Annotated in this window: 48 protein-coding genes and 4 tRNA genes (1 of these 52 running past the window's edge); 12 read left to right on the top strand and 40 right to left on the bottom strand. The window is 52.3% G+C overall.

Annotated features, from left to right (window positions below):
* The 3 genes from ACFR81_RS08025 to ACFR81_RS08015 form a co-directional block, all read left to right on the top strand.
* Nucleotides 1-2,575, top strand: partial view of an alpha/beta fold hydrolase gene (locus ACFR81_RS08025; protein ID WP_343875109.1) — the 3' portion only. Its footprint begins 110 nt before the window's first position; the window shows 2,575 of its 2,685 coding nt (coding positions 111-2,685); the start codon falls outside the window, past its left edge; the stop codon is at nucleotides 2,573-2,575.
* Nucleotides 2,572-3,666, top strand: a complete 1,095-nt coding sequence (locus tag ACFR81_RS08020) for an NAD-dependent epimerase/dehydratase family protein (RefSeq protein ID WP_343875111.1) — start codon at nucleotides 2,572-2,574, stop codon at nucleotides 3,664-3,666. The genes ACFR81_RS08025 and ACFR81_RS08020 overlap by 4 nt, the downstream gene beginning before the upstream one ends.
* 201 nt (nucleotides 3,667-3,867) lie before the next feature.
* The gene (locus tag ACFR81_RS08015; protein WP_186303134.1) at nucleotides 3,868-6,000 is read left to right on the top strand and encodes an alkaline phosphatase PhoX; all 2,133 of its coding nucleotides are present in this window, start codon (nucleotides 3,868-3,870) and stop codon (nucleotides 5,998-6,000) included.
* A gap of 505 nt (nucleotides 6,001-6,505) precedes the next feature.
* Here the strand turns inward: ACFR81_RS08015 and mutM are convergent.
* The 5 genes from mutM to coaD all read right to left on the bottom strand — a co-directional run bounded on the left by mutM (nucleotide 6,506) and on the right by coaD (nucleotide 9,629).
* Entirely contained in the window at nucleotides 6,506-7,462 is a 957-nt protein-coding gene (mutM, locus tag ACFR81_RS08010; RefSeq protein ID WP_343875115.1) for a bifunctional DNA-formamidopyrimidine glycosylase/DNA-(apurinic or apyrimidinic site) lyase, read from the bottom strand.
* Between the two features lie 90 nt (nucleotides 7,463-7,552).
* Nucleotides 7,553-8,239 (bottom strand): ribonuclease III, encoded by a 687-nt coding sequence (gene rnc, locus ACFR81_RS08005; protein ID WP_145173187.1) that lies wholly within the window; start codon nucleotides 8,237-8,239, stop codon nucleotides 7,553-7,555.
* Between the two features lie 8 nt (nucleotides 8,240-8,247).
* A complete protein-coding gene (rpmF, locus tag ACFR81_RS08000) occupies nucleotides 8,248-8,451 on the bottom strand; it encodes a 50S ribosomal protein L32 (protein WP_068170191.1) in 204 nt (67 codons plus the stop codon).
* 37 nt (nucleotides 8,452-8,488) lie between these two features.
* Complete coding sequence (locus tag ACFR81_RS07995; protein WP_151145065.1) at nucleotides 8,489-8,968, bottom strand: YceD family protein; 480 nt, start codon at nucleotides 8,966-8,968, stop codon at nucleotides 8,489-8,491.
* Between the two features lie 190 nt (nucleotides 8,969-9,158).
* Nucleotides 9,159-9,629, bottom strand: coding sequence for a pantetheine-phosphate adenylyltransferase (gene coaD / locus ACFR81_RS07990; protein ID WP_068170195.1), 471 nt, complete (start codon nucleotides 9,627-9,629; stop codon nucleotides 9,159-9,161).
* Between the two features lie 95 nt (nucleotides 9,630-9,724).
* Here coaD and ACFR81_RS07985 point away from each other — a divergent pair, with 95 nt between their 5' ends.
* Complete coding sequence (locus tag ACFR81_RS07985; protein WP_343875120.1) at nucleotides 9,725-10,948, top strand: aminotransferase class I/II-fold pyridoxal phosphate-dependent enzyme; 1,224 nt, start codon at nucleotides 9,725-9,727, stop codon at nucleotides 10,946-10,948.
* Here ACFR81_RS07985 and rsmD read toward each other — a convergent pair.
* The 5 genes from rsmD to ACFR81_RS07960 all read right to left on the bottom strand — a co-directional run bounded on the left by rsmD (nucleotide 10,940) and on the right by ACFR81_RS07960 (nucleotide 17,524).
* Nucleotides 10,940-11,506 (bottom strand): 16S rRNA (guanine(966)-N(2))-methyltransferase RsmD, encoded by a 567-nt coding sequence (gene rsmD, locus ACFR81_RS07980; RefSeq protein WP_145173193.1) that lies wholly within the window; start codon nucleotides 11,504-11,506, stop codon nucleotides 10,940-10,942. The genes ACFR81_RS07985 and rsmD overlap by 9 nt on opposite strands.
* Before the next feature lie 44 nt (nucleotides 11,507-11,550).
* Nucleotides 11,551-13,830: a helicase-related protein gene (locus ACFR81_RS07975; protein WP_417750612.1), complete on the bottom strand. Its 2,280-nt coding sequence runs from the start codon at nucleotides 13,828-13,830 to the stop codon at nucleotides 11,551-11,553.
* Between the two features lie 404 nt (nucleotides 13,831-14,234).
* Nucleotides 14,235-15,146, bottom strand: coding sequence for a DAK2 domain-containing protein (locus ACFR81_RS07970; RefSeq protein ID WP_343875126.1), 912 nt, complete (start codon nucleotides 15,144-15,146; stop codon nucleotides 14,235-14,237).
* Nucleotides 15,147-15,221: 75 nt separating this feature from the next.
* The gene (gene thiL, locus ACFR81_RS07965; protein ID WP_343875128.1) at nucleotides 15,222-16,322 is read right to left on the bottom strand and encodes a thiamine-phosphate kinase; all 1,101 of its coding nucleotides are present in this window, start codon (nucleotides 16,320-16,322) and stop codon (nucleotides 15,222-15,224) included.
* Nucleotides 16,323-16,327: 5 nt separating this feature from the next.
* Nucleotides 16,328-17,524, bottom strand: a complete 1,197-nt coding sequence (locus ACFR81_RS07960) for a hypothetical protein (protein WP_343875130.1) — start codon at nucleotides 17,522-17,524, stop codon at nucleotides 16,328-16,330.
* 107 nt (nucleotides 17,525-17,631) lie between these two features.
* Here ACFR81_RS07960 and ACFR81_RS07955 point away from each other — a divergent pair, with 107 nt between their 5' ends.
* Entirely contained in the window at nucleotides 17,632-18,171 is a 540-nt protein-coding gene (locus ACFR81_RS07955; RefSeq protein WP_068170209.1) for a DUF3515 domain-containing protein, read from the top strand.
* 94 nt (nucleotides 18,172-18,265) lie between these two features.
* On the opposite strand, the gene ACFR81_RS07950 is transcribed toward ACFR81_RS07955, so the two are convergent.
* The 6 genes from ACFR81_RS07950 to leuC form a co-directional block, all read right to left on the bottom strand.
* Nucleotides 18,266-19,402, bottom strand: coding sequence for a D-alanine--D-alanine ligase family protein (locus tag ACFR81_RS07950; RefSeq protein ID WP_343875133.1), 1,137 nt, complete (start codon nucleotides 19,400-19,402; stop codon nucleotides 18,266-18,268).
* A 29-nt stretch (nucleotides 19,403-19,431) separates the two neighbouring features.
* On the bottom strand, nucleotides 19,432-20,502 hold the full coding sequence (locus ACFR81_RS07945; protein WP_343875135.1) for an NAD(P)H-dependent glycerol-3-phosphate dehydrogenase: 1,071 nt from the start codon (nucleotides 20,500-20,502) through the stop codon (nucleotides 19,432-19,434).
* Between the two features lie 2 nt (nucleotides 20,503-20,504).
* Entirely contained in the window at nucleotides 20,505-21,278 is a 774-nt protein-coding gene (locus ACFR81_RS07940) for a lysophospholipid acyltransferase family protein (RefSeq protein ID WP_068170214.1), read from the bottom strand.
* Entirely contained in the window at nucleotides 21,278-22,600 is a 1,323-nt protein-coding gene (gene murA, locus ACFR81_RS07935; RefSeq protein WP_151144567.1) for a UDP-N-acetylglucosamine 1-carboxyvinyltransferase, read from the bottom strand. Before murA ends, ACFR81_RS07940 begins: the two co-directional genes overlap by 1 nt.
* A gap of 258 nt (nucleotides 22,601-22,858) precedes the next feature.
* Nucleotides 22,859-23,446, bottom strand: a complete 588-nt coding sequence (gene leuD / locus ACFR81_RS07930) for a 3-isopropylmalate dehydratase small subunit (protein WP_068170219.1) — start codon at nucleotides 23,444-23,446, stop codon at nucleotides 22,859-22,861.
* Between the two features lie 11 nt (nucleotides 23,447-23,457).
* The gene (gene leuC / locus ACFR81_RS07925) at nucleotides 23,458-24,894 is read right to left on the bottom strand and encodes a 3-isopropylmalate dehydratase large subunit (protein ID WP_068170222.1); all 1,437 of its coding nucleotides are present in this window, start codon (nucleotides 24,892-24,894) and stop codon (nucleotides 23,458-23,460) included.
* Between the two features lie 188 nt (nucleotides 24,895-25,082).
* On the opposite strand from leuC, the gene ACFR81_RS07920 reads away from it, so the two are divergent.
* Entirely contained in the window at nucleotides 25,083-25,820 is a 738-nt protein-coding gene (locus tag ACFR81_RS07920; RefSeq protein ID WP_083147202.1) for an IclR family transcriptional regulator, read from the top strand.
* On the opposite strand, the gene ACFR81_RS07915 is transcribed toward ACFR81_RS07920, so the two are convergent.
* The 16 genes from ACFR81_RS07915 to ACFR81_RS07840 all read right to left on the bottom strand — a co-directional run bounded on the left by ACFR81_RS07915 (nucleotide 25,806) and on the right by ACFR81_RS07840 (nucleotide 40,340).
* Nucleotides 25,806-26,456: a GNAT family N-acetyltransferase gene (locus ACFR81_RS07915; RefSeq protein WP_145173213.1), complete on the bottom strand. Its 651-nt coding sequence runs from the start codon at nucleotides 26,454-26,456 to the stop codon at nucleotides 25,806-25,808. The two genes, ACFR81_RS07920 and ACFR81_RS07915, sit on opposite strands and share 15 nt — an antisense overlap.
* Nucleotides 26,457-26,488: 32 nt before the next feature.
* On the bottom strand, nucleotides 26,489-28,210 hold the full coding sequence (locus tag ACFR81_RS07910) for a dynamin family protein (RefSeq protein ID WP_343875143.1): 1,722 nt from the start codon (nucleotides 28,208-28,210) through the stop codon (nucleotides 26,489-26,491).
* Nucleotides 28,210-29,976, bottom strand: a complete 1,767-nt coding sequence (locus ACFR81_RS07905; protein WP_343875145.1) for a dynamin family protein — start codon at nucleotides 29,974-29,976, stop codon at nucleotides 28,210-28,212. The genes ACFR81_RS07910 and ACFR81_RS07905 overlap by 1 nt, the downstream gene beginning before the upstream one ends.
* A 96-nt stretch (nucleotides 29,977-30,072) precedes the next feature.
* A tRNA-Glu gene (locus ACFR81_RS07900) sits at nucleotides 30,073-30,145 on the bottom strand.
* Nucleotides 30,146-30,870: 725 nt separating this feature from the next.
* A complete protein-coding gene (locus tag ACFR81_RS07895) occupies nucleotides 30,871-31,458 on the bottom strand; it encodes a hypothetical protein (protein WP_343875147.1) in 588 nt (195 codons plus the stop codon).
* A 5-nt stretch (nucleotides 31,459-31,463) separates the two neighbouring features.
* Entirely contained in the window at nucleotides 31,464-31,949 is a 486-nt protein-coding gene (locus tag ACFR81_RS07890; protein ID WP_343875149.1) for a hypothetical protein, read from the bottom strand.
* A gap of 427 nt (nucleotides 31,950-32,376) precedes the next feature.
* The gene (locus tag ACFR81_RS07885; RefSeq protein ID WP_343875152.1) at nucleotides 32,377-32,886 is read right to left on the bottom strand and encodes a hypothetical protein; all 510 of its coding nucleotides are present in this window, start codon (nucleotides 32,884-32,886) and stop codon (nucleotides 32,377-32,379) included.
* 270 nt (nucleotides 32,887-33,156) lie between these two features.
* Entirely contained in the window at nucleotides 33,157-33,663 is a 507-nt protein-coding gene (locus ACFR81_RS07880; RefSeq protein WP_377148703.1) for a hypothetical protein, read from the bottom strand.
* An 86-nt stretch (nucleotides 33,664-33,749) separates the two neighbouring features.
* Nucleotides 33,750-34,319, bottom strand: coding sequence for a hypothetical protein (locus ACFR81_RS07875; protein WP_343875156.1), 570 nt, complete (start codon nucleotides 34,317-34,319; stop codon nucleotides 33,750-33,752).
* Between the two features lie 209 nt (nucleotides 34,320-34,528).
* Nucleotides 34,529-34,601, bottom strand: a tRNA-Glu gene (locus ACFR81_RS07870).
* A 24-nt stretch (nucleotides 34,602-34,625) separates the two neighbouring features.
* Nucleotides 34,626-34,697, bottom strand: a tRNA-Gln gene (locus ACFR81_RS07865).
* A gap of 174 nt (nucleotides 34,698-34,871) precedes the next feature.
* Nucleotides 34,872-36,389: a glutamate--tRNA ligase gene (gltX, locus tag ACFR81_RS07860; RefSeq protein WP_343875158.1), complete on the bottom strand. Its 1,518-nt coding sequence runs from the start codon at nucleotides 36,387-36,389 to the stop codon at nucleotides 34,872-34,874.
* Nucleotides 36,390-36,443: 54 nt separating this feature from the next.
* Nucleotides 36,444-37,217, bottom strand: a complete 774-nt coding sequence (locus ACFR81_RS07855; RefSeq protein WP_068170248.1) for a fumarylacetoacetate hydrolase family protein — start codon at nucleotides 37,215-37,217, stop codon at nucleotides 36,444-36,446.
* Between the two features lie 108 nt (nucleotides 37,218-37,325).
* Entirely contained in the window at nucleotides 37,326-38,033 is a 708-nt protein-coding gene (locus ACFR81_RS07850; RefSeq protein WP_343875160.1) for a DUF2785 domain-containing protein, read from the bottom strand.
* Between the two features lie 131 nt (nucleotides 38,034-38,164).
* The gene (locus ACFR81_RS07845; protein WP_343875162.1) at nucleotides 38,165-39,262 is read right to left on the bottom strand and encodes a branched-chain amino acid aminotransferase; all 1,098 of its coding nucleotides are present in this window, start codon (nucleotides 39,260-39,262) and stop codon (nucleotides 38,165-38,167) included.
* 13 nt (nucleotides 39,263-39,275) lie between these two features.
* Entirely contained in the window at nucleotides 39,276-40,340 is a 1,065-nt protein-coding gene (locus ACFR81_RS07840; RefSeq protein ID WP_343875164.1) for a 3-isopropylmalate dehydrogenase, read from the bottom strand.
* A gap of 147 nt (nucleotides 40,341-40,487) precedes the next feature.
* Between ACFR81_RS07840 and ACFR81_RS07835 the strand changes: the two genes are divergently transcribed.
* The 4 genes from ACFR81_RS07835 (at nucleotide 40,488) to ACFR81_RS07820 (ending at nucleotide 46,034) form a co-directional block, all read left to right on the top strand.
* On the top strand, nucleotides 40,488-41,759 hold the full coding sequence (locus tag ACFR81_RS07835) for a histidine kinase (RefSeq protein ID WP_145173225.1): 1,272 nt from the start codon (nucleotides 40,488-40,490) through the stop codon (nucleotides 41,757-41,759).
* Nucleotides 41,760-41,798: 39 nt separating this feature from the next.
* Nucleotides 41,799-42,488, top strand: coding sequence for a response regulator transcription factor (locus ACFR81_RS07830; protein WP_343875168.1), 690 nt, complete (start codon nucleotides 41,799-41,801; stop codon nucleotides 42,486-42,488).
* Between the two features lie 112 nt (nucleotides 42,489-42,600).
* Nucleotides 42,601-43,401: an ABC transporter ATP-binding protein gene (locus ACFR81_RS07825; RefSeq protein WP_343875170.1), complete on the top strand. Its 801-nt coding sequence runs from the start codon at nucleotides 42,601-42,603 to the stop codon at nucleotides 43,399-43,401.
* A complete protein-coding gene (locus ACFR81_RS07820) occupies nucleotides 43,398-46,034 on the top strand; it encodes an FtsX-like permease family protein (RefSeq protein WP_343875172.1) in 2,637 nt (878 codons plus the stop codon). Before ACFR81_RS07825 ends, ACFR81_RS07820 begins: the two co-directional genes overlap by 4 nt.
* 49 nt (nucleotides 46,035-46,083) lie before the next feature.
* Here the strand turns inward: ACFR81_RS07820 and thrC are convergent, their stop codons facing one another.
* Both thrC and ACFR81_RS07810 read right to left on the bottom strand, forming a co-directional pair.
* The gene (gene thrC / locus ACFR81_RS07815; RefSeq protein ID WP_343875174.1) at nucleotides 46,084-47,517 is read right to left on the bottom strand and encodes a threonine synthase; all 1,434 of its coding nucleotides are present in this window, start codon (nucleotides 47,515-47,517) and stop codon (nucleotides 46,084-46,086) included.
* A gap of 74 nt (nucleotides 47,518-47,591) precedes the next feature.
* Nucleotides 47,592-48,458, bottom strand: coding sequence for a hypothetical protein (locus ACFR81_RS07810; protein ID WP_343875176.1), 867 nt, complete (start codon nucleotides 48,456-48,458; stop codon nucleotides 47,592-47,594).
* A gap of 144 nt (nucleotides 48,459-48,602) precedes the next feature.
* Between ACFR81_RS07810 and ACFR81_RS07805 the strand changes: the two genes are divergently transcribed.
* Nucleotides 48,603-49,601 (top strand): hypothetical protein, encoded by a 999-nt coding sequence (locus tag ACFR81_RS07805; protein WP_343875178.1) that lies wholly within the window; start codon nucleotides 48,603-48,605, stop codon nucleotides 49,599-49,601.
* Nucleotides 49,602-49,757: 156 nt separating this feature from the next.
* On the opposite strand, the gene metG is transcribed toward ACFR81_RS07805, so the two are convergent.
* The 5 genes from metG to ACFR81_RS07780 form a co-directional block, all read right to left on the bottom strand.
* The gene (gene metG / locus ACFR81_RS07800; RefSeq protein ID WP_343875182.1) at nucleotides 49,758-51,302 is read right to left on the bottom strand and encodes a methionine--tRNA ligase; all 1,545 of its coding nucleotides are present in this window, start codon (nucleotides 51,300-51,302) and stop codon (nucleotides 49,758-49,760) included.
* 83 nt (nucleotides 51,303-51,385) lie between these two features.
* A complete protein-coding gene (serA, locus tag ACFR81_RS07795; RefSeq protein ID WP_343875183.1) occupies nucleotides 51,386-52,981 on the bottom strand; it encodes a phosphoglycerate dehydrogenase in 1,596 nt (531 codons plus the stop codon).
* Nucleotides 52,982-53,102: 121 nt separating this feature from the next.
* A complete protein-coding gene (gene ilvC / locus ACFR81_RS07790) occupies nucleotides 53,103-54,131 on the bottom strand; it encodes a ketol-acid reductoisomerase (protein WP_068170273.1) in 1,029 nt (342 codons plus the stop codon).
* 93 nt (nucleotides 54,132-54,224) lie between these two features.
* Complete coding sequence (gene ilvN / locus ACFR81_RS07785; protein WP_068170274.1) at nucleotides 54,225-54,734, bottom strand: acetolactate synthase small subunit; 510 nt, start codon at nucleotides 54,732-54,734, stop codon at nucleotides 54,225-54,227.
* Entirely contained in the window at nucleotides 54,734-56,572 is a 1,839-nt protein-coding gene (locus tag ACFR81_RS07780) for an acetolactate synthase large subunit (RefSeq protein ID WP_343875186.1), read from the bottom strand. The genes ilvN and ACFR81_RS07780 overlap by 1 nt, the downstream gene beginning before the upstream one ends.
* Before the next feature lie 435 nt (nucleotides 56,573-57,007).
* Here ACFR81_RS07780 and ACFR81_RS07775 point away from each other — a divergent pair, with 435 nt between their 5' ends.
* The gene (locus ACFR81_RS07775) at nucleotides 57,008-57,472 is read left to right on the top strand and encodes a hypothetical protein (RefSeq protein WP_145173235.1); all 465 of its coding nucleotides are present in this window, start codon (nucleotides 57,008-57,010) and stop codon (nucleotides 57,470-57,472) included.
* Nucleotides 57,473-57,537: 65 nt separating this feature from the next.
* On the opposite strand, the gene ACFR81_RS07770 is transcribed toward ACFR81_RS07775, so the two are convergent.
* Nucleotides 57,538-57,613, bottom strand: a tRNA-Lys gene (locus tag ACFR81_RS07770).
* Nucleotides 57,614-57,671 lie beyond the last annotated feature (58 nt).

Here is a 57,671-nt window from a genome sequence, read left to right as displayed (position 1 = left end):
TACCTGGCACTACCTGGATAATCAGCAGGTGCTCCGCGAAGAAGGCTTAGAACCTGTAGGCATCATCCTGGCTGTGCACGGTAATCCCACCTGGTCCTATTTATGGCGGTCGGTGCTTGCCGCAGGTATCAATGCTGAGAACCCTTGGCGAGTTATTGCAGTAGACCAGCTGGACATGGGTTTTTCAGAACGTACGGGGACTGTTCGTCGATTGGCTGATCGCGTGCGTGATTTAGGAGATTTCACCCAGCATGTCGGGCTGGATAACACCGATTTACCGGTGGTCACCCTAGCCCACGATTGGGGTGGCCTTATTTCTCTGGGCTGGGCACTGGAGCACCGGGATGTGGTCGAAGCGGTTGCGTTGACTAACACCGCCGTCTTCCATGACCAGATAGAAAAAATTCCTGCGGCTCTTCAGCTTGCCCTGAATCCTGCAATTCATGGGTGGGGTACGCAAAAGTCCACCGCATTTTTGGATGTCACACTCCACCTGGCGCAAAACGGTGGGTTAGATTCTGCCGTCTATAAGACGTATGCGGCTCCCTACCGAACCGCAGAACTACGCGCGGGTATCCGTAACTTTGTAGCTGATATCCCCGCCGGCGAAGCAACCGCTTCCTACACCGACATGGTGCGAATCGCTGAAGGAATTCGAGATTTGCATGTGCCGGCGTTCTTCCAGTGGGGCACCAAGGATCCCGTTTTCCAGCGGCGTTATATGGCAGATTTACAAGAACGTATGCCTCAGGCAGATGTTCACCGGTATGAGAATGCATCCCACTTGGTAGCAGAAGATGAAGACATCGCCACGCCTTTGTTCCACTGGTTAGAAGAACAGTTCTTGTGGAACCATACCGGACGCCAAGCGCATCAGCTAGCGCGAGAAGAACAACAACTCCACACTGACTTTGAGCCCTTGATTTCGAAGGTGTTACGACGCGCCTCAGATTCTTCGCTGGCTGTAGTGGATATGGATTCCCGCAATGAAACTCAAATCGCTTCAACCTTGAGCTGGGCTGAACTGGCACAGGATATTAACCGTGTAGCAAATGGTTTAGAAACCACCGGCGTTCGAGCTGGTGACCGAGTCAACCTCATGGTTCCCCCCGGTGCGAAACTCACCACTTTGATTTATGCCTGCCTCAAAATTGGTGCGGTCATTGTAGTAGCTGATACCGGTTTGGGCGCCAAGGGTCTTACGCGAGCTCTCAAGGGTGCACGCCCTGACTTCCTGGTGGGCATTCGCCCTGCACTCGTTGCTGCGCGCGCGTTGGGATGGCCCGGGCAGAAAATTGCTGCAGATCCCCTGCCGGCAGTTGCCAGAAAGGGACTCGGCGTCATAGCGTCCGTAGCAGATTTTTCCGATACACGTGAGAACACCTCCTATAGCGTATCCCCCGAAGACGACGCTGCGGTTCTCTACACCTCCGGCTCCACCGGGCCCGCTAAGGGAGTGGTGTACACCCAACGTCAAATTTCTGGAATGCGCGATGCCATTCGCCACACCTACGGGCTTTCTGCAGGTACCGGTTTGGTCGCGGGGTTCGCTCCGTTTGCGTTGTTGGGCCCTGCTTTGGGTGCGACGTCGGTAACTCCCACCATGGATGTAACCCGCCCCAAGACCCTGACGGCGTCTGCACTATCGGCAGCTGCGGCAGCCATCGATGCCACCACTATATTCGCATCCCCAGCAGCGCTGATGAACGTAGTGAGAACCGCCAACAATCTCAGTGAGGATCAGCGAAATGCACTGAAATCAGTGGATCTTTTGCTCTCTGCCGGCGCTCCCCTGGCGGTTCCGCTCCTTGAAGCAGTGCAGTCCATCGTTCCTCAGGCTTCAATCCACACGCCTTACGGCATGACTGAGGCGCTTCCCATCACCGATGTCTCTTTTGAAGAAATCAAATCTGCTCTCGCCGACGGCACCGAACGCGGTCTCACCGGTGCTCGCGACGGCGTCTGCGTCGGTCGAGCTGTTCACGGTGCAGAAATTCAGATTGCTCCCTTGGATAATGAGGGGGAACCACTGGAAGAAACCACCACAGAACCCGGCATTACCGGTGAAATTGTGGTGAGCGCACCGCATGTCAAAGACCGCTATGACACGTTGTGGGTGACCGAACGGCTCTCAACCGCTACACCCGGATGGCACCATACCGGCGACGTTGGGCACTTTGACGAAGCCGGTCGCCTCTGGGTAGAGGGTCGCCTGGCGCATGTGCTCAATACCTCGCAGGGAGTACTGACCCCGGTTGCCTTGGAACAAGCTGCTGAGGAAGTGCCGGTTGTTCGACGCGCGGCAGCAGTTGCGGTTGGCCCTGCTGGCTCTGCTACCCCGGTGGTGATTGTCGAGACTGACCCCCGCGCGCCTCAGGACGGGCGAGCAAACTCAGCGCTCACTGCTCAGGTACGTCAGCGCGTTCTGCAAGATACGGGAATCGAAGTTTCCGCTGTTTTGCAGGTGCGAGAGCACCCCACCGATATTCGCCATAACTCTAAAATTGATCGACCTCTGTTGGCTCGTTGGGCGCAAAAGCTGCTCAGCGGTCAGAAAGCGAAGTTGAAAAAATGACCTCATCCGTTGAAGTAATTGAAGTTGCCGGTGCTTTTTCCCAGCGCCCTGTGGGCGAAGAAGCATTCGCCCCTCGCCGAGATGAACGTGTTTTTGTGACAGGCGCCTCTGGCATGTTGGGGCGGGAAGTCTCCCTGGAACTATTGCGCCAAGGTTTTGACGTCACTGTTTTTCAGCGTTCCGATTCCGGTGTGGGCGAGCTGCTACCAGGATCAGTGCGCGAGCGTTTCCGGCAGGTTCGCGGCGCCGTCACCGATATGAAGGCGGTACAAGAGGGGCTCGAAGGCGCTCACGGCGTCATTCATTTGGCGGCAAAGGTATCCTTTGCCGGGCAGTGGGATGAATTCGTTGAAACCAATGTGCGCGGTACACGGGTGGTTCTAGAAATGGCAAAAGAGGCGGGTATTTCTCGTTTCTTGTTCATTTCTTCTCCTTCGGTAGCTCATACGGGTACAGCTTTTATGGGCGAGGGTAATGGCCCCGCTACGCCCGAATTGGCACGCGGACACTATGCACGGTCCAAAGCTCTGGCGGAGAACCTCGCATTGGAATCAGATAGTGATGACTTTTGGGTCGGCGTGCTTCGCCCCCATATTGTGTGGGGTCCCGGTGATACACAGTTGGTTGAACGAGTATTGGACCGTTCGGCGCGGGGTACTTTGCCGTTACTCAATAACGGTACCGCCCTAATTGATACCACCTATATCGATAATGCGGTCGATGCCATTGTGGCAGGTTATCAGCGCCTGGAAAACATTCATGGAACCCCCTTGGTCGTCACGAACGGTCAACCGCGGGAGGTCGCTGAGTTACTCGGTGGCATGTGTGAAGCAGTCGGTATTCCTGCGCCCTCGCGTTCGGTACCTGCCTCTGTAGCTCGTGCTGCCGGCGCGGTTATCGAAAAGGTATGGTCTGTGCGCCCCGGGAAAGATGAACCGCCGATGACGAAGTTTCTCGCAGAGCAACTCTCTACCTCTCACTGGTTCGATCAAAAACAAACTCGTGAGCTTTTAGACTGGTCACCGGCTGTTTCCATTGAGGAAGGTTATGCCCGGCTCGGAGAATATTACGGTAATCGGTACAAATCCTAGCCGTCCCCCATTTAGCGGTTTGTAACCTACCGGCGGGTAGTTGTTTATTCAGAACTTAGATTCTTTTCGTACAAAAGTAAACTTCTGTTTACCCTTCTCAGCTGTTCCTTTTACTTGTTTTTGAGAGGTTAACAGAAGCCCATTCATGTGGGTTCCACACAGGAATTCCCACCTCAACTTCTTTGCGAAAAGGATGCTCTCATGACTGAAAAGACTCCTCTGACTTCACCTACCCGCCGCTACCTCCCCATGTGGAGCCACGTCAAGGGTAAGCGTTCGGCAGTTACCTGTGCACTCAAGTGCAATAACGCCTGCCTCGAACCAGACGCTAACTGCTCAGATAACCACTACTTCAAAGATATTGTTGAAGCTGCGATTTCCCGACGCTCGGCTCTCGGCTTGGCTGGAGCAGCCGTCGTCGTTGGTGCGGCAGCTTCGAATGCTCCCTCCGCACAAGCTCTACCCATTCAGGCTCAGGGTAAGGCTCTCGGACACGCTAAGAAAGCACAGAGCTCATTCTCTTTTAACCCCATTGCGCCGGTTCCTGCCGACGTCGATGACCTCACCGTACCCGAAGGATTTGAGTGGGCACCCATCATTCGCTGGGGTGACCCCCTCTTCAAGAACTCTCCCCAGTTCGATATCAATCACCAGACTGCTGCAGCACAGGCACTTCAGTTCGGTTACAACAATGATTACCTCACCATCATCCCTAACCCCAATAACCCCAAGCGCGGCGTGCTGGTATGCAACCACGAGTATGTTAATGAGAACATCATGTTCTCTGAAAAGGATTGGGCTGCAGATAAGGGTGAACTCCGCCGCGTAGCCATGGCAGCGCAGGGTTTGAGTGTTGTTGAGCTCAAGCGTAAGGCTGTAGGTTCTCCATGGGAGTACATCGTCGGTGGCAAGCGTAACCGCCGTATTACCACTTCAACCCCCTTCTCCATTACCGGTCCCGCACGCGGTTCCAAGTTGCTCAAGACTGCAGCAGATCCCATCGGCTCCGTCGTCTTAGGTACCAACAACAACTGCTCCGGCGGGTTGACCCCCTGGGGCACCGTTCTTTCCGGTGAGGAAAACTTCGACTCCTACTTTGTGGGCAAAGATACCGCAGAGTTCAAGCGCTACACCATCAAGAACAAGCCTTCAGTACACGGCTGGGAGGACGTCGAGCCTCGCTGGAACGCTAACAACCCCGGTTATGAAAACGAATCCAACCGTTTCGGTTACATCGTCGAGCTGGATCCCGAAGATCCTACCGCTCCCCCTCGTAAGCACACCGCTTTGGGCCGTTTCAAGCACGAGGGAGCGAACATCCATGTTGATCCCAAAACCGGCGAAGTAGCCGCATACATGGGCGATGACACTCGTTTTGAGTACATGTACAAGTTCGTAGCTCGTGATCGCTACATCGAGGGCAACCGCAAGCACAATATGCGCCTGTTGGAGAATGGTTCACTCTACGTTGCACGCTTCACCGGGGACTCCCCCGCAGCAGAAATCGATGGTTCCGGCAAATTGCCTTCAGATGGCGCTTTTGATGGTACCGGTCAGTGGATTCAGCTCACCGATGGCAACAAGTCACTTGTGCCAGGTATGAGCATCGACGAAGTTTTGGTGTACACCCGTATTGCAGCGGATAAGATGAACCCCACCAAGATGGACCGCCCCGAGGACGTCGAGCCCTCACCCTTCACCGGTAAGATTTACGCGGCTCTCACCAATAACACCGACCGCGGTACTGTCAAGGACGGCAAGCAGCTAGAATCTGCTACCGAGCCCAATCCTCGCAACAACAACCGTGACGGTCACATCATCGAAATTACCGAGGACCGCAACCGCGTCAGCTCCAAGACCTTCACCTGGGATCTTCTGCTCGTCTGCGGCGATCCTGCAGTGAATGAGGCAACCTACTTCGCAGGTTTCGACCCCACCGAGGTTTCGCCTATTTCCTGCCCCGATAACGTGGCTTTCGATTCTCAGGGTAATCTATGGATCTCCACCGATGGTCAGCCCGGCACCATTCAGTTCAACGATGGCCTGTTCCGTGTGGGCCTTGAGGGAGCAGAACGAGGACATGTAGAGCAGTTCCTCGCCGTTCCCCAGGACGCTGAAACCTGCGGACCTGTTATCCACGATCAGGAAAACATGGTTTATGTTTCGGTTCAGCACCCAGGTGAAGACGGCAGCTTTGAAGAGCCTCGCTCGTACTTTCCCGACTACGCTAACTCCAGCGTTGGTTCACGCCCCTCGGCAGTGGCTAAAGCGCACGGTACCGTAGCTCAGCCTCGCCCGTCCGTAGTTCAGGTGTACCTGACTAAGAATAAGTAATGTTCGGTTGAGATATTTCAAAGCCCTGGAAGAATCGAGAGGTTCTTCCAGGGCTTTTGTGTGAAGTGAGTAAAGGCTCTCTGCCCAGCACGGTTAGCCTAGGCTCGCCCTGCTCTCATGTTGCACTTCGATGACAGAGGGAGAGCGGGTGAGTACGCTATCTGTAGCTACTACGATTCAACTCTTCATCGTGAGAAATAAGTATCAATGTCATTCGATATACCCCTGCATCCTTTATTCGTTTATTTCGGCGTCACTTTCCTCTGCGTATTCGCGCTCTTTTGCATAGCAGCAGTTATCTCCCCCGCTATCAGAAGATGGTCAAACTTCTTGTTGCCTTTCTTTGCAGTTACAACCGCTGTTATGGATTTGCTTAGCCTTCATTATCTGTAGTGTTGCCACGCTTATTTTCACTTTTATTGCTGGACACACTGACGCAGAACTAGTGTAGCTCGAGAATTAAAAAATCTTCTCTTCTCTTGCTAGAGTGCTTCAATCTAAGACTTTACCAGTGCGAAAACTTGGGTGTTTTTTGGCAGACCGGACAGCGATAGGAACTACGGTTCATAAAGGGTTCACGGACAATCAGGGACGACTTACCGTTATCCAGGCAACGCGAACACGGCTTACCCGCTTGCCCGTAGGCGTTGAGGGAACGGTCAAAGTACCCCGATTCACCGTTGACGTTCACATACAACGCATCAAAACTCGTTCCGCCAGCATCCAATGCAGTGTGCATGACGTCTTGGGCGGCGTTGACCAGTTCTTTAGTCTGGGTCAAGCTTAACGAGCGGGCGGGTTTTGCATAGTGAAGCTTCGCTCGCCACAGCGCCTCATCGGCATAAATATTTCCCACTCCCGAAATAACGGACTGATCTAGTAACAGTCGTTTGATACCTGAACTTGTCTTGAGTAGCTTCTTACGCAATAACTTGATGTCGAACAGCGAATCCAACGGATCCCTGGCAATATGCGCCACGCTTCGAGGAATGAGCGAGAGACCAAGTTTAGAGGACGACGCCGCCGGCACGGGCTCTCCACCCTCGCCCAGCGTTGGAACCAGCTGGTCAAGGAACATTCCCCCAAAAATACGCTGATCAACAAACCGCAGTTGTAGCGGCTTCTGGTCTTTTCGGTATAGTTCCATTACGATTTTCAGGTGTTTTTCAACGGGCATCGCGGCGTCCTTGAGCAACACCTGTCCACTCATACCCAAATGAATTACCAGTGCATCATCGAGCAAATTGCCCATCTCATCGGCCAAAACCAACCACATGTACTTGCCACGCCGGGCACAATCGACAATCATCAGTCCCTCTAGTTGTCGTATAAACTCTGAAACTCCGGGCGCAAATCGGCGGAGGGACCGCGCGTCTAACACCCGTACATCTGCTATACGGGAACCTACACAATGATGGGCGAGTCCGCGCCTTACCACTTCGACTTCGGGCAGTTCAGGCATGATTCTCCTTGGAGTTGTAGCTACACAATGATAAAACTAAAGCCAGTCACCTCTTTGGTGCTGGCTCAAGTTCTCTGAGTTTAAGATGCGTTAGACAAGAACTTTGCAGGTTGCCCGAGCAGCCTGCCGTTCTGCCTCTTTCTTGTTGGAGGCAGAACCGGTGCTCTGTTCAAATCGCTCTCCATCAATCACGGCAGTAGCGGTATAAATTGGTGAGTGTTCAGCACCACTGCGCTCAATGGTGTACACCAGGCTACCCAATTTTCGGTTCTGAACAATTTCCTGTAACTCGGTTTTCCAGTCGCGGCCAGCGTCAAGAATTTCTTCATCACTCAGCAGGGGCGCCACCAGGCGGAGTACTAAATCGCGGGCAATTTCCCGACCGCACTGAAGATAGCAGGCACCAAAAATTGCTTCCATAGTGTCCGCCAAAATGGAATCTTTATCTTGCCCACCTGTTTTTCTCTCGCCTTTGCCCAACCGAATATGAGGGCCGACGTCGAGTGAACGAGCAATCTTAGCCAGCGCCCACGACGAAACAACCACATGGTGTTTCTTGACCAATTCGCCTTCAGGCAGCTCAGGAAAAAGTCGGTACACTTCTTCGGCAATCGCCAGCGAAAGCACAGAATCTCCAAGGAATTCCAGGCGTTCGTTGTTGGGAGTGCCGGGGTGCTCAAATGAATAGGAACTGTGGGTCAGCGCATGCTGAAACGTCCCGGCGTCGAGATCGACACCGAGACGTTTCAACAAATCTGATGAATCAGAGTTTTTCATGCTAACTATTATGCGTCAGCTACCTTGCGGCCCTTGTACTCGTAGAACAAGTCGTTGCCTGCAGAGTCAGTAACCAGCTTTGCCTGGTGAGGCAGCGAGTAGGTTACGCGACCGTTTTCAACGGTCTTAACCAGCTGAGGTACGGACGCCTTCCACTGGGAACGGCGTGCGCGGGTGTTAGCACGGGACATTTTCCGCTTGGGAACAGCCACAGCTATCTCTCTTCTCTAGAAATTACGATTATTAAGTTTATTTCTCCTCGTTGAGCAGACCTTCTAAAGCCTTCCAACGGGGATCAAGCACCTCGTGGTGATGCCCCGGATCTTCTTCCAGTCGTATTCCGCATTCGGAACACAATCCTTGGCAAGAGTCCTTACAAAGGGGCTGGAACGGCAGCTTCAAAATCACTGCGTCCCGCAGAACCGGTTCAAGGTCGATAACATCGCCTTCAACGGCATACTGCTCGTCTTCTTCGTCATTCGGACCTCCCTGAGGAGCCTTTTGAAAAACGAAGAGCTCTTGGATATCTGCTGAAACGGTTTCTGCAACCGGATCAAGACACAAGCTACATTCACCGTTAACTTCAACGGCTACAGTGCCGGAAACCAGAATACCATCTACAACGGATTCAAGCCGAAGGTTAAGTTCGATATCCGAACCCTCCTCCGCTCCAATCAGAGCGTTGCCAAAATCTTTTGGCGCCGGTACTACTTCATCCAGGGTTTCCATACTCCCCGGTCGATGACTCAGATCTCTCACTGAAATCTTCAGGGGTGATGAATCTTTTCGTGTAATGACGAACTCCCTTATGAAAAGTTTTGACCAACTAACAATTTTAGTTGCAGTTTGGTTACTAAGCAACTATTCCACGAGGGAGGAATCGGTTCAAGCGCAATTTTTGTGGGATTAGCCTCAGAAATTAGCGCGCTTCGAGCCTTTTCTGTACGGCGCGAGGCACAAACGTACTGACGTCTCCCCCATAGCTCGTGACATCACGAATCAAAGTGGAAGAAAGCTGCGAATACTTTGGATCGGAGGTAAGAAACGACGTTTCGACGCCGTTGAGGTGACGATTCATCGTCGCCATCTGCGCCTCGTACTGCCAGTCCAATGGATTGCGCACCCCTTTGACCATCAACGCAGCGCCCTTGGATTTTACGAAATCAGCGAGCAACACATTAGGCATTACCTCCACGGAGACGCCGTCGAGCTGCCCAAATGTCTCACTTGCCATCGCAAGCCGTTCTTCCAGCGAAAATGTATATTTTTTGGCTGAATTATGAGCAATCGCCACAATCACGCTACCGTAAATTTTGGCGGCGCGAGTGATGATATCGACGTGTCCATTGTGGATGGGATCGTAAGAGCCAGGGCACACTACAAGTTGCATACATTTAGGGTAACAGTGAAATATATGCAGAGGGATCACCAAAAAATTGTAGGCTAGTGAAAAGAGAGTTATCTTACAATTTCTAAGGATGGGCCATGAATCAGCCGTTTCCCCCGCCGCTCTTGCCTTATCAGCGAGTAGGGCAGGCTACCGGTTTGCTGACTAAGCAGGGCTTTTCTTCCACCATTTTTGAGGAAATGAGTCTGCTCAACAATCAGCATGGAGCCATCAACCTGGGGCAAGGGTTCCCCGATACAGACGGTCCCTCTGAGCTTTTCGATGCCGCTATTTCGGCGATGCATGCGGGCTCCAACCAGTATGCCCCTATCTCGGGACACCCCCAATTACGAGCAGCCATTGCTGAGCACCAGCGCCGGTTCTACCATCAGCACGTTGATTCTGAAACGCAGGTATTGGTTACCGCAGGAGCCTCAGAGGCTCTTTCTGCATCTATCACCGCGCTCATCAATCCCGGCGACGAAGTCATTATCTTTGAGCCCTACTACGATATTTATCCCGCTGCAGTTGCGCTGGCAGGGGGTAACATCAAGACCGTTCCGTTGATGCCTCCTACCTTTGAACCAAACGTAGAGCAACTAGAAGCAGCATTCAGCGAGCGCACCGCCCTGGTTATTGTGAATGACCCGCATAACCCCACCGGCGCCGTCTTCTCGTCTGAGGTGAAGAAGCGAATCGTTGCGCTTGCCTGCCAGTTTGATGCGGTCATGATTCAAGATGCTGTCTATGAGCATCTCGTCTTTGAGGATTCGTTTGAACCGTTGTTTGCGCTCCCCGGGGCAGCCGAACGGACTCTTTTTGTCTCGGCAATTTCTAAAACTCATTCGCTGACGGGCTGGCGTGTGGGCTGGGTGGTCGGTTCGGCGGATCTAATAGCGCCCATCAAACTGGTCAAGGGCTATTATTCGCACAGTGCTGCCGCGCCCTTACAGGTAGGAGCTGCTGCAGGACTGAATCTTTCTGATTCCTTTTACGCTTCGCTGGTAAGGCAGTATGCCGCCCAGCGGGACATTTTGCTGGACGGACTGCAGGGAGTAGGACTGAAGTTGATGCAACCGGCTGGTACGTTCTTTATCGCGGCGGATGCCGGTGAGCTAATTGCAGACAAGGGACTTCAGGACGCCGAAGAATTAGCGCGGATTCTACCCGAACAAGCAGGCGTCACGATCGTTCCGATGAGCGCTTTTGTGACCGCAGAGTTTGCACCCCATATGCAGAATTGGATTCGCTTTGCTTTTTGCAAGAAACCCGAGATTCTTCAGGAAGCGGTGGAACGGTTCCAGAGCTGGAGTTTACGCTGAAGGCTCTGCAAAATAGAGCACCGTTTCGCCATATTTTCGATCGGCGAATTTCTCCATCGTGTCGGGCCACTGCGGTTCGGCTGTGCGGGATGAACGCTCGACAACTGCCACAGCGCCGTCTGCTAGGTGATTTCCCAAGGCTTCCAACAGTTCTTCGAGTTCGTCGTTTTCTAAAGAATAAGGCGGATCAATAAAAACTAGGTCCCACGGTGCCGACGAATAATTAGCGAGAAAAGCACGGGCGCTCATGCGATGTACCCGGCTCGTTGAGGCAGGACTTGCTTTCACGACGGCAGCGACGTTCTTCTCCACCACGCTCTGCGCTTTGGCATACGTTTCGCAGAAATCGACGTGAGCTGCCCCGCGGCTCATGGACTCGCAGCCCAATGCCCCTGAACCTGCAAAGAGATCAAGCACCCGTGAACCGTTCAAAATATCGTAGGTTTCCAGACGAGAAAAGAGAGCCTCTTTCACACGGTCAGTGGTTGGTCGAGTATTGCTGCCAGGTACGTTTTCCAAACGCAGACCGCCGGCGACTCCGGCAATAATTCGGCTCACGAGGGGCACCTTTCAGTCAGAGGCAGTTTGCTAATCACTCTAGCTTAGCCTCTGCCGAGGAAAGCTTCGCGGTCAGCATCGAGTGCCCGGTCTATCGTGCGCGCTAAATCAGGGTGTTGGGCTAAAGTGGGATCTTTTTCAACAATCCCAAAAGCATCTTCTCTCGCTTTTTCAATCAGTTTGGCATCGGTCAGCGCACGCAATAATTTGAGCGTAGATTTGTTACCCGATTGTGCCGCACCCAAGATGTCGCCTTCACGGCGTTGTTCCAAGTCAATCCGAGATAGTTCAAAACCGTCGGTGGTGGAAGCAACTGCGTCCAACCGCTGGCGGGAGACTCCCTCGGAATCCTGGGAAGTCACCAACAGGCAGGTTCCGGGCAACTGTCCACGCCCGATGCGGCCGCGCAGCTGATGCAATCCCGAGATACCAAATCGATCGGCGTCCATAATAATCATCAAGGTGGCGTTGGGAACGTTGACACCCACTTCAATCACCGTGGTGCAAACCAAAAGGTCTATTTCCCCATCGCTGAATTCTTGCATGGTTGCGGCTTTTTCGGCCGTATCCATTTTGCCGTGCAGGGCGGCGATTCTGATGCCTTTCAAAACCGGTTTTTCGGCTAGTTCCTCAATCATTGATGCCACCGAGTTGAGCTCTCCTCCGCGAGCGCTGGTTTCTTGCGCCTGGGTCGATCCAAAGAGTAGTTCGCCCTCTTCCACGGTGGAGGTGTTCTCCCCCGCCCCAATTTTGGGAACCACCACGTAGACCTGGTGCCCGGCGTCGACTTCTTCGCGGGCTCTTTCCCACATTCTTTTTTCCCAGGTGGGGTGCTCGGTGAGTGAAACGACGACTGTCTGAATTTTTTGACGCCCGGCTGGTAGCTGGTCGAGAACAGAGGTATCGAGGTCCCCGAAAACGGTCATGGCAACGGTTCGGGGAATCGGGGTTGCTGTCATTACCAAGCGGTGAGGTAGTTCACCCTGCGCCCCACGCAGGGCATCGCGTTGTTCGACTCCGAAGCGGTGCTGTTCATCGACGACGACCATGCCCAAGTCAGCGAAAGAAACGGCGTCGGCCAGCAGAGCGTGGGTGCCGATCACGATGTCTGCTGTTCCTGCGGCAATTTCGAGAAGGGTTTGTTTCTTCTGGCGAGTGGGCATGGACGCTTTCAGGAGCACTACCCTAATCAAACGCTGAGTAGGAGCGCCAGCGCTAACGGGGGGTTCCAAGGCTGAATCTGTTTGCGCGAGGTCTCCCAGAATATCCACAACGGAACGATAATGCTGTTCGGCGAGCACCTCGGTGGGCGCGAGCATAGCTGCCTGGGCACCGTTATCTGCAACTTGTAACATGGCACGTAATGCCACCACGGTCTTGCCTGAGCCGACATCGCCCTGAAGTAGCCGGTTCATGGGAACTTGTGACGCCAAGTCTCGGGAAATGTCTTCTCCTACTTTCCGCTGTCCTTCGGTCAGCTCATAGGGCAGAAGCTCAAGAAGTCGGTCGGCAAAGCCGCCGGGAATAAAAGAACGTGCCACGGTGATGTGTGCGGCGCGGGCAGCGCGGATACGTGCCAGAGCTGATTGAAGGACGAATGCCTCGCGGTACCGTAAGAAATGTTGGGCTGCTCGCCAGGTTTCCTCGCTATCGGGAGTATGAATCCCTCGGTAGGTCCAGGCAAGACTGGGTATTTTTCGCTGCCGCCTGATAGCGGGTGGGATGGGATCTTCTAAATCTTTGAGAGGTGCGCGGTCAAGGAGTTGTTCCATGGCCAGAGCGATTCGGTCAGTGGGAAGTTTCGAGGTTGCTTTGTAGACAGGAATCGGCGCGTTGGCCCGTGTTTTCCCACGCTCTATCGCCTCGATGTCCCCGCCGTGGTCTTGGTTTTCAGAAAGGACGGCGTAGTGGGGGTTAGTTAGTGTCAGCTCGCCCCGGTATGAACCGACTTTGCCAGAGAACATCACGTGATCGCCTGCAGAAATTTCCCGGGCGGCGGTCCATGCGTTGAAAAAGGAGAGAGTCATGGTCGAGGTGTCGCCCACCATGGCATAAGAATCAGGTGCATATCCCCCAAAAACACTACCCATATCAAATTCAGGGGGCAGGGGTGCGCCATATCCATCGGAGTAGCCAGATGCCAAACCATGAATTCGCGGATTAGCTACATTGGGAGCACCACTACCGCCCGAAGCAAAACGGTAATCTGCACGGGCAGGCTGTACCGGCGTCCGTCCGGTCTCTGCACCAAATGATGGATCGGGTTGCTCGCCGAGCTGATCCGTTATCAAAATTTCGGTGATAGAACCACGGCGGGCTTTCATCGACCGAGTTGTCACTTTGAGAACCTTGGCTATCAGAGTGGCATCGCTACCTTCTTGCAGATCCGCAAAAGAACTCAATTCCCCCCGCGGTAAGTATTTGCGGGGGTAGAACTCAAGAAAATCACCCACGGTCTCCACGCCGATGCTGGATTTGAGCGATTTTGCCTGCGCCGCACCCAGATAGTCTGCAAGTTTTTCGTTTTCTAGACGTTTTTCTTGCGCGTATTTCTTTTGCGCTTTGGCTTTCTCAGGCGAAATAGGCGGTTGAGGAGCAGTGCTTACGCGTTTCTTTCGAGGGGAAGCCTGAGAGGATTTCTTCACCGTAGTCTTAGCCTTAGGTTTAGGCTGGGGGTTCTTCAGTGCTTTCTCGTCAAAGAGAGCGCCGTCAGCTGAAGCACTCTCCACTAGTGTGCCTCCAGCGAGGTCACCTGAAGGTTCTCAGGTTCGGCGAGTGCACGAATCGCCTGTAACGCTTTATCTTGCTGAGGTACATGCACGTGAACCCGCCATGAGGGCGTGGTTCCGCTCCCCTGATCCACCGGTGCTATCACTACTGAATCGCCCAGGGCATCTAAACTACTGCGCAAATGTGCCATATCCAACGGGGAGAGCTGTACCGTACATACGATTTCAACACTCGTAGAAGATGTCTGTGCTCCTGCATCGCCGGACGACGCCGGGCTTGTTTGCCCCGCATCAGCAGCGGGTCCCGGTGAAAGAATAGAGTCCATTGTTTCATTCTGCGGTATTTCCAGCCCCATTGCTTGACCCCATGCCTTCACCACCAGCGCGAGACCCACAGCGCCGGCGTCAAAGGTGTGTGCCTCACGCGCTTGTTGCTGTAGCTTTTGCGTGGCAAACGCAGCCTCTGCAGCTTCGGATATCAAGAAAGGAAAATGTTCTTCTAGTTCCCCTCGAACCGGAGCCTGAGCGAGAGTGTGCATGACGGTGAGCATAGTTCCTTCTGCGGGAGCACTCACCGCAGTTTGAGCAACCTCCCACGCCCGGAACAAAGCATAGTGCAGAGCCTCTGGAGTGAGTATACCGGTTTCACCGAGTGATTCCACGAGAGTCTTTAGCCACACAGACAAAAGTGTTCCCGAATTCCCTCGAGAAGAATCAAGGGCACAGCGAGCGCCCTCCAACGCCGATGGAGCTAAAGTACCGCGTAGCGTGGCCAGCATATTCGACCCCGTATCGGCATCAGCTACGGGAAAAACATTCATCGAATTCAGCGTCTGCTCCTGAAGAGCCAGCGATTCAATGGACAGGCTCATCCAAGGTTTCCACAGTTCTTGCATAGTCCACTGCTTCATGGCTTTGCCTCTACTTTCATCGAATCGCGCGGCTCTCAGCGCACGAGTTTGTCCGAAATACCTTTGGTGAAAATTTTACTCTGCGAGAAAGTGATCCCACCCTTTATCGCTGGGCACTTTGCCATCAACGAAAACGCTACCGGGGTGGGCCCTCTCGCATCTTCCAACTGCCCGAAACCCTTTCGGCAATGGAGTATCTGCAGGAAAACACGCTAACATGCCGTGGTTTTCGCCGCCGGAGAGAACCCAGCGGGTGGCAGTTGAAAGGGAAAATTCTTGGATTTCAGAACGGGCAATGAGCCAGTCCGCCACGGGTTCAAGCTGGGCAATATCCGCTCTGAACAGTTCAGTTTCAAGATGGATGGAAACCTTGGACGCTTGGGCGATACGCTGAGCATCTCGCACTGGACCATCTGAAATGTCCATCATGGCGTGGGCTACCCCGACCGCCTGAAGCGCATTTCTCGTTGGCGTCTGCGGTCGTTGCTGTGCTTGAACCGCTCGCAAAATATGCTCGGGGCGATTCTCTAAATCATCGACGCTGAAGCCTTGAGAATACTCCATCACCGCAAAGCCAGCGGCTGCCGTGCCTAGTTCACCAGCGATAGCGACGACGTCGCCCACCTGAGCGCCCGAACGGAGAAGTGGCGCACCTGCACACCGCCCCACCGCCGTCACCGTCACAGAAATCTCAGTACTCGCACCTAAGTCTCCACCGGAAATAGAGCAGCGTTCAGCACCATTCTTCCGACACGAGTCAGTGAGCCCCCTGGCAAAATCTTTGAGCCATTGCAAAGGAATATCCGGCGGAGTGGAAAGCGAAACCAGCAAAGTGATCGGTTCTGCACCCATGGACACCACATCGGCAAGGTTCTGGGTGGCTGCTTTCCAGCCAACATCATAGCCAGTGGTGGTATCCCCGGAATTCCACTGCCTTCTGAAATCCTGCCCCTCGGTCTGCGTATCGGTAGTGAATACCAACTGGGAAGCCGGCACGGAAAGTACCGAGCAATCGTCGCCGGGCCCCACCGTCATTTCGACAAGATTTCCTGGTTGATCCCCCACCCATCGATTGTGTTCTTCGAGCAACGGCACAAAAGCCCGCAAAATCTCCGATTCTGAAAACTTCCTTACCGGGGATGCGAATGTTGCTGCACTGTGCGCTGAAGATTTCATAGCTTTTAGCGGTCACCACGAGTAGAGCGCGAGAATTCGCGGGTGACATAAAAAATCGTACCGAGTCCCACTAGAGAAAAGAGCAAAGCTGGACCATACCCCTTGATAATTGCCTGCCCACGGGTTAGAGCCTCGTTGGTGAGCACTGACGATGAAGACTGTTCCTGATCAGAAGCTCCTGTGACCCCGGCAGTAGTGCCGTCTCCTGAGGACCCTGTGTGATTATCAGACTTGAAGAAACTCTCTACCCAAGCGGCTGCACCCTGGGGCGAATGTGCCTGGTCGCTATCACGCAAGGCAGTATTATTTTGCGGAGCCCGGGCAATTCCAGCAATATTTTCTAACTTGGACCGTTGTGGGAGGGGCTGCGGCGCTGGCTGAGAACGATTCTGAGCCCACTGTTCCAAGGTACTGGGCGCCTGAGTGCTCGGGGTTGGAACGGCAGAAGATTGAGAGGGCGTCTGAGTGCTCGGAGCAGCCTGAGGCACCGGGACAGTAGTCCGGGTTGTGGGCGCTACGGGTGAAGGAGTGCCCGGAACCGCTGGCGGAACCAGCGTCTGCGGCTGACCGCTTTGGGTGGGGTCAGTAGAGGGCGCTACCGTCGGTATCGACGTCGGAGCAAGGCTAGGCGCTGAAGTGGGCGGAAGAGTAGGAGCCTCGGTGGGAAGCGGAACCGAGGCAACGGAGGGCTGCGCGGTAGGTACGGCAGTCGGCTCAACAGTTGGCTCGGTAGTTGGCTCAACAGGAGGGGCAACTGTTGGTGGGGTTGTCGGTTCTACCGTGGGTTCAGTGGTAGGTTCGTTCGTTGGCTCAGCAGTCGGCTGAGTTGTTGGTTCCGCCGAAGGGGTAGCAGTTGGCTCTGCTGGAGGTGCCTCAATAAGCTCTGTCGTCGGGGCATCCGTCGGCTGAGCGGTAAGACTCGGTGCGCTCATTGGCTGGTCTGTGGACTCAGGAGTAGGGCTCGTTGTTGGAGCAGTAGGTTCTGCAGGAACTGCAGCGGGTGAGCTCTGAGTCACCTCCATGCCAGGGGGGGCTGGTTCTGCGCTCGCACCGGTGGTGAGGGCAGTGGGCGCGGCGGCTGAAGTAGCGGGGGCAACGGGTGATTCAGCCTGGGCAACTGTGACTGAAATAATGGATACGCCTGTGAGCAGACCTACTGCACCTGCGGTTTTCAGTCCACCCTGCCATGAGCGTTCTCTCATGCTTGCCCCCTTCTGCATTTTCTATCTCCCTCAGCCTAGCAGTGAGTGTGAGCGAAGAAAATGACGAACCTGCCACACTCTCCCGCCCCCGCCTTGGGTAGGATGGAATGGTGTTTTCTTCAACGTCACCCCAAATAGTAAGACGCGCGGCGCTGGCTTTCTTGCTTCCGCTGAGCTTGCTGATGACGGCGTGCGGGGCAGGGCCGGTCCATTTAGAGCCCGCACCGGATGCCACTAATCCCGAGTGCGCCAAAGCCTTAGTTGCCATGCCGGAAGAGCTGGGCGGATTGGCGCAGCGGGAAACGACCGCTCAGGCTACTACTGCCTGGGGAGATCCCGCGTCGATTATTCTCAAATGCGGAGTGGAGGTTCCCGGTCCTGTATCTGATCCGTGTGCTTCGGTCAATGGCGTGGATTGGATCATCAAGCCGTCCAAAGAAAAGGACGGCTCCACTTCTTCCACCCAGACCGCGACCGGCACCTGGACAGCCACCACTTTCGGCCGCTCCCCTGATGTACAGGTCACTTTCGACGCCGATAAAGTCAGCAGTTCTACCTTGCTCGTAGAGCTAGGTTCACCCGTAGCCCAGCTAAAACAGACCGAAAAATGTAGCAACATCGATGATTCGCTCAGTACCCAAGGCTAGTAAGCAGCACTTGAGAGAACTTAAATCAGCCGGCTAAAGCCACTGTAAAAAATTAGCCCCGCACTGATACAGTGCGGGGCAAATTTTATGGGGATTAGCGCAGACCCAGCGGGCGTTCCAGAGCTAGCTGAATGAGTTCTTCAATAAGAGAGGGATAATCAATACCTGAGTTCTCCCACATGGTCTTATACATGCTGATGGGGGTGAACCCGGGCATGGTATTGACTTCATTGATGATAATTTTTCCATCGGGAGTATAGAAGAAATCTGCCCGAGAAAGTCCTTCACCATCGAGCGCGAGGAAAGCTTCTACGGCTAGTTCGCGAATGGTTTTTTGTACGTCCTCTGGCAAATCTGCCGGGCATTGCGTCCGTGCTGAATTCTTCGAAACATACTTGGCGTCGAAGTCGTAGAAACCGTGATCCTGATCGGTAATCACGATTTCGCCAGGATAGGAAGCTCTCGGTACGCCCCCGGCAGAAGTATCCAGCACTGCGCATTCGATTTCGCGGCCTTCAATACCAGCTTCGATGACCAGTTTGGGGTCAAATCTGTGAGCTTCTTCAATGGCGGCGTCCAATTCTTCTGCTGCATCAACTTTAGTAATGCCGAAGGAAGAACCAGCGCGCGCAGGCTTGACGAACAGGGGGAAGCCCAGATTTGCAATGCGTTCTTTGACTGTCTGCGGGTCTTTATCCCACTGCCGTTTGGACACCACTTCGTAGGGACCAACTTCTAGCCCTGCTGATTCAAAAGCTACCTTCATGAAATGCTTATCCATGCCGATGGCAGAAGCTGCTACGCCACAGCCCACATACTTCAAATCTGCCATTTCCAGCAGACCTTGCACAGTGCCGTCTTCGCCAAAGGGTCCGTGCAAAAGTGGGAATACGACATCGATGGGTTCGCTGTACTGCATCTCGTTGTTTCCATCCACCAGGCGAAGGCGCGAATCGCCGCCACCTAAGGGCAAGAAGACCTGCTGATTGCCTGCGGTAAAGCGAGCTGAAGCACCCTGCGCGGTCAATGCCGACAGTTCTTCGAGATTGGTGAGATACCAGCGACCGTCCTCGGTAATACCAATCATCACCACGTTGAACTTATCGGTGTCGATAGAGCCAAGTACACCGCATGCAGTAATTAGAGAAATGGGATGCTCTGAGGAACGTCCGCCAGCGAGTAGGGCAACAGTTGCCTTTTTGGAGTGAGCATCTGAAGTGGGGTGTGACATCTCTTGTATTTTCTCAATTCTTAGGTTGTTTAGATCGAACGAGTGCTGTTTTCGTTCTTCAGACTTCTGCCCAGAAGCTGCGGGGCTAAATCTTTGATGTTGAGTTGATCAGCAAGGACGGCGCTCACTGCCTCGCAGATGGGCATTTCAATACCGTGTTGGGATGCTAGTTCGACAACGACGGGCGTGGTCTTCACTGATTCGGCAGTCTGCGTCATGACAGTGCCCAGCTCGCGGGATGAAACTCCTGCAGCTAGGTGGCGACCGGCAGTGTGATTGCGAGACAGAGGAGAAGAGCAGGTTGCAACCAAATCGCCCATGCCTGCCAGACCGCTCATGGTGGCGGGTTCTCCACCTAGAGCCAGCGCAAGACGGGTAATTTCTGCCAATCCGCGGGTCATAACAGAAGCTTTGGAATTGTCACCATAACCCAGCCCATCGCACATTCCTACACAAAGGGCAATAACGTTTTTGACCAGCCCGCCAATTTCGACCCCCACAATATCTGTACCGATGTAAGGGCGGAAATAGGAGCTTGCGCACACTTTGGCTATCGCTTGGGCGATTTCCTCAGTATGCGCGGCAATCACCGATGCGGTCGGTTGCTCTGCCACGATTTCTTTCGCGAGATTGGGTCCGGATAAGACCGCAATGCGCGACTGTGTCTCGGACTCGCTCAGCTGCGGATGTACTGTTGACAGCACATCCGCGATGACTTCCGACATGCGCAAACGCGTGCCCTGTTCCAGCCCCTTCGCCAAAGAAACGAAGACGGCGTGCGGCTCACTCAGCGGAATTGCCACTTCAAGCTGAGCTCGCAAAGACTGAGCAGGGATAGCTAAGACCGCAATATCGGCGCCTGAGAGAGCTTCTTGCAGGTCTGCGGTGAACTGAAGCTTTTCGGGCAGCACTATGCCGGGAAAATACTTCTCGTTCACCCGAGTTTGTTGACACTGTTGCATCGATTGAGGGTTTCGCCCCCACAGTACCGTTTCAACTGAAGTCTGCTGTTCAGCGGCCGTATCCGCTACAATTTTGGCGAATGCGGTTCCCCAGCTACCGGCTCCAAGAACCGCTACTTTTTGTACCGATGCAGTCACTACTAACCCCTTATTTCTCGCTGACCAGTGGCAGGATTAAATCTACCCTCTGGGGCTTTTTCACCTCGAATATCTTCGAGGAGTTCGGTGACGGCGTCCAACATAAAGTCAGTGAGTTCCACGAGCTCTGAGCGCGTGTACTTTTTGCCTGGTTCAGACTGCACAATGTGCGAGAAATCCAGCGGAGTCCCCACTTTCACGCGCACCTTTTTGCGGGGCAAAATACTGGGCTTGCTATGCGGGGGGAGGAAATCTTGGTCCCCCCAGTGAGCAATAGGAATGACCGGTGCACCTGTAGCCAGGGCAAGACGCGCGGCGCCCGTCCGTCCAGCCATCGGCCATCCATCGGGGTCCTTCGATAAAGTGCCCTCTGGATAAATAATGACCGCTCCCCCACCGTCTACCACGTTCTGTGCGGTCTCAAGGGACTTGCGGGCATCGACCGAGCCGCGTGCTACGGGGATATGAGCGAGTGTCCGCAAAATCCATCCAAGGCCAGGTGCCCGGAAGAGAGATTCTTTGGCAAGGAACCGGGGTAAAGTACCTGTCACGAAGACCGGGTAGGCCACGGTTACCGGATCGAGCTCGGTGAGGTGATTAGAAATCACGATGTACCCGCGGTCTCGAGGTAGCTTTTCTTTGCCCTCTAGCTGGAGGGAAAGAAGCGAGCGATATACACCGCGCGCGGCGGTTCCCAAGACCCGGTACATCGAATCACCGAATGCCGTGGGCTTGAGCTCTGGCAATGGCTGCTGGGAGGTAGCCGAGCCTTTCATTAGCTCAAAACCTCGAACTGAGCTCCCAAGCCCTGCAGCTTGTCCACAAAGTGCTCATAGCCGCGGGAAATCACAGATACGCCAGTGACATTCGAAGTGCCTTCAGCGGTCAAAGCGGCAATGATGTGGGAGAAGCCACCACGTAGGTCAGGTACGTTGATGTCTGCACCGTGCAAAGGAGTCTTGCCGGTAATGATGGCGGAGTGCTTGAAGTTCTGATGACCGAAACGGCACACGGTGGGACCCAAGCAGTCTTTGTGAATCTGCACGGTAGCACCCATGCGAACCAAAGCATCGGTAAAACCAAAGCGGTTTTCGTACACGGTTTCGTGAACTACTGATACGCCCTGTGCCTGCGTCATAGCAACAACCAGTGGCTGCTGCCAGTCAGTCATAAAGCCGGGGTGTACGTTCGTTTCAACGAACAAGGGGTTCAGGTCGGTTCCGGGGTGGTAGAAGCGGATGCCGTCGTCTTGAATATCGAGGCCGCCGCCCATCTTGCGGAAGACGTTGAGGAAGGTGCTCATGTCCTTCTGATCTGCGCCGCGAACAAAGATATCGCCGCCGGTCGCAAGAGCCGCAGAACCCCAAGAAGCAGATTCGTTGCGGTCAGGAAGAGCGGTGTGGGTATAGCCCTTGAGCTCATCCACGCCCTCAATGATAATCTGACGATCGGTTTCCACAGTGATGATTGCGCCCATCTTTTGCAAGATAGCAATCAAGTCCATGATTTCAGGTTCGATAGCTGCACCGGTCAGTTCAGTCTTACCTTCTGCACGAGTTGCAGCCAGAAGTACCTGCTCAGTTGCGCCAACCGAGGGGTATTCCAGGTGAATCTTTGCACCCTTCAAACCATCTGAAGGAGCTCGCATGGAGATACCGGTGGGAAGCTTCTCTACCTTGGCGCCGAATTCTTCAAGAACACGCAGGTGGTAGTTAATCGGACGATCACCAATACGGCAGCCACCCAAGTCAGGAATAAACGCTTCGCCCAAAGTGTGCAAAAGAGGACCGCAGAGCAAAATAGGGATACGTGAATCGCCAGCGTGAGCGTCAATATCAGCGTGGTTAGCCAAAGAAACATTGGTGGGGTCCATGGTGAGTTCACCGGTTTTGGGATCATTGTGAACCGCTACGCCGTGAAGCTCCACCAGAGAGGTGACTACCTGAACGTCTTTAATCTCGGGAACATTGCGCAACGTAGAAGGGGTAGAGCCCAGTAGCGCAGCAACCATCGCCTTGGGAACAAGGTTTTTGGCTCCGCGAACTTTAACTTCACCGGTGAGCGGGTTGCCACCTTCGATTCGTAGTGCGCTGGTCATATGTTTCCAATCATGTTGTCTCAGCACGCAGTTTCACTGCAGAAACGTACGAGCAAGGGGTTCTCTAGGTGTTATATCTGCAGATTGTTTATACACCGCAGTTTCTAACAAACAATTATCTACTAACAATAAAGCAAATAATAAGGATAAGAGTACACCGCCCGTATCAAAAAAGTCTGTCCACTTACTGTTGGGAACAGCACCTCGAGGTGGAAAACACATGTGACGGCTCAGGCGATGGCACTGGGCAATGTTTCTTTATTGCGTCTTGGGCAACCAGGCGGGGCGGCTCTTTTCAAACTCGGAAATTTTTCCTTCCTGCTGAAGGGTGAGCCCAATATCGTCCAGCCCTTCCATGAGTCGCCAGCGTACGTAATCGTCAATCTCAAACGGCACTTCTACCGAACCGCACAGCACGGTTTTATTTTCTAAATCGACGGTCACTTCAGTCCCCGGTTCGTTTTCCAGGATTTTCCAGAGCAATTCCACATTATCTTGTGTCACCTGAGCGGCAACTAACCCCTGTTTGCCTGAATTTCCACGGAAAATATCGGCAAACCGGTCAGAAATTACCACGCGGAAACCATAATCTTTGAGCGCCCATACTGCGTGTTCACGAGATGATCCGGTACCAAAATCAGGCCCTGCAACCAGCACGGTGCCTTGGGAATACGGCTCGCGGTTGAGGATAAATTTTTCGTCCTTCCGCCAGTTAGCAAAAAGGGCGTCGTCAAAACCCGTTTTGGTGACTCGCTTGAGGTACACCGCAGGAATGATTTGGTCTGTATCAACGTTTGAGGCGCGCAGGGGCACGCCAATACCTGTGTGCTTTTTAATTGGTTCCATAAAAGATTTCCTTAGGCGGTAGCAGGTTCAAGATCGGACGGGGAGCTCAGCGTGCCACGGATTGCGGTTGCCGCTGCGACGAGGGGCGAGACCAGATGCGTTCGTCCACCTTTACCCTGGCGACCTTCAAAGTTGCGATTCGATGTAGATGCGCAACGCTCCCCCGGCGCAAGTTGGTCAGGATTCATCCCCAGGCACATTGAGCACCCGGCAAAGCGCCAGTCGGCACCAAAGTCTTTGAAAATTTGATCTAGACCTTCGGCTTCTGCCTGAGCTCGCACTTTCTGCGATCCAGGAACCACCATCATGCGTACATTTTCTGCAACTTTGTGGTCTTTGACGATGTCAGCGGCCGCACGTAGATCTTCGATGCGCGAGTTAGTGCAGGACCCTAAAAAGACCACGTCCACGGGGATATCTTTCATAGGGGTTCCTGCAGTGAGCCCCATGTAATCCAGTGCTTTCTGCGCTGCTGCGGTGTCGCTTTCGCTTTGAAAATCTTCGGGGAAGGGCACTGCCTGCGAAAGAGGAATACCCTGGCCGGGGTTCGTGCCCCAGGTGACGAACGGTTCGAGTTCGTTGGCATCAATGAATATTTCGCGGTCGAACTGGGCGCCCTCGTCGGTGGGCAGGGTTTTCCAGTACTCCACCGCCTGATCCCACAATTCACCGGTGGGTGCGTGTTCGCGGCCTTTGACGTACTCGAAAGTAGTTTCATCGGGAGCGACCATACCGGCGCGAGCGCCCGCTTCGATGGACATATTGCAGATGGTCATACGACCTTCCATGGACAGCGAACGGATAGCGGAGCCACGGTACTCCAAGACATAGCCCTGCCCACCGCCGGTGCCGATTTCTGCGATGACCGCCAAGATGATGTCTTTTGCGGTGACACCGGGTTTGAGTGTGCCATCAACGGTGATTGCCATGGTTTTGAAGGGAGCCAGCGGCAGGGTCTGTGTTGCCATCACGTGCTCAACTTCAGAGGTGCCGATGCCAAATGCCAGGGCTCCGAAAGCTCCGTGGGTGGAGGTGTGGGAGTCCCCGCAAACGACCGTCATGCCCGGCATGGTCAGCCCCAGTTGTGGCCCCATCACGTGCACAATTCCCTGTTCCATGTCGCCCAACGAGTGGATTCTTACCCCAAATTCTGCTGCATTTTTTCGCAGGGTTTCAATCTGAGTACGCGAGGTAATATCCGCGATGGTGCTGAAAATATCCTCGGTGGGGGTGTTGTGGTCTTCGGTGGCAATGGTCAAATCAAGACGACGCAGCGGGCGGTTTTCTAACCGCAGACCCTCGAAGGCTTGGGGTGAGGTGACTTCGTGAACCAGGTGAAGGTCGATGTAGAGAAGATCTGGCTTACCGCCGTCACCTTTGACGACGGTGTGGGCATCCCAGACTTTTTCTGCCAGGGTTCGGGGTTTCGATGCGATTCCTTCAGCCATTTATTCCTCCGTATGAAAATTGATCTCCCACCAGTGTGGCTAGGATTTTACAAAGTTTCCATTAAATGAGCTTGCATATCAAATATTGAGAATGACATACTTTTACTAGATTTTGCATAAATATATATGTCACTAGCGGAGAAACCCATCCCTCTACGCGAATATGTGCATATTTTGAAAGGAATTCAGTGAGCGAAGAATCCAGCACCCCGCAAAAAACTTCCTCGGGAGTCGGAGTTCTCGACAAAGCTGCTTACATTTTGGACTGCCTAGAAGCTGGCCCCGCTTCACTCTCTCAGCTGGTTGAAGCTACTGGTCTTGCTCGCCCCACTGCCCACCGTCTCGCCGTAGCGCTAGCGCACCACCGCCTAGTCGCCCGAGATATTCAGGGGCGTTTTATGCTGGGGCCACGTATATCCGAGCTGGCATCTGCAGCCGGTGAAGACCGGCTCATTTCAGCTTCGGGACCTGTTCTCAATCAATTGCGTAATATCACCGGCGAATCCGCCCAGGTGTATCGCCGTCAGGGTGATTGGCGTGTCTGCATTGCCTCAGCAGAACGACCCATTGGATTGCGGGACACGATTCCTGTGGGCACTCAGCTGTCTATGCGAGCTGGTTCTGCTGCCCAGGTTTTGACTGCGTGGGAAGATCAAGCACGCTTGGTTGAAGGTCTGCGTAATTCGCGCTTCTCAGCAACCATGTTGGCGGCGGTTCGACGTCGAGGCTGGGCTCAGTCGGTGGGCGAACGCGAGCGGGGCACGGCGTCCGTATCAGCTCCGGTGCGCAACGCATCCGGCAAGGTCATTGCGGCGGTTTCCATTTCCGGCCCCATTGAACGCCTTACCCGCCAGCCGGGCAGACTTCATGCAGAAGTGGTGTGCAAAGCAGCGCACCAGCTCACCGACGCGCTACGAGCTAGGTAAGACTTTCTTCAAATCAAGCTCATAACCGCGCACCTCGTGAATTCGGTAGCTCAAGGCTTCTAAACGCTCCCGCTGGCTGCTATCTGCCTCAAAATTCAGATTGCGGATGTGCCCAAATTCCCAGGTCTTATCGGCGCCCACCAATAACTCGTTCAGGGGGCCCTTATCGATAAACCCACGGGCAAACACGTTGAGGTAGGAGTGCTTGAGCTCAAAGCCCCGCGCAACATACCAGTGGTTGGCGGGTTCGTCGTCCTGGGTCCACACCTGGAGCCGGTGAATACCTGCACGTTCAAGCTGAACGAGCGCCTCTTCCCAAAGTTTTTGGGCAATGCCTACGTTGCGGTATTCGGGAAGAACTGCCAGGTGCCAGATGATTCCGCCGCGTTCACCGGTAAAATTGCAGACCTCCCCCGGTTTGTTTTCATATTCAATATCCATCAATCCCACAAGCTGGCGGCTTGAGGTCTCTTCGGCCACTAAACGTACCGAGGGATTCTCATAGCGCTCACGGTACATCTGCACGTCATCGCGGTAGCTGGTATCCAGAAATGCTAAGACGCGCGTTCGAACCCATGCTGTCTCATCTGATTCCCTGTAATTGCGCACCCGGATGGGGGGATCTGTGTGCTCCAAGGTTGTACTCCTATGTCCTCTTCGGGGGCAAGCTACCGAGCGTTTGCTAGGGCTTCGCCAAATGCTTGGTGGCGGTCAAGTTCACTTCGAACCGGCTCCACCACATAATGCTCGGAGACTTCCTCGATATTGAATCGTATCTGGCGCTCAATCTTACGGGCATACATTCTCTTACCTGCGGCGGCAATCACTCTGCCGATGACGGCGGTGACGATACCGAGCAGAAGCCCTGTTATCACCAGCAAGGTGGGGAGGGGGAAGATTGTTCCTTCAATAACCGGCGGGGGCGGCAACTGCAGTTGGAAGTAACCGGCGGCGGCCATAGCGGTGAGCCACAGAAGCCCTGCTAAAGCACCGATGATTCCAATCCACTGGATGATGTTGAGCAGAATCCACCACCACTGTTTTTTCTGCGCCTGGTAGTCCACTCTGCCCACTGCTCGTTCTAGGGCAGTGGGAAGGTTCTGCTCCTGTGAACGGGCGGCATCGCGAATGGAATGACTCCACGGCTCCCCCACGCCTTCGGCGCAGTCGTGCGAGAAACGTCGAATGGATGAGCTAATCTGCGACTTCTGTCCGGCGCTCAGCGGTGGCAAAGACGAACGAGAAATAGATGATTCCTGGTTTTCCCGGTGCAGGTTAAGTCTCTTCAGCGGGTCTTTTCTGAATTTCAGGAGCCAGCGGGTAGCAATCCAACCGGTATTTGATACAGCATGGAGTTGGTAGGATGCCGCAGCGGCACTGACCACAGCGGGCGCGTTGGACGCTTGATAGAGTCCGTGCTCTAGCTCCCGTATGCCGGTTCCTGTAATTCCATCGGGGATTCCGTTGCCATCGAATTCATTGAGGGTAGCTACTGCCGAATCGAGGTCAGCTTCAATTCGCGCCAAAGCTGCGGATTTTTCAACCGCTACTTTGCCCAGAACGGCGCGAAGCCTGTCGATACCGTCCCCCGTTTTAGCGGAGACAGCTACCGGCGGTGCCAGCAGGTTATTGCTGAGTCCGTCTTCGGCCAAGAGTCGCTGCAGTGAATCAAGAACGCCAGGGATTTCGCTCTCGCGAATGCGGTCTGCCTGGTTAAGCACCGCCATGGTCACAGCTCCATGCTCTGCCAAGGGGGTGATGAACTCGTCGTGAATCACGGCGTCGGCGTATTTCTGCGGATCAAATACCCAGACCAAAACATCAACGTATCCAGCCATCCGCTCGACGATGGCGCGGTTTGATTTTTCGATGGAGTCAAAATCAGGGAGGTCCAGCAGAATCAATCCGCCGCTATGGGTCTGGAGGTTGGCGCGCCCCATCATTTTCTTCATGCGGTTCCACATGCCGTCGGTTTGCGGAACTTCTGCGCGGTTGAGCGACTGCGCTGCGTTTTCGCCGTCGTCGTCAAAATAGACGCGATTTTCAACATCGAGCCAGTCAAGGAGTTCTTCGCTGCCTTCTCTGCCCCAGACCGCAGCTTGCGCTTTGGAGGTGGTAGGACGACGGGCGGCACTTTGGGCAACTTTTTGCCCAATGACCGCGTTGAACAGTGAGGACTTGCCTGAACCTGTTGCGCCAAAGAAGCCAATGACGGTGTGCTCGGCGGAGAGTTCCCGCCGGCGGGAGGTGCGCTCAAGAATTTTCTGCACGTGGTCCATGGAGTCAGCATCTACGCGCCCTTCCCCCAGCTCCACTGCGGTATTGAGGGAGTCAACGCGCTGCGCCAGGTGGGTCAGCGACTGTTCAGCGTTTCGGTGAGCTGGTGACATTACTGGTGACCTCCTTTGAGGGCGCTGGCGATTGCGGAAACTTCCTGAGCGTTGCGGGCAATGAGTTCGGGTGCAGGGCCTTTATCAATCGCGTCCAGACGCTCGTAGAACAGGGCGGAGTGGTCTTCTAGCATTTCTTTGATGCGGGTTTCTAGGTTGGTTCGTGCACCGAGAGCCATGCGGCGAACGGCGTCTTCACCAAAGACTGCTTCGAGGAGTTTGGTGCCTACTACGCCGGAACCGCCGGCAATCCCGACTTCTAGCCCGGTGAGACCGCCGGTCATGGAGAACACTGCGACCATCAAGATGACGGCTGCGGCGTTCACGCCCAGCGACATGAAACGAGCGCGCTGGCGCTTATCGGCGCCTTCTTCTCGAATCATATCCATTACGTCTTCTTGCCAGGCACGAATACCTTCGGCAACACGGGCGGGGAAATCTTCATCGAGACGACCGGCATCAAAGCCAGCTAGCAGGGTGCACCCGGCTCGTTCGTCGAGCCACTGGCGCTGAGTGCTTTCAGCAGCTTTAGCGGCTTCTTCAACGATGACCGAGTGTAAACCGACTTCCAGCGCCTGTTCGACTTCGACTGCCTGCGATGGTTGCCCCTTGAAGAAACCGGCTACCCGGTCGCGAAGGCGGCCAATGCCCGTTTCAATGGAGCGGAAAAATTCGCCTGTTCCCACGAAATCCTGCCAACGGGAGAGAACTTCGCCGCGGAGCAAGGAGCCGTCTTGGGTAGAGTCGATGATGTTGTGAGCAGCGCGGTTGTAGGAACTATCAACTGCCGATGCCAACCGGTCGAAGGTCGCGTACTGGGTTTCTTGTGCCCGTGAGATTTGCTCAATTCTGTCTGCAACGGAACGAATTGAACCTTCTAGTGTTTGGCGGGCGATGCGCGAGCGTTCGTCGGTGTTAGCACCCAGTTCTCTGAGCCAAAAAACGAGCGGAACAAGAGCAACCGAGGGCAGCATTCCGCGCTCGTCGGTCTCTTGTTCGGTGACGGTGAGTAGCAGGGCGGGGTCAATTCCTGCCTCGTGGAGCATACGGCGTAAATCGTCTTCGATTTCGTCTTCTGAGCCCTCTGGTACACGGTTGAGGACCACGGCTACTGTGATGTCGCGGCGGGCAGCTTGGTGCAGGAGTTCCCACGGCACGGCATCGGCATAGCGGTTTGCGGTGGTGACGAAGAGCCAGAGATCAGCGGCTTCGAGCAGTTGTTTGGCGAGGCGGCGATTATCTTCGCTGACCGAGTCGACGTCTGGGGCATCAATAAGTGCAATGCCTGCGGGAATGGAGTCAGTAGCTACTGTAATGAGCTGGTCGGTTGAGCCAAATTCGGCACCAACGAGCGGACCTTTACCTTCGTGCTTGATGCGTTCTAAGTGGGGCAGAATGCGCGCAGGTGATAACGCATCAATGTCTTCAGGGCGGTGCAAAAGCACGGGCTGCCGAGTGGTGGGGCGAATCGCGCCCGAGCGGGTAATGGGCTCCCCCAGTAAGGTATTGACCAGGGTTGATTTACCGGCGCCAGTGGAGCCGCCGACGACGACGGTGAGCGGCGCGTCGAGCGAGGCAAGGCGGGGTAGCACGTAGTCATCGAGCTGCGTGAGCGTGCGAGCAACCGTGATCCGTGACTCTTCGACCTCTGCTGTTTCTAGAGGGAGAGTAACCGCGTTGATGGTTGAGCGAGCTGTTTGCACGGTGCGCAGTTCAGCGTCAATTTCGATGGGTTGGGGTGCCAGAGGTGTTGTTTGTTCGTCCACAGTCTGTATTCTTGCATATCTATGGGTTTTATCCCTGCGGCGCAATCTATTTTTAAACAAAAAATGCTCTTCATTGTGAAGAGCATTTTTGGGTTGTGACCCCAACCGGATTTGAACCGGTGTTGCCGCCGTGAGAGGGCGGAGTACTAGGCCGCTATACGATGGGGCCGTCACTGTTGCCGCGAAGACAACGAGGTTTAGCTTACCCCAGGTTTATATGCCCGAACAAGGTGGGGGCTTGTGTTTTTGAACACCGGTAAGTTATTGACGCCGTCACGCCGCAACCTAGAACCTGGACAAATGGCCAGTCATTTCTTAACTGGAAATCTTATATCAATATTGACCATGCCACTACTGATGAGAACAATCTTGTAGTATCTAAGTAATAAAATCATGTTAAGTCACGTTGAGGATGCAAAAAATGGAAAAGCATATCCAAATCAAAGATGATAAAACTCTTCAACATGCAATGATATTTGGCCCAGGAATAATCTTTTCGTGCATCATTATAGTGGTCATCTTCATAATAACCCTACGTTTTTCCCTAACGATGGGGTAATTAAAACCGTGTTCGCTCTTTCAGCTTTCTTGGGTATCATCTCGATTTTATCAGTTATTTACTCAATCTTTATCTCGATTTATAGCCTCTTTAAACTTGAGGAACGAGGTAATAAATTTACATCGCTTTTCTTAGCCGCAATATCAATTTTTGTCGGACTACCGTTCGCTTATACTGTAATACTCGTCGCCTATATTTATTTTTTTCAAGATGGAAAAGTATAATTAGTTGCTCATGCTTTAATTCTCTTTAGAAAATTCTTTGCGAGCAGTATATTGCTACCTGTATCTGGTGCCCTAAACCTGATGATTCATTAGCTATTTTGTGTTTGGTCGCTATGGTTTCTCACCAGGGAAAACCTGAGCCGACGACTCATCACCCTTAAAACCAGCAAAACATTCAGTATCAGCTTCTACCGACTCACCACCCACACCCGCGGTATAAACCACCACAGTTCCATGATCTAAATCGGTGGCAATCTGAAACATACCTTTACTCTCACCCACATTGCGGACCTTCAAACCACGAGACTCCCAAGCTTGTCGAACTTTTTCTACTTGACTTTGGTAATCCTCATTGTGAAGGTTTTGATCATAGGTGGTACCCGCGTTCAATTTAAGCTGCCCTTTTCCTTCATCACAGGGAAAAACAGTCACATCCGCCCACGATGCTTCTCGATATGGGAAGGGCTTCGTATTATTTTTCCACCGAAACTTCGCCTCATTCCCATTAGCATTAGCAGCAACAGTTACCGCAGAGTACATCTCCTTGAAAATCTCATTAGCACCAGGCTCAATAGCCTTATTCTTCTGAGTTACAGAACCACATCCTGTAAGCATGAGCATACTCATTGTTAATGCCATAGAGATATTGAAAAAACGATGGGGCACCGAGGAAAACATCAGAAAGAAGGGATGAAACATCGGAACTACTTTTGAGCTGAATAAACTACTGGATCCTCCGCAGGAGAATCCTCGTGATAGAACTCAGAAATACACCGAGAAGTAGCTTCAATGTCTTCCCCGCGAACACTTGCGGTGTACAGCAAATTGATATCTGTATCTGTCACCGTAAGAATCTGTTTCTTCTCCGGGTCTTTAGGATTGGAGATATCTTTTACTTCCCACCCCTGAGACTCCCAATACGCAGCAACCTTATCGGTCGCTTCCTGAGGATTCTTGTATCCCAAGTTCAGCTTATAGGTGTCATACATACCGTCCAGCCGGGCGACCTCCTCATTATTACAGTTGGTTATATAGAGATTGAAGTCAGTCCATTTAGCTTCATTAGGATACGGAAACTTCTCATACCCATCACGCCACTGATAATCGTCCCGATGCACGCTAGCAGACATCGTGCCCGTCAACGCAGCATAATAATCCTCGAAAACCTCATTAGCACTCGGCTCAGACATCCCCACGCTTCCTGTCCCGCACCCCGAAACACATAACAAGCCGCATACCAGCACCATGAAACTCTTGAAAGTATTCTTCCGCTGCATCTATGCCTCATTCCTTGCGGGTAATAAAAATTGTCAAACGGGCTAAACATTCGAAATACCGGAGAAACGCGAATAATACGATTTTCCTCGCCACCTACAATATAAGCTAAATCACGGCGGGCCGTAGTATTAGACAAGAACCCTTCACTATTCAAGTACGAAGAACAGCGACCGGGCATCACTGATACAGGTAGAGAGTGACATCATCTGCTTACAGAAAGGAGGCTACAAGCCAACTTTTCACCTCACTAGAGGAAAAGTAGGAACCTCAAAAAGAGTTCTAGAAAATCAAAAATCGCGGGCTGCAAGACCATCTAAACGTATCCGTGTCCCCAAGTACTTACTGCTTATCAGGATCCAAATCAGCCGTACATGTCGAGGAAATATTGATTGTCTCGTTAGTAGGCGAAACCGAATACCCCATCGTCAATCCTGAATCAGTATCTACTGCAATCTGAGCCATTTCGTTGGCTCCCGCAACGTTACGCACTTCGAGCCCCTGGTCCATCCAAACCTGACGCATATGATCAATCCGCTCTGAAACCTCTTGCGAAGTCAGAGATTTAGGAGCAACTACAAAGGCTTTCAGAACCCATTTGTTCTTCCCATTCCCGATATAATCGCATGCTTGCAAAGGCTGATAGGTACCGGAGGCAATGGAATGGTACTCCAAGGGTTCAGAAGCATCAGTCGTGAAATTCGAATGGGCCGTACCTGTCCCATCAATCGTCAACTTATAGAGAGAATTAAATTCCTGTCTCAACTCTTTACGTTTCTCTTCAGCAGATGCACAGCCTGAAAGCACCATCAACAACACCGCACTTAGTGTCACACCAAACTTCTTCATCACACGCCTACCTCTCAATGCGAACCACCTGAATACCGATAAACACCCTCTGGCCTCAACCTCTGCTCCGCCCTAACCTTGGCGTGCAAGGAGACATCAGCACTCCGTAGTTCATAGCTATAGACGAAGCATAACCATTCACATGAGCCTGGGGACATAAGTACTTCATCATGAATCAACTCAGGTAACACTCTGAAACGCCCTGCAATTAATTCCGCTTTCTAAAGCTAGGACAGAACACTCAAAAAGGACCCGCCCGAAGCCATATCAACCTTACGATGCAGATGGAGACGACGACGGCGCAGGAATCTCAGCAGAACACGGCGAAGATACCCGAATATAATCTACTCCGCCATCACTTACCGTATACAGAACCGTCACCCCAGCAGGAGTCGAAGCACCAATCGTAATACCCGGGGCATCCTTCGTTCCCGGGGCCACGTTCTTTACTTCCCACCCCAAAGACTCCCATTTAGCGCGAATCTTCTCAGACTGAGGCTCCCACTCATCAGCAGAATACTTCTTGCCTCCTTCTATCGGAGCGGAATAATCGTATTTATATCCGGCCCCATTATCACCGCATGCGCCCAAGAACCCTTCTAAATCACCCTCTAACTCCGAAGCGTTATAGACCTGCCCACTTTGATACTTGAACTGATTTTCTGCTAAACCAGTAGCTTTCACCGTCTCTTGCACCGCTACCCGAAAATCATCCCGCACAGCCTCAACCTTCGAACCAGAATCCGACACAGAACTAACCGCGCCATCCTCGAACTGCACAGAGCACCCAGAACACACCATCGTGCCCAGGACTAGCCACGCAATTACCGATTTCCGCACCACAAGACCTTTCATATATGAGTAGATTAAGATGCTAGGGGATCAGGCTCACCCGGCAAAACACACGCAGAATCCGCAAAAATCATCAGCCCATTCTCACCAGCATCAAACTGAATCAGAGCACCACCTTCAGTCTTATAGGCAATCTTCTTCGAAGAAGAATCAGAACCTACTACATATGGCTTTTGCCCCTGTGACTCCCAGTACGCCCACATCTCCTCACTCTTCTTGAGATAATCTTCCTTTGTGAAGCGATACTCTGCTTCAAGGCGCAAATCTTTGTTGTACAGCTCTATACCATCTTCTTTTTTCCCGCAATAAGTACTCATTTGCGGAACACGGCGGTGAAAATATTCAGAATCAAATTGCTTTTCTCCAGCATATCTCCACTCGCCAACCGGCAAATCTGATGCTTCAACTGTACCCAATACCGCCTGCTCAAAATCCTGATTAACCTCAGCAGGTGAATCCGCTGCCGACGTTGATGAACTAGCCGTACCACCGGCAACATCAACATCAGTGTAAGAACAACCCGTCAACGCCAGAGCGCCTACCAGCGCTGCAGCGCCCACCCGCAAACTCAATTTCACGTCCATCGCCATTTCTCATCAACTGTAAAATGAATCACTTTTCTTTCAGTTTTCCATAGTGGGGCACAACGCAAGACTTATCGCAGGTAGAGGCGGCGTGTCGGCAGAATCTCCACCCACCAAAGTTACGGGGTTTAAACTCAAGTATTTGATGTTTTCATCCAACGTCATTAAACAAAAAAATCCCCCGCATTTCTGCGAGGGATTTTAGCCTGTGACCCCAACCGGATTTGAACCGGTGTTGCCGCCGTGAGAGGGCGGAGTACTAGGCCGCTATACGATGGGGCCATAAACATCTTCAAAAGATGTTCGCTGGGATACCAGGACTCGAACCTAGAATGACGGTACCAGAAACCGTAGTGTTGCCAATTACACCATATCCCAATGTGTTGTTTAGGCTTCAGATTTTTCTTCTTTGACCTGTGCAACGAGTAATAACTCTATACGAGGATTGAGTAGTGTGCAAATCGAAAGAGGTAGAGGTGCATCACAGTGGGTAAAAGAGAGCGGAAAGGCGCACCGGCTCTTCATGCAAGCGGCGCGCCTCTCCCCTACCGATTAGCTCTGTAAATCAGCCAGAAGGCTCTTCAACCGGTTGAGTGAAGACTCCTTGCCCAGAATCTCCATGGACTCAAAGAGCGGCGGGCTCACCTTAGCACCGGACATCGCCGTACGAATCGGACCAAACGCCAGGCGGGGCTTGATTTCAAGACCCTCAACGATTGCCTCGCGAAGCGCATTCTGAATCAGCTCAGCGGTGAAATCATCCAAGGGCTCAAGAACATCAAGAGCTGCCTGCAGAACCTGCGGGGCAGACTCCTTGAGCTGCTTCCGCGCGTCGTCGGCAATGACGATCTCTGAATCTTCCTTGAACAAGAATCCCAATAGTCCCGGGGCTTCGCCCAGCAACTGCATACGTTCTTGCGCCAAGGGGGCAGCTTCGGTCAGAATCTCCTGCTCACGCGCGGTCAACTCGTCAAATGCCTCAGCAGAAACCAGCTCAGCAGCCTTCAAATAGTGAACCAGGCGGTTGCGGAAATCCTCAGCCTCCAGCATGCGGATATGAGTGCCGTTGATAGCTTCAGCCTTCTTCACGTCAAAACGCGCGGGGTTCGCCAGAACGTCCTTGACATCAAAGTGCTCCACCAAATCATTAATGGAGAAAATATCCTGGTCATGGGACAGCGACCAACCGAGCAAGGAAAGGTAGTTGAGCAAGCCTTCCTTGATGAAACCAGCTTCTTGAAGTAGGAAGAGATTCGACTCAGGGTCACGCTTCGAAAGCTTCTTATTACCCTGGCCCATCACGTATGGCAGGTGGCCGAACTGTGGAATAAACTCAGCCACGCCCACCTCAACCAGGGCTCGGTACAGCGCAATCTGACGGGGAGTTGAAGACAGCAAGTCCTCACCGCGCAAAACATGGGTAATGCCCATGAGAGCATCGTCTACAGGGTTAACCAGCGTGTACAGCGGCTTACCGTTGGCACGAACGACGACGAAGTCAGGAACACTACCAGCCTTGAACGTGATTTCCCCACGTACCAGGTCGGTAAAAGTGATGTCTTCATCAGGCATACGCAAACGAAGAACAGGCTCACGACCCTCAGCGCGGAACGCTTCTTTCTGCTCCTCAGTGAGATCGCGGTCGAAGTTGTCATAACCCAGCTTGGGATCCTCGCCCTTAGCCTTATGACGCTCCTCCACCTCAGCGGGGGTAGAAAAATCTTCATACACATAGCCGCCGGCAACCAGCTTTTCGATAACGTCCTGGTATTTATCGCCGCGCTGCGACTGGCGGTAAGGCTCATGAGGGCCACCAACGCCCACGCCTTCGTCCCACTCAATGCCCAACCAGTGCAAAGAATCCAAAACCTGCTGGAAGGACTCCTCGGAGTCACGAGCGGCGTCGGTATCCTCGATACGGAAAATCAGTTTGCCACCGGTGTGACGAGCGTAAGCCCAGTTAAACAGGGCGGTACGCACCATACCCACGTGAGGGGTACCGGTCGGTGAGGGGCAGAAACGAACGCGGGTCTGGCTCGGATCAGTGAGCTCTACAGTCTTATCGGTCATACCGAAAAATCACGACTCTTTCTTTAGGTTGAATAAAAATTTGAAGGGGCGGACTTAGCCGCGAATGGTGTTGACCAGAGCGCCGATTCCCTCGACCTCAATCTCCACCTCGTTACCGGGTTTGAGCAGCCCAACGCCTGCGGGAGTGCCGGTCAGAATGACGTCACCGGGCAGAAGGGTGAAGCCTTCGGAGATTGCCGCTACCAGCTCAGCTACAGAGAAAATCATGTCTGAGGTGGTGCCGTCTTGCTTGAGGTCACCGTCCACCCAGGTTTTGATTTCCAAATCATCGGTATCCAGTTCAGTCTGAATCCACGGACCCAACGGACACGCACCGTCAAAGCCCTTGGCGCGAGTCCACTGCAAGTCGGTTCTCTGCGCGTCGCGGGCGGTCAAATCGTTGGCCACCGTGTAGCCGAAGATGATTTCATCCACGCGCTCAACAGGCACAGACTTAGCAATCCGACCAATCACCACCGCCAGCTCGCCCTCGAAGGAAACTTCCTCGGACCATTCAGGCAAGCTAATCGGATCGCCGGGACCAACCACCGAGGTGTTGGGCTTGATAAAGTACTGCGGGCTAGTCGGTGCCTCATTGCCCAGCTCAGAAGCGTGATCGCTCCAGTTACGAGCCACCCCAATCACCTTAGAACGAGGAATAATCGGTGAAAGCAAACGGACTTCGTCCAACTTATATGTTTTTTCAGTCTGTTGAACCCCCATATAAAAAGGGTCCCCAGCAAGAACGGTCAGCGTCTCTTCGCCGTCCCCGCCTTCAACAAGGCCAAAATGAAGTTGATCTTCTACAGTAAATCGAGCAATTCGCATACCACTAGGCTACCGTGTGAAGCGTGAGGGTGCACCGCACATACATATTTACGGGGAAAATCACGTCTGCGTAGCGATATCTGTGCCAGGCTATCGGATGGCTGATAACTAGCTCTCTTGATTGCCCTGACTAAATTTTTCAAAGAGATATGGTGTCATATCATGTTGGAAAGCCATCAAGCTCTCAAGTTTGCTGGATGAGAACATTCCGCTGGAAAGCAAAGCAAAATGAAGCGATAACATCACGCTTCTAAAATTATGTTGAGCACCAAAGCGTTCGCCTGAATGGAGAGTTTCTAAAGCTACTTTCGATTTTTCGATAAAAGAGTCGAATACGTCCGGTTCTTTTTGTAACGCTAAGGAGAGAACTCGCGCAACACGAGCATCTTCCATATGACTCCAGGCTTCTTCCGACCTCATTATCCTCTTCACCAGTAAATCGACGACGGTCATTGAAGTGACAGCGTCTTTCCTCAGACATGTGCCAAAATAATCGGCGCCATGAGCAACGGCATGCAACCACCCCACCTCTCTTGCATATCCCCTTAAATCAGTTTCTTGTAAGTACCACGAAATAACCTTTTCGTTGATATTCGAATCTTGAAGACGTTCATACCTCACAAGCATCTCAAGCGCTAGAACACCAAACGTTCGTGCTTGAATTTCTGGGTGTTCTAGCAATTGCAATGACCGCTCTTTTACTATTTCGAGGTCTTTTTCATTGCAACCTTGTTCTAATAAATCACTCAATTTTGCTAATGCGCTTTCTCGAATCTCAGAATTCGGAGAAGCAAGATTTTCCAATAAATCTTTCATAAAATCGCCTCATCAAGTTGAGATAGAAAACGGTGGTGTTCCCTTGATGTTGGAACACCACCGTAATTTAGACAGCCCTATTCAAAGGTTTATAACCAGCCAGCCCAGCAAAAAATGAACTCTTTAAAGTACTAGACCAGCTTAGTCAGCCATCCGTGCGGATCTTCCACCGCGCCGGTCTGGATTCCAACTAACTCATCACGGAGAGATTTTGAAATCTCACCGAAGCCCTCGGACACAGCGGGAATCTCGAAATCTTCAGCCTTCAAAGTGCCAAAAGGCGCCACCACTGCGGCAGTACCGCACGCGGCAACTTCGGTCAGATCACCGGATGCTGCGGCGTCCTTCCACTCCGCCAGCGTAAATTTACGCTCTTCCACGGTGAGACCGCGGTCCTTAGCCAGCTGCAACAGAGACTTACGAGTAATGCCGCTGAGAATCGTACCGGTGAGCTCAGGAGTCACAATCTTGTTTTCTTTGCCGAAGACAAAGAAAACGTTCATTCCGCCCAGTTCCTCAATGGCGTCGTCGCGGTTGGGATCTTTGAAGATTACTTGCTTGCAACCGTGTTCTTCAGCTTCAATTTGACCCATCATCGCAGCGGCATAGTTACCACCGCACTTTGCGAAACCGGTTCCGCCCACGCCAGCACGCGCATACTTGGTGGAGAGCCAAATATCAACTGGCTCGGGGGAACCAAAATAGTTACCCGCAGGTGAAGCAATAACGAGGAACTTTACCTGATGCGCCGGGCGCACACCCAGGTACGCTTCGGTAGCGATCATAAAGGGGCGAAGGTAGAGTGCCTCGCCTTCACCGTTAGGAACCCAACGCTCGTCAATAGCTACCAGCTGTTTGAGTGCCTCCACAAAGAGTTCTTCAGGTAGTTCCGGCAGAGCCAGACGACGAGCGGACTGGTTTAGACGTCGTGCGTTCTCCTCGGCACGGAAGGTATAGACGCTCCCGTCGCTGTGACGGTACGCTTTGATACCCTCAAAAATTTCCTGGCCGTAATGGAAAACTGCGGCAGCTGGATCCAGCGAAAGCGGTCCATAGGGCACTACCTGAGCGTTCGACCATTCGCCGCCGTCCTCATAATTGCCATTCCACTCGATAGTAATCATGTGGTCAGTAAAGTGGTTGCCGAAACCTGGATTCGCAAAAACTTCTGCCAGCTTCTCTTCTGATGCCGGATTGGGATTTTTGGTGATAGTAAATTCGTGAGTCATATTCAATCTCCTCTTAGGCGTTCTCTACCAATGTAACGACGCTTGAGCCGATATCGCCGGTGGTTCGCTCGTGAGTAGCGTTTTCTTTCAGATCTTTTTCCACGGCAGCTTCAATTATCTGCGCGCTCTCTTCTTCACCAACATGGCGCAACAACATGGCAGAGGCAAGGATGGAGGCAATGGGGTTCGCTTTCTCTTGACCCGCGATATCGGGTGCTGACCCGTGAACCGGCTCAAACATGGAGGGAAATTGGCGGCTGGCATTGATATTGCCGCAGGCAGCGAGACCTATTCCTCCGGTGACAGCACCTGCCTGATCGGTCAGGATGTCCCCAAACAGATTATCGGTCACGATAACGTCAAAGCGGGAAGGCTCGGTAGTCAGGTAGATGGTCGCCGCATCAATATGGCAATAATCGGTGCTGACCTCGGGATACTCTGCGGCCACCCGATCGAAGATGCGGGTATAAAGCTGACCTGAATTGGTCAACACATTGGTCTTATGAATCAGGGTGAGCTTCTTTCGCGCCCGCGAATTCGCCAGTTCGAAGGCGTAGCGGATGAGACGCTCCACGCCATAAGCGGTGTTGACCGAAACTTCGGTGGCGATTTCTGCTTCCGTGCCCTGGCGCAGCACTCCCCCGTTACCTGCATAGGGGCCTTCAGTGCCTTCACGGACGACCACGAAATCGATATCATCGGGGTTGCTTAGAGGAGAAACAGCGCCGGGGAAAAGCCGGGAGGGGCGTAGATTGATGAAGTGATCGAAAGCAAAACGAAGCTTCAGCAAAATTTCACGCTCAATCAAACCAGAAGGAATGGTGGATGAGCGAGGGTCAGCTCCTACCGCACCAAAGAGGATTGCATCGTGGTCTTTCAGCTGATTGAGCACTTCGTCGCTGAGGGTCTCCCCCGTTTCCAGCCAGTGTTCTGCCCCCAAGGCATAGTGTTTTTTCTGGATGCTGAATCCCTGCCGAGAGGCGACGGCGTCCAGCACCTTGACGGCTTCAGCCACAACTTCGGGACCAATACCATCACCGGGAATAATCGCAAGATTGAGTGTTCGAGAGTCAGTCATGTTTCCACATTAATACGCGGTCGATTAGCGTTGACACTTCCGAGCAGAGGCGTCTCACCATATGAATATTCATACCCGAGTATGAACTTTTTGTATTTGGCGTAGTGTCCCGTCTTTTCACCTTAAGCGTTTTCCTAGACTAGAGAGATGTCGAGTCCTGCCCTTCGCTCTGATTTTTTCTACCGCCATCGTACTGCCCTGAATGCAGTGTTCATCGCTGTCATGCAGTGTCTTACCATGCCCCCGGCATTTGCCATCGTCGCTTCTACCAACCAAACGGTGTGGGGCGTTGCCCTATTTTTCGTTGCAACTACTGCCTTATATTTCCGGTACAGCAGGGCTAAACTCGCGCTCATAGCAGTGGTGTTTTCCATGGCATTCTCGATGTTTCTCGCCTATCCCGTTTTTACGACCTGGTGGCCAGCGCCCGTCATGGTCTACCATTTCGCCAGACATGGTCGACTCAAGCAACGCCGTCTTATTTTAGCGGGAGCAATTCTTGCTTCATTCCTGGGCGGTCTAACCCTCTTGAAACTCGTCAACGGCTATGGATGGACGCCGCTAGAGCACATTCTCTTTACCGCAGTAGGAACTTTTGTTTGTCTGGCATTAGTACTCATCCCCTGGCTGGTAGGAAATACTTTGCGACTGAGCGAAATACGGCAACTGCAGCTAGAAGAAAGAACCAGACAGCTGGAGTACGAGCGAGAACAAGAAAGACAGTTGGCAGCGCAAGACGAACGTGCTCGCATCGCACGCGAAATGCACGATATCGTAGCGCACTCGTTATCGAGCATTATTACCCAGGCAGATGGAGCACGATACGCAGCTCAGGCTGGATCCACGACTTCTTCCAACTCAGAAGAAACTCAGAAGATTTCATCCTATCCGCCGACCGAATCCGTAGAGATCCGCGCCCTTGAAACGATTTCTTCCACGGCTCGAGAATCATTGGGGCAAATGCGTCAACTTCTTGGAGTTCTGAGAACCACTGAGGGAACGAGATTGGAGCCATTGCCAGCCCTGAGAAATATTCCCCAATTAATAGAACAGATGCGAGCTGCCGGATTCAACGTGGCATTTAGCGATACCATCAGTGAATCAGAAATTGCTGACCTTCTCCCCTCAGGAGCCGAATTGGTTGCCTACCGAGTGGTTCAAGAATCATTGACGAATATCAGAAAACATGCGGCATCAGCAGACAAAGTTGAGGTGACGCTCTCCGCTTACCATGAGTCGTTGACAATACGTATTAAAAATTCACCTCCAGCCCAAACCGATGAATCGCTACCAGGATCCCGCCGGGGTCTCTTGGGCATGCGAGAGAGAATCAATTTGTATCAGGGCACCCTGCATTACGGTGAGCTCGCAGACGGCGGATTCGTCTTGGAGGCAACTATTCCAACTCTCATTCGGTAATGAAGAAACTGATTTTATTAAAGGCAAAGAGGTTCACCCATGAATGATTCCTTGAAAATTATGCTCGTTGATGACCAGTTCTTGGTACGAAATGGGCTTAGCATGCTCATTAATTCTCAACCGGATTTCCACGTTGTAGCTGAAGCTTCCGACGGCGAGGATGCCCTTTCTCAGTTTCTCCAATTACAGCAGGAGAATCGTGAGCCCCACATTGTAATGATGGACGTTCGAATGCCCCAGATGAATGGACTGGAAGCTACCGCGCATATTCTCCGGAGCTCAACCCGCGCCAGAATTATTATGCTGACTACTTTTGATATAGACGACTATGTCTTTGAGGCGATCCGTCTGGGAGCAAGTGGTTTTCTCCTCAAGGATGCTCCACCGGAAGAACTACTCACCGCTATACGCACAGTTCACCGGGGCGACGGCGTCATTGCCCCATCCGCAACCAAACGGCTCATGGAGAAAATGGTACCCCTAATAACCAAGCCGTCAGATAGCACCACGACCCCTCATTTGGAGCATATTGCTTCACTCACCGGTCGAGAACATGAGATTCTGCTACTCATGGCACGGGGCATGACAAATAAGGAGCTCTGTGAATTTCTGTTTCTGAGTGAAGCAACCGTTAAAACACATGTTTCACATATCCTTGCCAAGCTGGGAGCTCGGGACAGAGTACAAGCTGTGGTTATGGCGTATGAAGCTGGGCTGATGAAAAACTAGCCTGAGAGAGGACGTCATCATACTAGAGAATGACTTTCAAAAAATATTTAAACCTTAAGCTTCAGACTAGAGTGCGATGTGTTCCCTGACCAGCTAGTTCATTATTAAAAGTATGACAGCTCACTCATCTTCAGACTTCTCCTCTCGTCCCCCTAGTTCAAATCCTCAGTCCGTTGAATATTCCGTGGTGGCAAAGAATCTCAGTAAAACCTATGGAGCTAGCGGAAATAACGTTCGGGTTCTCAACAATCTCGATGTTGCCTTCCCACAAGGGCAATTTACCGCCATTATGGGAGCTTCTGGTTCAGGTAAATCTACCCTCCTTCATGTGCTTTCCACCCTTGATACTGCTGATGAAGATACCAAAACATCAATAATGATTGATGGCAACGAACTGTACAGTAAGAATGATGCGGAACTATCCCGGTTTCGTAGCGAAAAGATTGGCTTCATTTTTCAGGCATTCAATCTCATTCCCACTCTGACCGCTGAGCAGAATATCGAGTTGCCAGCAGGATTATCTGGACAAAGCGTTGACACTCTCTGGAAGAATCAACTCATTCGTTCGCTGGGGCTCAGTGAGCGACTCGCCCATAAACCTGCAGAATTATCAGGTGGGCAACAGCAGCGCGTTGCTATCTGCAGAGCACTACTTACCCGCCCTGCCGTTGTCTTTGCAGACGAACCCACAGGAAATCTTGATACTCATTCAAGCCGAGAAGTTCTTGAACTTCTCCGAGAGGCTAGTCAGAAATATGGGCAAACCATTCTTATGGTGACCCATGACCCTCAAGCTGCCTCCTACGCAGATTGTGTAGTGCTGATGAAGGACGGCGCGCTGGTCAACCAGGTTGATAATCCCACCCGAGAATCCGTGCTGGACGCTCTTACCGAGTTGGGAGAAGAACAGTGAAATCACAAGTTACTTCATTGAGAACCGTAGCTGTATCGCAGCTCGTCAGCGAGCGCTCGAAACTATCTTTGACCGCGTTAGGCATTACTCTGGCTGTTCTTTTTCTGACGGGGATTTTTATTGTCAATCAATCTACAACTGCAGCTCTTGAAGAAGATGCAACTTCTCTCTATAAAAATTCCGATTATGTAGCTCAAGCGCCGGGAAGTTTTTATGGGGACACTGATAAAGGCGAGGATTTTCTGTCGGAGCAAGTACTCCGAGATATTGCTGATTCACCAGTGGTGAAATCAAGTTGGCCTCTCTATAAACGAGAAGAAAGCCTGCAACTGGTAGAAAATAAGACTGCAATCATGACGCGTTCCAATTTTCCTGAAGATTCCTCAATATTTCCCTGGTCTATTGATGGACGTGCGCCTACGGCTTCCAATGAGGTTTTGATTTCCTCCCAAACCGCTGAAGAATACGGGCTGATGGTAGGCAATCATTTTCCAATGACTGACCTTGCGCTCAATTCTGAAACAGGGGAAGTGAAAGATTCAGAACGAACAATCGTGGGTATCTTTCAGGTAAAGCAACCTAATTCCTCTGCGGCTCGGTCAGTATTCGAAGGCGGTTCAGCTTTCCAAAAGAATCTAGATAAATTGGCTCTTGATAGTGCTGGGGCAAGAGATGCCTCTGGAACTCGTCAGGTTCTTCTTGAGCTACAGGATCCACACGATAAATCTGCCGAAGTACTTAACTCCTTATGGGCAAATATTGAGTCTAAGCAACGTCCGGTACTTTCATCAGTTGAGGCTCAAATCCAACAAGCAGTACGCAACCAGAGCCAGGGCGTCAACGTCCAACTGTATGTGTTGCTCGTCTTTGGTGGATTAGCTTTATTGATGTCTGCCTTTGTAATTGCCAATACTTTTCATGCTCTGGCAGCTCAACGAGTTCCTCAGCTAGCTCTACTCCGTACGTTGGGGGCATCCAGCACCACTGTATTTTGGCTTCTCATGCTTGAAAGTCTGATATTAGGTGCAGTGTTCTCAGCAGTAGGGGTTTTACTGGCATATGTTTTAGCGTTTTGCCTCAGCAAGATTTTTCAAGATTTCACCATTGATTTCTCTGCCAGTGCTGGACTCATCGGATTTTTGGTAGGGGTTTCGATGACGCTTCTAGCAAATTTGCTGCCCACCTGGAAAGTCTTCAAGATCTCTCCCCTGGCGATGTTTACTTCCGTCAGTGCTCGCAGTTCTGAACGAGCTATCTCGCCTCGCGTGGCACTCTTAGGATTGCTACTCAGCATATTAGGAACCGGGTTATTTGTAGGAGGAAATACCAGCGACCAAACACTATTGATTCTCGCAGGCTGTTTTTCCCTGATGCTGGGATGGGTGTTGCTCTTCCCTCTCATCCTTCGCTGGATTATTCAGACTTTCAAGTGGGGAGCATCTCCCTTTTCAAATCGTGCTTTGGCTTCTCAGAACGCTGTGCATTCGGCAACACGCACTGCAGCTACCGGGCGCATGATATTTTTATCCACAGTGCTGATAGGAGCGGTGCTGATGGGGTATTCCTCCATGAAAACTACAATTTTCACTGCGCTGGATGAATGGTCACCTGTTTCGCTAACAGCCACCATGAGCCCAGATAGAACAACCCCCTCACTCACCTACTCTTCAGTCAGCAAGGAAGTACAAAACCTTTCCCAAAAGGTGATTCAGTTAGAGAATCTTCCCACGGTTGAATCAGCCCAGGTCGTTAGCCCCGCAGGTACATTACTATTAGATTCCCCAGCTCAACCTGGTTTCTTACCAGTGGCGTACGCGGCTGACTGGACTCACTTGCAACAAACCGTACCGGTTGTCAGTGAGTTACTTCAAGACACTCATACAATCGTCATTAATAAGGATTTTGCTGAGGCAAATAACGTTCACGATGGCGAAAAGATCTCGGTGCAAGGAACAGAATCGAATGCAAATTTCACGGTGAGGTTTACCTCTGCAAACATCCCATTTCCACTCATTTCTTCGAAAACCCAGCAGGAGCTAGGTCATCCCACACAAGAATTATTTTCAAAGAATAATGTTTATCCTACGGTTTTCTTCAAGACAACGCCCGGCGCAGGATTCTCTGCGATTCAGGAAGATATGAATGTCATCGCCCAGACGTTGGGGATTCCTTTTCAAGCCCTCAGTGGTGGTGCACTCGAAAGGAATTCTATGGAAGAAAACCTCAATAAAGTCTTGATGGCATGCTTTATCTTGCTCGCTGCAACCATTCTTATCTCCTGCGCAGGAGTAGCAAACTCAACCACTCTCAGCACTATCCAACGATCCCAAGATAACGCTCTGTTCCGAACCATTGGAATGCCCAGTCAAAGACTTCAACAACTCATCTCAACAGAAATCCTGATGATTTCTCTTGTTGCGGCAGTACTTGGATCGCTGGTGGGGGTCTCTATCTGTGCGATGGGATTGCAAATCTTAGCGGTTGAAGATTTAGCGGTGAAGTATTCTTTCCCCTGGATAGAGATTCTTGCAATGATATGTACTGCAATTTTGCTGAGCTGGTTGGCAGCCCTTACACCCGCACAACAAGCCGCAAAAATTTCACCCATAGAAGCCCTACAGCATACCCGCTAAACACCAAAGAGCCGGCCCCCGCGTTTGCGTGGGGCCGGCTCTTGATTGTTTATACGGTTGCGTTTTCAGCGATGTATTTCTTTACCACTTCGGCATCATTGGGCATATCCACCACAAAACGGTCGGCATCCATAATCTCTGCAAAACGAGAGGGAATCTCGGGGTCTTTCCCGATAGCTTCGTTGATGGTCTCAGCGAATTTCACCGGCAGAGCGGTTTCCAAACACACTATGGGCGTATCCACCTGGTGACGCACATCGCGTGCTACCTTCACGCCATCAGCAGTATGAGGGTCAATCAGCACCCCGTTCTTTTCTGAGCAATCGCGAATTGTCTGAACGCGATCCGCATGAGTCGACTTTCCAGACATGAAACCGTAGCGATCTGCCAGAGTGGGGAAAACGTCGTCCGCTGATAGGTCAAAGCCACCGGTTTTGACTTTCTCTCCAAAGAGTTCGCTTACGCGGTCGGCGTCGCGACCCAGTGCATCGAAAACAAAGCGTTCAAAGTTGGACGCGCGGGAAATATCCATCGACGGGCTGGACGTCACGAAAGTATCCGCCGAGCTACGTACCCGGTAATCGCCCGTCTTGAAGAATTCGTCCAACACGTCATTCTCATTGGTTGCCACAATCAGCCGGTCAATCGGGAGACCCATTTGCCGGGCAATATGTCCTGCACAGATATCGCCAAAATTGCCGGTCGGAACGCAGAAAGATACTTTTTCATCGTTCGAGTCAGTCGTACGAATCCAAGTTGAAATGTAGTAGACCACCTGCGCCATCAGTCTCGCCCAGTTGATGGAGTTAACGGCACCAATGCGGTGCTCCCGTTTGAAGTCTGCATCTGCTGAAATCGCTTTGACGACGTCCTGGCAATCATCGAACATACCATCGAGCGCAATATTGAAAATGTTGGGATCGTCCAGACCAAACATCTGAGCTTGCTGGAAAGGAGTCATGCGGTCTTTTGGAGTCAGCATAAACACCCGAATTCCGTCGCGACCGCGCATCGCGTATTCGGCAGAGGATCCCGTATCACCCGATGTCGCGCCCACAATGGTCAGCGTGTCTTGGCGGCGTTCAAGCTCATATTCAAAAAGCTCGCCCAAAAGCTGCATCGCCATATCTTTGAACGCAGCGGAGGGGCCTTCCGAAAGATGAGCAATAAAGATACCCTCTTCCAGCTGGCTCACCGGAACAATATCTTCATGCGCAAATTTGGGCGTGTTATAGGCTCGCGCACAAATACCCTTGAGATCGTTCTTGGGAATATCATCCACGAACAATTCCAATACCTCAGCGGCAAGAGCGTGATAGCCCTCCTGCTCCAGAACAGAACGCCACTTCGTCAGTTGTGCATCATTGAGCACCGGGTATTCAACGGGCAGGTAAAGTCCGCCGTCCGCAGCTAGACCAGCAAGAAGAATATCGCAGAAAGAAAACGGAGTTTGCGAGGAATCGCGCGTGGAGATGTATTGCATAGTCCTAGGTTATCCTGTGTCGGGGTGAAGGGGCATCTGCGCCCACCATGTGGGCTTTATCCCTCTGCCAGCACCTAAGAAGTCGATGTGGCATCTGTCGGCTGAGCTTGTTCCACAGGGGATGATTTTTGTGGATTTTCGCGATCTTTCACCACGTTTTCTTGAGATCGCTGTTGAATCTTCTCAAAGTCATCTGCAAAACGCTTGACTCTTTGATAAACAGCCTCGAAATAGGTGTTTTCAATATCATGCACGCGTGAATCAACATTATTAGATTCGCGGCATTCAGCGTCGGTTTGAGCAACCTTTACTCTTTGCGATTGCGGAAGGGTAAGCGCGTAATCAGACGCCGATTCGAAAGTGGTGAAGTCGGTATCTAGGTGGTCTTTCATGCAGGTGCCCCAAGAATTCTCTACCTCTTTGTATGCCGGGTCTTCTCGAACATTTTCACCCACCGACTGCAGTATTTGGGGTGCTAACACTGCCACTTTGAGTCCGTCTTCCACCGAACCGTAGATATATTGCAGGCTTTCAGCAAAGCAACCATCGACTGCTATTTCACCCGAATCAAGTTCCATAAAATGCACAGATTTTGTACCGTGGGCAGGATTCCCCGTGTACGCTTTGAGACCGCGAGCATCATAGGTAGGGGTCTTTTTCTCCTTGGTGGGAGCAGGAAGATAACCATGTTCTTTGAGCTGGTCTGTATCTACCCCGTTGCGCAACGATGTTTGAAGCGAATAGTCCTTCTGCGCTTCGCTATATTTGCCGCCTCGTGCGCTCACACAGCGGCTCACAAAGGCACGACGAGCGTCCTTCGCTTCGGTTGAGGGTAGAGCCCACGATTGAAGCTGGTCAAGATGTTTTGAGGACGCTTTTTCGGGCTCAAGATTATCGAAATTTTCTGCGGGGGCGCACGCTGTCACTCCCAATAACAGCAAGAGACTGCTCCCCAAACATAGGGATCTAAGGTGGGTGTGGTTCACACTAACGCTCCGGTGGTTCTCTGAAGGGTTTGTCTCAACTATAGTGGGAGGAAAATAATCTACATAACTGTGGACAAACCCATACCGTGAAAGATGAGAATGCCAGAACCACACCCTCTCACCGGTACGTCTCGTCGTTCCCTCATGCGCATGGCGGCAGTTGGATCGGCGGCGGCAGGGCTCAGCGCCATAGCTGTTGCCTCTGCCCAAGCAGAATCAGCTTCCCTATTCCCCGCAGACTTTTCTTACCCAGAAGTTACCGGACCTTCCTTGGCGCTTTGGGGCAGTTCTCCCTTTGACGACGCACGGGTGACTGAAAACGTTCCCTCTGGTTTGGATGCACGCCTAGATGTTCGCCTCAATGCCTATCTGGGGGTACCCGTCCTCAAATTCGGTCGCGGTGGAGAATCCTCCACCAATATCGCCGCGCGTCGAGGTGTAGCAGGGTATGAGACGGTTCTGGGGTTTTCCAAGGACATTATTCCTGCCTCGTCTGAACCCATCACGGTGAAACTCACCAACCCCAAAATTGCGTGGAATAACGCCACCTATTTTCCCGGTTTTATCCAGGATATTCCCGGTGTGATTAGCTCCCTGGGGAATTCAGAGGGATACTACACTTTCACACGCTCCCAAGAGGGCAAAGAACGCTACGCCCCGCATGAAACGGGCGCCGCCGATTTTGTTTCCCAACAATATCTAGTGAGCAAATCCTCCCACCACGTTATTCAAATTGGTCGAAATAATCTGAATTTGCAGGATCTCATTCGTAAGAACACGCAACAGTGTTTTGACATGGCTCCGAAGAAATCACTGGTCATGGGCCACTTTAGATATAAAGACGACGCATCTGATTCCGATCGAGCGAAGCAGGTCATCTCCTATAACGCCTGGGCTGCCAAAACTTTTGGAGATAAATTCATTGATCCTGAGAAGTGGATTATTGAAAATAGTCAGCAGACCTGGCTGAGGTATGGCGATTTATCCGGTTCCGGTGTGTGGGATAAAAAGACCGATGCGAAGACGCTAAAAATGGCAAGATTCCACGCACACTGTACGCATCAGACGGCATCCACCTCAACGGCTGGGGATATTTAGCGCTCTCCCGCATGTTAGAAGCAAAAATTAACGAACTAGGCTGGTTCGTCTAAGAATACCGCGGCGTTTAATACAAAGAAGTGCTCCCTCTGTTGAGGGAGCACTTCTTTGTAGCCTGCTCAAAGCGGAAAGCCACCGGGCTATACCTTACACATTTTAGGAATCCGTTTTTGGCTCTTCATAACGAGGGAAGACGGGCGCCGGCTGCGGTAATTCAGTGCCGGGAGTCAGTGTCTTATCCATGGATGAGAACTGACGGTCATCGTCTGCAACAGCAAGCAAATCGAGCATCTTACCCATTGAAGAAGGCATCACCGGCTGAACCAGCAGCGCCACCTGGCGGATAGTCTCAGCAGTCACAAAGAGAACGGTCTTCATTCGCTCTTCATCAGTCTTTTTCAGCTTCCACGGTTCCTGGGCAGTGAAGTAGCGGTTACAATCTGCAATCACATGCCAAATGCGCTCTAATGCTTTATGGAATGCTTGCTGATCGAAATCTACGCGGACGGATTCCAGCAGAGCTGCGGCGTCGTCAAGCATCTTTTGATCTTCAGCGGTGAATTCGCCGTGCTCGGGCACTACTCCCCCGCAATTCTTGGCAATCATAGATAGCGAGCGCTGCGCCAGGTTGCCCAAGTCGTTCGCCAAATCTGAATTGATGCGGTTTTTGATGCCTTCGGCGGAGTAAGAGCCGTCCTGCCCGAAAGAGACTTCACGAAGCAAGAAGAAACGTAGCGGATCCAGTCCGAAGGAGCTCACCAAATCTTCGGGGTCGACAACGTTGCCTACCGACTTGGACATCTTTTCGCCGTCGACCAGGAGGAAGCCGTGGGCAAAGATTCGCTGAGGTAATTCCAAACCTGCTGACCAGAGGAAAGCGGGCCAGTAGATAGCATGGAATCGAGAAATATCTTTACCGATCATGTGTACATCTACGGGCCAGTACTTCTGGAACAGCTCGCTGTCGGTGTCGGGGAAACCTAGACCGGTGATGTAGTTGGTGAGGGCATCCACCCACACGTACATCACGTGCTTCTCATTGCCGGGAACGGGAACACCCCAGTCAAAGGTGGTGCGAGAAATCGAGAGGTCGTTAAGTCCCCCGCGCACAAAAGAGGCGATTTCGTTGCGGCGAGATTCGGGGAAGAGGAAGCCTTCCTGCTCGTAGAGGGCAAGCAGGCGATCCTGGTATTTAGAGAGGCGGAAGAAGTAGGATTCTTCTTCGGTCCAGGTCACTTCAGTACCGGTGGAAATCGCAAAGCGTTGACCGTCTCGAACTTCGGTCTCGTCTTCTGCGTAGTAGGCTTCATCGCGCACTGAGTACCAACCGGCGTACTTATCGAGGTAGATATCGCCGTTAGCTTCCATGCGCTTCCAGATAGCCTGCGAAGCCGCGTAATGATCTTCATCGGTCGTGCGAATGTAGCGGTCGTAAGAGATATCCAGAGCATCGTCCATGGCACGAAATCGGGCAGCGTTCTTATCTGCCAGTTCCTTCGCCGTCATGCCCAGCTTTTCTGCTGTGGTCTGCATTTTCTGCCCGTGTTCATCAGTACCGGTCATAAAACGTACGTCATAGCCGTCTAGTCGTTTGAAACGCGCCATAACATCGGTTGCGATGTGTTCATAGGCGTGACCGATATGGGGGTCGCCGTTGGGGTACGCGATAGCAGTAGTGATGTAAAACGGGGTTGATGTCATACGTATAACCTTAGCGCGGTAGCGGGATTTTGGGGAATTTTGCCAGGGACGATGCTGGATTTCAGCTGAGGGATCAGATTGGTTTATTCAGAGAGATCCACGCTGGCTGCGCGATCGGCTGCAACAATTTGTTTGACCGATTCGACCACTTCGGCATTCGGTGCCGAATCGAGGGCGTAGACGGCGACGGCTGCGCTCTTATCGTCCCGGCGGGATACCTGCATTCCAGCAATGTTGATGGAGGAGGTTCCCAGTACCGTGGACATTGCCGCAATCATGCCGGGTTTGTCTTTGTACTCAAGAATCAGCAGATGGTCCGTGATGGGGATTTCGAGGTCGTACCCAGTCACATTCGTAATTTTTTGGATGTGCTTGGGGCCGGTTACAGTGCCCGCAACTGAAATCGTGTTGCCGCTATTGAGCGTGGCTGAAAGAATCGTCTCGTTACGGAAATATTCCGTTTCGCTGCTGGTAGCCAAATCGACGTTGATGCCTCGCTGCTCAGCCAAAACCGGGGCGTTGACGTAGGAAACCTTATCGGAAACAATATCGGTGAACACACCTTTGAGCGCAGAAAGTTTGAGTGCCCAAACATCCTTATCAGCTATCTCACCGACCACTTTGACTTCGATGCGGGTCATGGCCTCGCCCTGAGTCATTGCGGTCAGAATACGACCGAGATTTTCTGCTAACGGAACGCCAGGTCGTACGTCCTTATCGATAGCGCCGCCCGCGACGTTCACGGCATCGGGAACCAGATCCCCGCTCAACGCCAAACGCACCGATTTGGCTACCGAAATACCGGCCTTTTCCTGTGCCTCAGCTGTGGATGCACCCAGATGAGGGGTGGTGACCACGTTGGGTAATTCGATAAAGGGCACGTTCTCTGCCGGCTCTTTGACGAAGACGTCGATTGCCGCCCCTGCGATCTCGCCGCTGCGTAGCGCCGCGTCCAAATCAGCTTCATCAATCAACCCACCGCGCGCCACGTTCACTACAAAGGCACTGTTCTTCATCTTCTTGAACGATTTGGCGTTAATCATCCCCACGGTCTCAGGGGTACGCGGCATGTGGATGGTTATGAAATCTGCTTCAGAAATCAGCTCATCGAGCTCGACTAGTTTCGCTCCTAAGGATGCCGCACGAGAGGAAGTCACAAAGGGATCATAAGCAATGATTTCTGTGCCAAAGGCTTTGAGGCGTTCGGCAACCAATCCACCGATTCTGCCCAAGCCGATAATGCCGATTTTCTTTTCATAGAGCTCCACCCCGGTAAAGCTTGAACGCTTCCACTCCCCCTGTTTCATAGAGGCATCTGCAGGAGCTACATTGCGAGCGATTCCCAAAATATGGGCTACCGTGAGTTCAGCGGCAGAAATCACGTTTGAGGTGGGAGCATTGACCACCATGACGCCAGCTGCAGTGGCAGCTTTAATATCAACATTATCTAGCCCTACCCCAGCGCGAGCAATGACTTTCAGGCGAGTGCCTGCGGCAATGGCTTCTCCATTGAGCTGAGTGGCAGAACGAATCATGACGGCGTCCGCCTCAGCCAAAGCGGGAAGTAGTTCGGAGCGGTTGGCGCCGTCGCAGTGTCTAATCTCGAAGTCAGACCCCAAAGCTTCGACGGTGGCGGGTGAGAGTTCTTCTGCGATGAGTACTACAGGCTTGTTCGTCACGGTGACACGTTTCCTTAGATGGTGGGGGTCTTGAAGTAGGATGCGAGGATGAAAACCGCCCTCGGCTATGCGCGCGAAGGCGGTTTTCTCACCGCTGAGCGGCAGTTATGCGCACGCACATTTAGCGAGCAACATTGCCTTCGGTGTAATCATCTTCAGCTTTGTTCCAGGAGAAGAGCTTGCGCAGTTCACGACCGGTCTTTTCAATTGGATGAGCTTCGCCCTTGGCACGCAATTTCTTGAATTCGGTGCCACCTGCAGCCTGATCTTCCATAAATCGCTTAGCAAAAGTGCCATCCTGAATATCAGAGAGAACAGCCTTCATGTTCTCCTTGACCTCTGGGGAAATCACGCGGGGACCGGATACATAGTCGCCGAACTCTGCTGTATCTGAAATAGACCAGCGCTGCTTGGCAATGCCGCCTTCAATCATCAAATCAACAATTAACTTCAGCTCGTGCAGAACTTCAAAGTAAGCGATTTCAGGCTGGTAGCCCGCTTCAGTAAGAGTTTCAAAGCCGTACTGAACCAGCTGGGAGGTACCGCCGCACAGCACAGCCTGCTCACCGAAGAGATCCGATTCGGTTTCCTCAGTGAAGGTGGTTTCGATGACGCCAGCGCGGGTAGCTCCCAAGCCCTTTGCGTAGGCGAGCGCACGGTTCTTGGCGTTGCCCGAAGCGTCTACTTCAACAGCAACGAGGGCGGGCACGCCGCGTCCTGCTTCAAATTCACGGCGTACGGTATGGCCGGGGCCCTTGGGGGCAACCATAGCTACGTCAACGCCGGAAGGAGCTGTGATGTAACCAAAACGAATATTGAAACCGTGGGCGAAGAACAGAGCGTTACCTTCGGTCAGGTGGGGCTCAATCTCATTCTTGAAGACTTCTGCCTGAACCTGGTCAGGTGTCAGAATCATGATGATGTCTGCTTCTTCAGCTGCTTCAGCAACACTTGCAACGCGCAGACCCTGGGCTTCGGCCTTTTCACGGGACTTTGAGCCTTCAGAGAGACCTACAACAACATCAATACCAGAATCGCGCAAGTTCAGTGCGTGGGCGTGGCCCTGAGAGCCGTAGCCGATGATTGCAACTGTCTGATCGGAGAGCAAGCCCAAATCGGCGTCGTCGTTGTAATAAATAGTTGCTGCCATGATGCAGTTACTCCTTCTTTTGTGGAAAAGCGGTTCACCTCTGTTTAAGGTGAAGATCTTATCGAGTGAAGTATTCTACCCACTCAAAACTTTTTAGTGGCGGGTTGCCTTTTCGCTCATCGACCGCGGGCCGCGGGACAGCCCAAGGGTTCCCGCACGCACAATTTCGCGGATGCCAAAGGGCGCCAGTACATCGAGCAGAGCACCAAGCTTCTCTGCCGAACCGGTTGCTTCAATCACCACCGATTCGGGGGAAACATCAACGATGGACGCGCGGAATAAATCAGCCGCTTGAGTCACCTGCAAACGCGCCTGAGCGTCGGCTCGCACCTTAATCATGATGTGATCACGTTGAACTGATGTCTCTGCCGGGAGTTCGACTATTTTGAGCACATGAATTAGCTTGTTGAGCTGTTTGGTGACCTGCTCAAGAACCTGCTTCTCGGCGTCCAACACGATGGTGATGCGCGAGATACCCGAAATTTCAGTGGGACCTACCGCCAACGAATCGATATTGAACATACGCCGTGCGAACAAACCAGATACGCGGGCGAGAACACCTGGTTTATCTTCTACCAGAACTGAAAGAGTGTGTCGGTTCATTATGCGGCGTCTCCAAAATCGGGTGAGGTGTTCTTGGCAATTTGAATAAGGTCGTTTGAAACACCGGCGGGAACCATTGGCCATACCATCGCATCGGGGCTTACGGTGAAGTCCACAACCACCGGGCGGTCATTGATCTCAAGCGCCTGGCGGATGGTGTCATCGACGTCGTCGTCCGATTCGCAACGTAACGCCGCGCAGCCATAAGCTTCGGCAAGTTTGACGAAATCAGGGATTCGTTCGGTCCCGTGCCCGGTTTTCAGGTGGGTGTTGGAGTACCGTCCGTCATAAAACAGGTTTTGCCACTGGCGCACCATTCCAAGCGAGGAGTTATTGATAATCGCTACCTTGATGGGGATGTTGTTTTGTACGCAGGTTGCTAGCTCCTGGTTGGTCATCTGGAAGCAGCCATCACCGTCAATTGCCCATACAACTTTTTCTGGTTCTCCTACCTGGGCTCCCATTGCTGCAGGTACCGAATACCCCATGGTTCCAAGGCCTGCGGAGTTGATGAAGTGGCGGGGCTTCTCATGTTTGATGAAGTGCGCGCTCCACATTTGGTGCTGCCCCACGCCGGAGACATAAATGGCATCCGGTCCGGTTAACGCAGAGATTCTTTCCAGAACGTATTGCGGTGAACCCAGCCCATCTTCGGTTTTCACATAGCCCAGTGGGTAGTCCGTTCGAATCTTATTGAGATAGGTCCACCAACCGGAAAGATCGGGTAAGGAGTTGCTGTAATCTTTGGCTAGGATTTCAGCCAAATCTGGCAGGACGTTTTTCAAGTCCCCCACGATGGGCACGTCCGCATAGCGGTTCTTGGATATTTCCGCAGGGTCAATATCGATGTGGATGACCTTGGCGCCGGGCGCAAACGAATCTAGGACGCCGGTCACACGGTCATCAAATCGGGCTCCCAGAGTAATCAGCAAATCTGATTTCTGCAGGGCTGTTACTGCAGGTACGGTGCCGTGCATGCCTGGCATTCCAAGATTTTGTTCGTGGGAGTCGGGGAAAGCACCTCGGGCCGTCAAGGTAGTAACGACTGGAGCCTTAATCGTTTCTGCCAAGCTCATCAATTCTTTAGAAGCATTTGCCTTAGTCAGACCGCCGCCCACGTAGAAAACCGGTCGTTGCGCTTCTGCAATCAGACGTGCGGCCTCACGAATCTGCTTGATATGTCCCTGGGTAACGGGCTTATACCCTCGTACTTCAGTCTTCGGCGGCCAGGTGAAATCCATCATGCCCTGCTGCGCATCCTTGGTGATATCGACCAAGACGGGACCGGGGCGTCCGGTGCGCGCAATATGGAAGGCAGTTGCTATGCAACGTGGGATTTCTTGTGCATCGCGCACCATAAAAGAATGTTTGGTGATGGGCATAGTCATACCCACAATGTCAGCTTCCTGGAAAGCATCGGTACCGATGACTGAAGATGCAACCTGTCCCGTAATCGCAACCATCGGAACAGAGTCCATGTTGGCATCTGCCAAGGGAGTCAACAGGTTTGTAGCACCGGGGCCCGATGTCGCTATGCAAACGCCGACGTTGCCCGTTGCAATAGCGTATCCCTGGGCGGCGTGACCCGCTCCTTGCTCATGGCGTACGAGAATATGGTTCAATTTTTCCGAATCAAACAGTGGATCATAGGTAGGAAGAATCGCCCCGCCCGGTAGACCAAAAATATCGGTGACGCCCAACAGCTCCAGCGAGCGCACAATCGCCTGCGAACCTGTCATTCGGATGGGTTCTGCTGAACCTGCTGTAATGGTTTCCTGCTGGTTGCTAGGCTGCGACGAACTTGATTCGTGGGGAGAAGTGGAGTTTCCCGTGGTCATACACGTTCCTCTGGGGTTGGCCATGAGCGTTGAACCCATAGCAAAGGTTTGGTTTTCTTCTACTGTTTCTCGGGTCTTCGGTTATTTGGATAATAAAAAACCCCTTTACTCTGGGGAGCGAAGGGGTGCGCAAGTTGGCATCAAAAATGACCTCTAGACGCCCCTAGGCAATCACTAGAAGGTTAATGATTTGGTGAGTAGCAACTAGCATTTTCATAGTTTTAATACTGGTGGGGCACGCCACAAGTGTCAAAGGTGTCTCACAGTTCAAGATTGACCAGGTGTAGTACACCCGATGTTCATTTTTCAGAAAGTCATTGCTCTGATCTGCGTAAACTTTATTTTGCAGCCAGGATATGAGGACGAGGTGACGTCATATGTTCTCGCGGCGTAATAGTCGTTAGGCTTCTTATTCCAAAAGGTAGACTGGCACCCATGAACGAGCCATTACTCACTAGCGAAGAGGTCGGGAAGTCCCTCCACCCCGTTTTTGACACCCAAATTATCAATTACGGCGCCTACAACCTCGTCTTTGCCACAGGGTCGGCTATCTATCGAAATCCAGATATCGCCGCCGGGCAGAAGCCCGAGCAAAACCATTTCCTCATTGGCTATCGGGAACTTCCCCAAGAAGTTATTGTTGCCCCGGTTGAACTTCCAGCCGTCTCTGCCGCAGGCTCCCCCACGTCGATTGATAACACCAATGCGTTGCGAGCCTATGCAGTTGGGCCCCGCAGCTTAGGTTTGGAATCGACCAACGGCACATCGTTCTTTCTTCGCTTTCAAGAAAAAATGGAGGTTACGACGTCGGCGGGTTCGGGCATCCTCGACCAGCGCCTCGACATTGAAGATTTCTTCAAATTTCTCGAAACTTCATGGCTAGAACCGTTTGAAGACTAATGCGGTCATAGGGTAAAGAAAATTTGCATAAAAAAGACCGGTTCTTTCGAACCGGTCTTTTTATGTGGTGCGCCCCCTCGGACTTGAACCGAGAACCCATTGATTAAGAGTCAATTGCTCTGCCAATTGAGCTAGAGGCGCTTGCCTGTTGCCTTGCAACGAATAAAAACTATACAGAGAACATGCGCTACAGCGCAAA

The organism is Rothia amarae (assembly GCF_042677725.1).
In the GTDB taxonomy this organism is placed as follows: Bacteria; Actinomycetota; Actinomycetes; order Actinomycetales; family Micrococcaceae; genus Rothia; species Rothia amarae.
The sequence above is the reverse complement of the archived record's forward strand: the minus strand, read 5'-3'. Positions and strand labels throughout refer to the sequence as shown.

Excerpts from the sequence above, each read along its gene's own strand:
- ACFR81_RS08020 (WP_343875111.1), top strand. The coding sequence starts at position 2,572 with ATGACCTCATCCGTTGAAGTAATTGAAGTTGCCGGTGCTTTTTCCCAG.
- ACFR81_RS08015 (WP_186303134.1), top strand. The coding sequence starts at position 3,868 with ATGACTGAAAAGACTCCTCTGACTTCACCTACCCGCCGCTACCTCCCC.
- mutM (WP_343875115.1), bottom strand. The coding sequence starts at position 7,462 with ATGCCTGAACTGCCCGAAGTCGAAGTGGTAAGGCGCGGACTCGCCCAT.
- rnc (WP_145173187.1), bottom strand. The coding sequence starts at position 8,239 with ATGAAAAACTCTGATTCATCAGATTTGTTGAAACGTCTCGGTGTCGAT.
- ACFR81_RS07995 (WP_151145065.1), bottom strand. The coding sequence starts at position 8,968 with ATGGAAACCCTGGATGAAGTAGTACCGGCGCCAAAAGATTTTGGCAAC.
- coaD (WP_068170195.1), bottom strand. The coding sequence starts at position 9,629 with ATGCAACTTGTAGTGTGCCCTGGCTCTTACGATCCCATCCACAATGGA.
- ACFR81_RS07985 (WP_343875120.1), top strand. The coding sequence starts at position 9,725 with ATGAATCAGCCGTTTCCCCCGCCGCTCTTGCCTTATCAGCGAGTAGGG.
- ACFR81_RS07975 (WP_417750612.1), bottom strand. The coding sequence starts at position 13,830 with ATGAAAGCCCGCCGTGGTTCTATCACCGAAATTTTGATAACGGATCAG.
- ACFR81_RS07970 (WP_343875126.1), bottom strand. The coding sequence starts at position 15,146 with ATGAAGCAGTGGACTATGCAAGAACTGTGGAAACCTTGGATGAGCCTG.
- thiL (WP_343875128.1), bottom strand. The coding sequence starts at position 16,322 with ATGAAATCTTCAGCGCACAGTGCAGCAACATTCGCATCCCCGGTAAGG.
- ACFR81_RS07960 (WP_343875130.1), bottom strand. The coding sequence starts at position 17,524 with ATGAGAGAACGCTCATGGCAGGGTGGACTGAAAACCGCAGGTGCAGTA.
- ACFR81_RS07955 (WP_068170209.1), top strand. The coding sequence starts at position 17,632 with ATGGTGTTTTCTTCAACGTCACCCCAAATAGTAAGACGCGCGGCGCTG.
- ACFR81_RS07950 (WP_343875133.1), bottom strand. The coding sequence starts at position 19,402 with ATGTCACACCCCACTTCAGATGCTCACTCCAAAAAGGCAACTGTTGCC.
- ACFR81_RS07940 (WP_068170214.1), bottom strand. The coding sequence starts at position 21,278 with ATGAAAGGCTCGGCTACCTCCCAGCAGCCATTGCCAGAGCTCAAGCCC.
- murA (WP_151144567.1), bottom strand. The coding sequence starts at position 22,600 with ATGACCAGCGCACTACGAATCGAAGGTGGCAACCCGCTCACCGGTGAA.
- leuD (WP_068170219.1), bottom strand. The coding sequence starts at position 23,446 with ATGGAACCAATTAAAAAGCACACAGGTATTGGCGTGCCCCTGCGCGCC.
- leuC (WP_068170222.1), bottom strand. The coding sequence starts at position 24,894 with ATGGCTGAAGGAATCGCATCGAAACCCCGAACCCTGGCAGAAAAAGTC.
- ACFR81_RS07910 (WP_343875143.1), bottom strand. The coding sequence starts at position 28,210 with ATGTCACCAGCTCACCGAAACGCTGAACAGTCGCTGACCCACCTGGCG.
- ACFR81_RS07895 (WP_343875147.1), bottom strand. The coding sequence starts at position 31,458 with ATGTTTCATCCCTTCTTTCTGATGTTTTCCTCGGTGCCCCATCGTTTT.
- ACFR81_RS07890 (WP_343875149.1), bottom strand. The coding sequence starts at position 31,949 with ATGTCTGAGCCGAGTGCTAATGAGGTTTTCGAGGATTATTATGCTGCG.
- ACFR81_RS07875 (WP_343875156.1), bottom strand. The coding sequence starts at position 34,319 with ATGGACGTGAAATTGAGTTTGCGGGTGGGCGCTGCAGCGCTGGTAGGC.
- gltX (WP_343875158.1), bottom strand. The coding sequence starts at position 36,389 with ATGACCGATAAGACTGTAGAGCTCACTGATCCGAGCCAGACCCGCGTT.
- ACFR81_RS07855 (WP_068170248.1), bottom strand. The coding sequence starts at position 37,217 with ATGCGAATTGCTCGATTTACTGTAGAAGATCAACTTCATTTTGGCCTT.
- ACFR81_RS07850 (WP_343875160.1), bottom strand. The coding sequence starts at position 38,033 with ATGAAAGATTTATTGGAAAATCTTGCTTCTCCGAATTCTGAGATTCGA.
- ACFR81_RS07845 (WP_343875162.1), bottom strand. The coding sequence starts at position 39,262 with ATGACTCACGAATTTACTATCACCAAAAATCCCAATCCGGCATCAGAA.
- ACFR81_RS07840 (WP_343875164.1), bottom strand. The coding sequence starts at position 40,340 with ATGACTGACTCTCGAACACTCAATCTTGCGATTATTCCCGGTGATGGT.
- ACFR81_RS07835 (WP_145173225.1), top strand. The coding sequence starts at position 40,488 with ATGTCGAGTCCTGCCCTTCGCTCTGATTTTTTCTACCGCCATCGTACT.
- ACFR81_RS07830 (WP_343875168.1), top strand. The coding sequence starts at position 41,799 with ATGAATGATTCCTTGAAAATTATGCTCGTTGATGACCAGTTCTTGGTA.
- ACFR81_RS07825 (WP_343875170.1), top strand. The coding sequence starts at position 42,601 with ATGACAGCTCACTCATCTTCAGACTTCTCCTCTCGTCCCCCTAGTTCA.
- thrC (WP_343875174.1), bottom strand. The coding sequence starts at position 47,517 with ATGCAATACATCTCCACGCGCGATTCCTCGCAAACTCCGTTTTCTTTC.
- ACFR81_RS07805 (WP_343875178.1), top strand. The coding sequence starts at position 48,603 with ATGCCAGAACCACACCCTCTCACCGGTACGTCTCGTCGTTCCCTCATG.
- metG (WP_343875182.1), bottom strand. The coding sequence starts at position 51,302 with ATGACATCAACCCCGTTTTACATCACTACTGCTATCGCGTACCCCAAC.
- ilvC (WP_068170273.1), bottom strand. The coding sequence starts at position 54,131 with ATGGCAGCAACTATTTATTACAACGACGACGCCGATTTGGGCTTGCTC.
- ilvN (WP_068170274.1), bottom strand. The coding sequence starts at position 54,734 with ATGAACCGACACACTCTTTCAGTTCTGGTAGAAGATAAACCAGGTGTT.
- ACFR81_RS07780 (WP_343875186.1), bottom strand. The coding sequence starts at position 56,572 with ATGACCACGGGAAACTCCACTTCTCCCCACGAATCAAGTTCGTCGCAG.
- ACFR81_RS07775 (WP_145173235.1), top strand. The coding sequence starts at position 57,008 with ATGAACGAGCCATTACTCACTAGCGAAGAGGTCGGGAAGTCCCTCCAC.